Annotated in this window: 48 protein-coding genes (1 of these 48 running past the window's edge); 20 read left to right on the top strand and 28 right to left on the bottom strand. The window is 71.9% G+C overall.

Going from position 1 to position 53,237, the window contains the following annotated elements; genetic code table 11:
* Positions 1–119: 119 nt before the first annotated feature.
* The 5 genes from AB0E78_RS10560 to AB0E78_RS10540 form a co-directional block, all read right to left on the bottom strand.
* Positions 120–653: a flavin reductase family protein gene (locus tag AB0E78_RS10560; RefSeq protein WP_361830307.1), complete on the bottom strand. Its 534-nt coding sequence runs from the start codon at positions 651–653 to the stop codon at positions 120–122.
* 56 nt (positions 654–709) lie between these two features.
* Positions 710–2,185: an amino acid adenylation domain-containing protein gene (locus tag AB0E78_RS10555; protein ID WP_361830305.1), complete on the bottom strand. Its 1,476-nt coding sequence runs from the start codon at positions 2,183–2,185 to the stop codon at positions 710–712.
* The gene (locus tag AB0E78_RS10550) at positions 2,182–3,321 is read right to left on the bottom strand and encodes an acyl-CoA dehydrogenase family protein (protein WP_361830303.1); all 1,140 of its coding nucleotides are present in this window, start codon (positions 3,319–3,321) and stop codon (positions 2,182–2,184) included. The genes AB0E78_RS10555 and AB0E78_RS10550 overlap by 4 nt, the downstream gene beginning before the upstream one ends.
* A gap of 75 nt (positions 3,322–3,396) precedes the next feature.
* Positions 3,397–4,827 (bottom strand): citrate/2-methylcitrate synthase, encoded by a 1,431-nt coding sequence (locus tag AB0E78_RS10545; RefSeq protein WP_361830302.1) that lies wholly within the window; start codon positions 4,825–4,827, stop codon positions 3,397–3,399.
* Positions 4,828–4,872: 45 nt separating this feature from the next.
* The gene (locus AB0E78_RS10540) at positions 4,873–6,303 is read right to left on the bottom strand and encodes a cation:proton antiporter (RefSeq protein ID WP_361830301.1); all 1,431 of its coding nucleotides are present in this window, start codon (positions 6,301–6,303) and stop codon (positions 4,873–4,875) included.
* Positions 6,304–6,556: 253 nt separating this feature from the next.
* Here AB0E78_RS10540 and ccrA point away from each other — a divergent pair, with 253 nt between their 5' ends.
* The 5 genes from ccrA (at position 6,557) to AB0E78_RS10515 (ending at position 11,478) form a co-directional block, all read left to right on the top strand.
* Complete coding sequence (gene ccrA, locus AB0E78_RS10535; protein WP_361830470.1) at positions 6,557–7,939, top strand: crotonyl-CoA carboxylase/reductase; 1,383 nt, start codon at positions 6,557–6,559, stop codon at positions 7,937–7,939.
* Entirely contained in the window at positions 7,936–9,675 is a 1,740-nt protein-coding gene (locus tag AB0E78_RS10530; RefSeq protein WP_361830300.1) for a 3-hydroxyacyl-CoA dehydrogenase NAD-binding domain-containing protein, read from the top strand. The genes ccrA and AB0E78_RS10530 overlap by 4 nt, the downstream gene beginning before the upstream one ends.
* Before the next feature lie 73 nt (positions 9,676–9,748).
* Positions 9,749–9,976, top strand: a complete 228-nt coding sequence (locus AB0E78_RS10525) for a hypothetical protein (RefSeq protein WP_361830298.1) — start codon at positions 9,749–9,751, stop codon at positions 9,974–9,976.
* Positions 9,973–11,289: a glutamate-5-semialdehyde dehydrogenase gene (locus AB0E78_RS10520; protein ID WP_361830297.1), complete on the top strand. Its 1,317-nt coding sequence runs from the start codon at positions 9,973–9,975 to the stop codon at positions 11,287–11,289. Before AB0E78_RS10525 ends, AB0E78_RS10520 begins: the two co-directional genes overlap by 4 nt.
* An 18-nt stretch (positions 11,290–11,307) precedes the next feature.
* Complete coding sequence (locus AB0E78_RS10515) at positions 11,308–11,478, top strand: hypothetical protein (RefSeq protein ID WP_361830295.1); 171 nt, start codon at positions 11,308–11,310, stop codon at positions 11,476–11,478.
* 138 nt (positions 11,479–11,616) lie between these two features.
* On the opposite strand, the gene proB is transcribed toward AB0E78_RS10515, so the two are convergent.
* From proB to AB0E78_RS10500, 3 genes are read right to left on the bottom strand one after another with little or no spacing between them, the layout of a single operon-like run.
* Positions 11,617–12,858, bottom strand: a complete 1,242-nt coding sequence (gene proB, locus AB0E78_RS10510) for a glutamate 5-kinase (protein ID WP_361830293.1) — start codon at positions 12,856–12,858, stop codon at positions 11,617–11,619.
* Positions 12,855–13,865, bottom strand: a complete 1,011-nt coding sequence (locus AB0E78_RS10505) for an alpha/beta hydrolase (protein ID WP_361830291.1) — start codon at positions 13,863–13,865, stop codon at positions 12,855–12,857. The genes proB and AB0E78_RS10505 overlap by 4 nt, the downstream gene beginning before the upstream one ends.
* Positions 13,862–14,380 carry a WhiB family transcriptional regulator gene (locus tag AB0E78_RS10500; RefSeq protein ID WP_361830290.1) on the bottom strand — a complete coding sequence of 173 codons (519 nt, stop codon included), beginning with the start codon at positions 14,378–14,380 and terminating at the stop codon, positions 13,862–13,864. Before AB0E78_RS10500 ends, AB0E78_RS10505 begins: the two co-directional genes overlap by 4 nt.
* 745 nt (positions 14,381–15,125) lie before the next feature.
* Here AB0E78_RS10500 and AB0E78_RS10495 point away from each other — a divergent pair.
* Positions 15,126–16,181: a PhlD gene (locus AB0E78_RS10495; RefSeq protein ID WP_361830289.1), complete on the top strand. Its 1,056-nt coding sequence runs from the start codon at positions 15,126–15,128 to the stop codon at positions 16,179–16,181.
* Between the two features lie 130 nt (positions 16,182–16,311).
* Here AB0E78_RS10495 and AB0E78_RS10490 read toward each other — a convergent pair whose 3' ends face one another.
* On the bottom strand, positions 16,312–17,034 hold the full coding sequence (locus AB0E78_RS10490; RefSeq protein ID WP_361830288.1) for a TetR family transcriptional regulator: 723 nt from the start codon (positions 17,032–17,034) through the stop codon (positions 16,312–16,314).
* A 161-nt stretch (positions 17,035–17,195) separates the two neighbouring features.
* Complete coding sequence (locus tag AB0E78_RS10485) at positions 17,196–17,801, bottom strand: TetR family transcriptional regulator (protein ID WP_361830286.1); 606 nt, start codon at positions 17,799–17,801, stop codon at positions 17,196–17,198.
* A 412-nt stretch (positions 17,802–18,213) separates the two neighbouring features.
* Between AB0E78_RS10485 and AB0E78_RS10480 the strand changes: the two genes are divergently transcribed.
* The 3 genes from AB0E78_RS10480 (at position 18,214) to AB0E78_RS10470 (ending at position 21,231) form a co-directional block, all read left to right on the top strand.
* Positions 18,214–19,317, top strand: a complete 1,104-nt coding sequence (locus AB0E78_RS10480; protein WP_361830284.1) for a ketoacyl-ACP synthase III — start codon at positions 18,214–18,216, stop codon at positions 19,315–19,317.
* A gap of 137 nt (positions 19,318–19,454) precedes the next feature.
* On the top strand, positions 19,455–20,969 hold the full coding sequence (locus AB0E78_RS10475) for an acyl-CoA carboxylase subunit beta (RefSeq protein ID WP_361830469.1): 1,515 nt from the start codon (positions 19,455–19,457) through the stop codon (positions 20,967–20,969).
* 37 nt (positions 20,970–21,006) lie between these two features.
* On the top strand, positions 21,007–21,231 hold the full coding sequence (locus AB0E78_RS10470; RefSeq protein ID WP_361830283.1) for an acyl-CoA carboxylase subunit epsilon: 225 nt from the start codon (positions 21,007–21,009) through the stop codon (positions 21,229–21,231).
* A gap of 13 nt (positions 21,232–21,244) precedes the next feature.
* Here AB0E78_RS10470 and AB0E78_RS10465 read toward each other — a convergent pair whose 3' ends face one another.
* The 9 genes from AB0E78_RS10465 to AB0E78_RS10425 form a co-directional block, all read right to left on the bottom strand.
* On the bottom strand, positions 21,245–21,931 hold the full coding sequence (locus tag AB0E78_RS10465; RefSeq protein WP_361830281.1) for a TetR family transcriptional regulator: 687 nt from the start codon (positions 21,929–21,931) through the stop codon (positions 21,245–21,247).
* A gap of 24 nt (positions 21,932–21,955) precedes the next feature.
* Positions 21,956–23,629, bottom strand: a complete 1,674-nt coding sequence (locus AB0E78_RS10460; protein ID WP_361830279.1) for an FAD-dependent oxidoreductase — start codon at positions 23,627–23,629, stop codon at positions 21,956–21,958.
* A 76-nt stretch (positions 23,630–23,705) separates the two neighbouring features.
* A complete protein-coding gene (locus tag AB0E78_RS10455; RefSeq protein WP_361830277.1) occupies positions 23,706–24,977 on the bottom strand; it encodes an MFS transporter in 1,272 nt (423 codons plus the stop codon).
* Positions 24,978–25,022: 45 nt separating this feature from the next.
* Positions 25,023–25,472, bottom strand: coding sequence for an SAM-dependent methyltransferase (locus tag AB0E78_RS10450; RefSeq protein ID WP_361830466.1), 450 nt, complete (start codon positions 25,470–25,472; stop codon positions 25,023–25,025).
* A 421-nt stretch (positions 25,473–25,893) separates the two neighbouring features.
* The gene (locus AB0E78_RS10445; RefSeq protein WP_361830275.1) at positions 25,894–26,676 is read right to left on the bottom strand and encodes a class I SAM-dependent methyltransferase; all 783 of its coding nucleotides are present in this window, start codon (positions 26,674–26,676) and stop codon (positions 25,894–25,896) included.
* Between the two features lie 87 nt (positions 26,677–26,763).
* Positions 26,764–27,474, bottom strand: coding sequence for a hypothetical protein (locus AB0E78_RS10440; protein ID WP_361830273.1), 711 nt, complete (start codon positions 27,472–27,474; stop codon positions 26,764–26,766).
* A 4-nt stretch (positions 27,475–27,478) separates the two neighbouring features.
* On the bottom strand, positions 27,479–28,948 hold the full coding sequence (locus tag AB0E78_RS10435) for a radical SAM protein (protein ID WP_361830272.1): 1,470 nt from the start codon (positions 28,946–28,948) through the stop codon (positions 27,479–27,481).
* 135 nt (positions 28,949–29,083) lie between these two features.
* Positions 29,084–29,245, bottom strand: a complete 162-nt coding sequence (locus tag AB0E78_RS10430; RefSeq protein ID WP_361830270.1) for a hypothetical protein — start codon at positions 29,243–29,245, stop codon at positions 29,084–29,086.
* A gap of 94 nt (positions 29,246–29,339) precedes the next feature.
* The gene (locus AB0E78_RS10425; protein WP_361830268.1) at positions 29,340–30,746 is read right to left on the bottom strand and encodes a radical SAM protein; all 1,407 of its coding nucleotides are present in this window, start codon (positions 30,744–30,746) and stop codon (positions 29,340–29,342) included.
* Positions 30,747–30,942: 196 nt separating this feature from the next.
* On the opposite strand from AB0E78_RS10425, the gene AB0E78_RS10420 reads away from it, so the two are divergent.
* Positions 30,943–31,986, top strand: a complete 1,044-nt coding sequence (locus AB0E78_RS10420) for a tellurite resistance/C4-dicarboxylate transporter family protein (protein WP_361830266.1) — start codon at positions 30,943–30,945, stop codon at positions 31,984–31,986.
* Here AB0E78_RS10420 and AB0E78_RS10415 read toward each other — a convergent pair.
* Positions 31,970–32,896, bottom strand: a complete 927-nt coding sequence (locus tag AB0E78_RS10415; protein ID WP_361830264.1) for a LysR family transcriptional regulator — start codon at positions 32,894–32,896, stop codon at positions 31,970–31,972. The genes AB0E78_RS10420 and AB0E78_RS10415 overlap by 17 nt on opposite strands.
* A 221-nt stretch (positions 32,897–33,117) precedes the next feature.
* Here AB0E78_RS10415 and AB0E78_RS10410 point away from each other — a divergent pair, with 221 nt between their 5' ends.
* The 9 genes from AB0E78_RS10410 to AB0E78_RS10370 all read left to right on the top strand — a co-directional run bounded on the left by AB0E78_RS10410 (position 33,118) and on the right by AB0E78_RS10370 (position 44,674).
* Positions 33,118–34,539: an MFS transporter gene (locus AB0E78_RS10410; protein ID WP_361830464.1), complete on the top strand. Its 1,422-nt coding sequence runs from the start codon at positions 33,118–33,120 to the stop codon at positions 34,537–34,539.
* 6 nt (positions 34,540–34,545) lie between these two features.
* The gene (locus AB0E78_RS10405; protein WP_361830262.1) at positions 34,546–35,379 is read left to right on the top strand and encodes a M55 family metallopeptidase; all 834 of its coding nucleotides are present in this window, start codon (positions 34,546–34,548) and stop codon (positions 35,377–35,379) included.
* Positions 35,372–36,724, top strand: coding sequence for a M20/M25/M40 family metallo-hydrolase (locus AB0E78_RS10400; protein ID WP_361830261.1), 1,353 nt, complete (start codon positions 35,372–35,374; stop codon positions 36,722–36,724). The genes AB0E78_RS10405 and AB0E78_RS10400 overlap by 8 nt, the downstream gene beginning before the upstream one ends.
* Before the next feature lie 15 nt (positions 36,725–36,739).
* On the top strand, positions 36,740–38,746 hold the full coding sequence (locus tag AB0E78_RS10395) for an LpqB family beta-propeller domain-containing protein (protein WP_361830259.1): 2,007 nt from the start codon (positions 36,740–36,742) through the stop codon (positions 38,744–38,746).
* A complete protein-coding gene (locus tag AB0E78_RS10390; protein ID WP_361830258.1) occupies positions 38,743–39,666 on the top strand; it encodes an LD-carboxypeptidase in 924 nt (307 codons plus the stop codon). The genes AB0E78_RS10395 and AB0E78_RS10390 overlap by 4 nt, the downstream gene beginning before the upstream one ends.
* Positions 39,667–39,919: 253 nt before the next feature.
* A complete protein-coding gene (locus AB0E78_RS10385) occupies positions 39,920–41,653 on the top strand; it encodes an alpha/beta fold hydrolase (protein ID WP_361830462.1) in 1,734 nt (577 codons plus the stop codon).
* 141 nt (positions 41,654–41,794) lie between these two features.
* A complete protein-coding gene (locus tag AB0E78_RS10380; protein ID WP_361830256.1) occupies positions 41,795–42,040 on the top strand; it encodes a hypothetical protein in 246 nt (81 codons plus the stop codon).
* A gap of 32 nt (positions 42,041–42,072) precedes the next feature.
* Complete coding sequence (locus AB0E78_RS10375) at positions 42,073–42,654, top strand: GNAT family protein (RefSeq protein ID WP_361830254.1); 582 nt, start codon at positions 42,073–42,075, stop codon at positions 42,652–42,654.
* 40 nt (positions 42,655–42,694) lie between these two features.
* A complete protein-coding gene (locus tag AB0E78_RS10370; protein ID WP_361830252.1) occupies positions 42,695–44,674 on the top strand; it encodes a DUF5107 domain-containing protein in 1,980 nt (659 codons plus the stop codon).
* Between the two features lie 45 nt (positions 44,675–44,719).
* Here the strand turns inward: AB0E78_RS10370 and AB0E78_RS10365 are convergent, their stop codons facing one another.
* The 6 genes from AB0E78_RS10365 to AB0E78_RS10340 all read right to left on the bottom strand — a co-directional run bounded on the left by AB0E78_RS10365 (position 44,720) and on the right by AB0E78_RS10340 (position 50,346).
* A complete protein-coding gene (locus AB0E78_RS10365; protein ID WP_361830251.1) occupies positions 44,720–46,015 on the bottom strand; it encodes an amidohydrolase family protein in 1,296 nt (431 codons plus the stop codon).
* Positions 46,016–46,088: 73 nt separating this feature from the next.
* Entirely contained in the window at positions 46,089–47,366 is a 1,278-nt protein-coding gene (locus tag AB0E78_RS10360; RefSeq protein WP_361830249.1) for an amidohydrolase family protein, read from the bottom strand.
* A gap of 178 nt (positions 47,367–47,544) precedes the next feature.
* Positions 47,545–48,189, bottom strand: coding sequence for a GntR family transcriptional regulator (locus AB0E78_RS10355; RefSeq protein ID WP_361830460.1), 645 nt, complete (start codon positions 48,187–48,189; stop codon positions 47,545–47,547).
* Positions 48,190–48,280: 91 nt separating this feature from the next.
* Complete coding sequence (locus tag AB0E78_RS10350; protein WP_361830247.1) at positions 48,281–48,634, bottom strand: VOC family protein; 354 nt, start codon at positions 48,632–48,634, stop codon at positions 48,281–48,283.
* A gap of 10 nt (positions 48,635–48,644) precedes the next feature.
* On the bottom strand, positions 48,645–49,217 hold the full coding sequence (locus AB0E78_RS10345; RefSeq protein WP_361830245.1) for a hypothetical protein: 573 nt from the start codon (positions 49,215–49,217) through the stop codon (positions 48,645–48,647).
* Between the two features lie 28 nt (positions 49,218–49,245).
* The gene (locus AB0E78_RS10340; RefSeq protein ID WP_361830244.1) at positions 49,246–50,346 is read right to left on the bottom strand and encodes an enolase C-terminal domain-like protein; all 1,101 of its coding nucleotides are present in this window, start codon (positions 50,344–50,346) and stop codon (positions 49,246–49,248) included.
* A gap of 273 nt (positions 50,347–50,619) precedes the next feature.
* Here AB0E78_RS10340 and AB0E78_RS10335 point away from each other — a divergent pair, with 273 nt between their 5' ends.
* Positions 50,620–52,467: a transketolase gene (locus AB0E78_RS10335; protein WP_361830243.1), complete on the top strand. Its 1,848-nt coding sequence runs from the start codon at positions 50,620–50,622 to the stop codon at positions 52,465–52,467.
* A 6-nt stretch (positions 52,468–52,473) separates the two neighbouring features.
* Here the strand turns inward: AB0E78_RS10335 and AB0E78_RS10330 are convergent, their stop codons facing one another.
* Positions 52,474–52,989 (bottom strand): hypothetical protein, encoded by a 516-nt coding sequence (locus tag AB0E78_RS10330; RefSeq protein WP_361830242.1) that lies wholly within the window; start codon positions 52,987–52,989, stop codon positions 52,474–52,476.
* 220 nt (positions 52,990–53,209) lie between these two features.
* A protein-coding gene (locus AB0E78_RS10325; RefSeq protein WP_361830241.1) for a hydrophobic protein crosses the window boundary here: on the bottom strand, positions 53,210–53,237 show its 3' portion. Its footprint extends 143 nt past the window's final position; 28 of the gene's 171 nt are visible here — the last part of the coding sequence; the start codon falls outside the window, past its right edge; the stop codon is at positions 53,210–53,212.

The raw sequence follows: 53,237 nt of genomic DNA, 5'->3' as shown, positions 1-53,237 counted from the left end.
CCTTCCTATTTTACTCCTCCTCTGACGTTTTTTTTTTTTTTTTGTTGGTCTATACACCCGGCGGCCGTCCCCGGGTCCCGGGGAAGGCCGACGGCGTTTCGGCTCGGGCCGCGGGTAGCTCAGCCCGCGAGCCCCTGCGGCTGCACATCGGAGAACTGCGTGCGCCAGTACGCGAGCGGCGTCCTGGTCGCGCTGGCCTCGCCGTGCACCAGGCGGCCGATCAGGACCTGATGGTCGCCGGCCAGGTGGCTGCTGGTCAGGATGCACTCGGCGAGCGCCACGGTGGAGCCGAGCAGCGGGGCGCCGGTCCGCTCGCCGGGGCGCCACGCGACGTCCGAGAACCGCTCCGGGACCGAGGACGCAAACGTACGCGCGAGTGCCGTCATGTCGGCGGAGAGGAAGTTCACCGCGAACACCGAACTCTGGTGGATGGCTTCGAGCGTCGCGCTCGGCTGTTTGACGCAGACCAGGAGCAGCGGCGGCGACGCCGAGACGCTGCACACCGCGCTGCAGGTCAGTCCGCGCGGCTCCCCGTCGGCCGTCACGCTGGTGACCACGCTGACACCCGTGGGCAGGGAACCCATGACGGAACGGAAGGTGTTCAGATCGACCTGGTCCAACACGCTGTCAGTGACGTCGAGTTGCTCGGGCATGGAGGAATCCTCGTCTGTGAGTCCGAGGCGGTTCAGTCCGGCGGAGGCCACCGGGACTACCGCGGATCGCTGTCGGCGAGAGCGGCGACCAGGGCCGGACGGTCCGTCTTGCCGTTCGCGGTCAAGGGGAGTTCCGGCACGACGTGCACGGCGTCGATCACCATGTAGAGCGGCAGCCGTGTCGCGCAGTCCCGCTTGAGGTCGAGCAGCCCGGGGCGCTCGTCGCCGGACGCCACCACGAACGCGTGCAGCTTCGCGTCGAGTCCCGTGCCCACCACGGCGCACGCGGCGGATGACACCGTGGGAGCGTCGGCGATCACCGCCTCGATGTCGCCGAGCTCGATGCGGTGCCCGCGCACCTTCACCATGTGGTCGCGGCGCCCCACGTACTCGAGCATCCCGTCCGCGCCCATCCGCCCGATGTCCCCGGTGAAGTAGGCCCCCTTCTGCGGCTCCTGGCCCCAGTAGCCGAGCATGACCGTCGGCCCGGTCACCACGATCTCCCCCTCGCGCGAACGGGGTGGGTGCAGCCGGATCAGGTCGCCGGAGACCGCCGTGCCGATCGGCAGCGCCCGGGTGCTGCCCAGGTCGCGGTCGGTGACCTCGTAGCTGGTGCAGACATTGGTCTCGGTCGGCCCGTACCAGTTGTACATCCGCACGTCGGGCCAGGCCTTGCGCAGCTCGTGCACCTGCTGGATCGGGAACGGCTCACCGGCGAAGACACAGGCGCGCAGCGCCTTGGGCGGGTCCCCGGCGAGCAGGTCGCCGCGCTGCATCATCAGCGTCAGCGCGGACGGCACCGAATACCAGACACTGATCTCCTCGCGGCGGAGCAGCGCGCCCAGCTGGACCGGGTCGTAGGCGAGTCCCTCGGGCACCAGGAACACCGACGCGCCGGCCAGGAACGCGGCGTACAGGTCGAAGACCGAGAGGTCGAAGTTGAACGGCGCGTGGTTGGAGAGCCGGTCGTCGGGGGTGACCCCGATCTCGGCGGTGGCCCAGCGGATGAACGAGAGCGCGTTGCGGTGGCTGATGCAGACACCCTTGGGCTCGCCGGTGGAGCCCGACGTGTAGAGGATGTACGCCGGGTCGTCGGGCTCGTTCTCGTACGCGGGCGGGGCATCGTCGGTGCCGGCCTCCTGAGCCAGGTCGGCGAATGCGACCAGCGGCGCCGAGGCGGGCCAGTCGGTGGCGTGGGCGCGGCGCAGGCCGTCGCCGTCGGCCACGACCAGGGCGGGGGAGCAGCTGTCGGATATCCGCAGGACGCGCGCGGCGGGGTTGGCGGCGCTGACCGGGGCGTAGATCGCGCCGACGCGCAGCGCGCCCTGCATGAGGGCGATCGCCTCCAGGGTCTTGTGGCTCCACAGCACGACCCGGTCGCCGGGCCGCACCCCGCGCCGGTGCAGCGCGGCGGCGTACCGGTCGGCGAGAGCGTCCAACTCCCGGTAGCTGTAAACCCCTTGGGGGGACCGCACGGCCGGTGCCTCCGGGCTGCGGCGGGCGGAGTCGATGACGAGCTGGTGGAGCCTCACAGTCCTATCTCCTTCGCTATCAGTTGACGCTGGATGTCCGAGGTGCCGGAGAAGATCGTGCTGGGCACGGCGTCGCGCAGGGTCGCCTCGATGCCGTCCTCGCGGAGGTAGCCGCGCCCGCCGAAGACCCGGACGGCGTCGGTGGCCGCGGCGAGCACGCCCTCGGACACCGCGAGCTTGGACAGCGCGATGGCCAGGACGGCGGGCTTGCCCTGGTCCATCTCCCAGCAGGCGCGGTACAGCAGCAGCCGGGCGCTCTCCAGGGTCAGCTTCATGTCGGCGATCCGGTTGGACACCGACTGGAACTCGCCGATGCGCCGCCCGAACTGGCGCCGCTCGGAGGCGTGGCTCACGCAGCTCTCGACGAGCCGTTCGAGGAGCCCGACGTAGAGGGCGAAGAGGCAGGCGCGCTCCCAGCCCATGGAGTGCTGGAAGATCGCCGCGCCCTGGCCGACGCCGCCGAGGACGTGGTCGTCGGGGACGAAGCACTCCTCGAAGGTGATCGCACCGGCCGGGCAGGAGTGCATGCCCATCTTCTCGTACGGCTCGCCCACGATGACGCCCGGCGTGTTCCGGTCGACGACGACACCGGTCACGCCGAGGAAGCCCGCCTTGGGATTGACGGTCGCGTACGCCACATACACATCAGCGGCGGGACCGTTGCTGACGAAGCTCTTGGTGCCGTTGAGCACGAGGCCGCCGTCCACGGGGCGGGCGATCGTGCCGAGCCGGGAGGAGTCCGATCCCGCGTCCGGTTCCGTCATCGCGTTGCCCGCGATCAGGCGCCCGGCGGCCAGTTCGGGTAGCAGCCGCTCCCGTACGGCGGCGCTGCCGAACTCCGCGATCGGCACCGCGCACGCGAAGGTGTGCGCGGCGGCGCCGAAGACCAGGCCGGTGTCTTCGCAGCCGCGGCCCACCGCCTCGACGACGCGCGCGGTGTCCAGGGCGCCGAGCCCCTGACCGCCGGCCTCCGGGGGAAGACAGGCGCCGAGCAGGCCGATCTCGCCGAGCCGCAGCCAGTCCTTGCGGGTGTAGAACCCGTGGCCCGAGCCGGGCCCGGAGGGGAAGGCGGCCCGGGTGGCGGCCAACACCTCGTCGTAGCGGGCCTGTTGGCCCTCGTTCCAGCCGAACTCCACATCTGCTCCTGTCGTACGGGGAAGGGGCTCCCTCCCACGTCGGGATCTGGGTGAGGTGAATGGGTGCGCGCGCCCTCAGGCCGGGCCGGGGAGGTGGCGCAGGTTCCGCGGGCCGACGTAGCGCAGCCGCGGGTGGATGCGGCCCTGCTGGGCGCGCTGCTCCTCGACGTGGGCGAGCCAGCCGGGGACCCGGGCGGCCGCGAACATCGGGACGAAGAGGTCGGACGGCATGCCGAGCAGGTGGTAGATGGCGGCCGCGTAGCAGTCCACCGTCAGGTACGGGCGGGGTCCCTTCGAGGGGTGTGCCGCGGCACGCACCGCTTCCAGGACCTTCAGGACGTGGTCGCGGCCGGGGCTCGCCCGGAAGCCGCGGGCCGCGTCGCGCAGCGGCCCGACCCGGGGGTCCTCGATGGCGTACGGCACCGGTCGGGCGCGCACGGCCGCGGCCTGGTCGGCGCGGCCCCGCAGGTAGGCGGCGGCCGTGTCGGGGTCGTCGGTCTCCTGGGCATGGTCGACGACCTGGTTCGCGGAGCCGCCGTGCAGCGGGCCCGTGAACGTGGCGAGCGCCACGGTGATGGCGGCGAAGGTGTCGGCGCCGGCCCCTGCCGCGACCCGGGCGGCGAACGCGGATGCGTTGCAGCCGTGTTCGGCCTGCAGGACCAGGCAGAGGTCGACGAGGCGGACGCGCTCCGGGTCGCGGGGGAGGTCCAGCATGTGCAGGATGTTCTCGGCGTGCGACAGCTCGGGATCGGGGCTGATCATCCGGCGGCCGGTGCGGGCGGCCTGCTGAATGGCGAAGATCGTGGGAATCCGTGCGATCAGGCGTTCGCCGAGGCCGATGTGGGCGGCCGGATCGGCGTCGGCCTCGGCGGCGACCGCGAGCGCGGAGACCGCTGTGCGCAGCACCGATGACGTACTGCACCCCGCGTTGAGCACGAGGTTGGTGGCCACCATCGACGGCAGTTCACGGGCCGCCGCGAGCCGGGCCCGGAAGGCGCGCAGCTCGTCGGGGTCGGGCAGCCAGCCGCGGATCAGCAGATGGACGGCGCCCTCGAAGGTCACCCGGCCCGCGAGCTCCTCGATGGGGAACCCGCGGTAGGCGAGCCTGCCGCGGTCGGGATCCACCTCGGAGATGCCCGTCTCGCCGACGACCATGTCCGCCACGTCCGGTGCGGTGGCCCACTGCTCGGGGTCGGGGCGCTGCATGCGGGGCAGCGCGGGGGTGACGGCCGACGCGTCCTGCGGAATGTCGATCTCGGCGAGGTCGTCGGTGTCGGAGAGCTCGGCGAGGCGCTCGTCGTAGAACGTGCGGAGCTGGCCCACGGACTCGATGCGCTCGATCAGACCGTTGTCGAGCGTGGTGCCGAGCTCGTGCTCCAGATGGACCTGGAGCTCGACGGCCGTGAGGTTGTCCCAGCTGGCCACCGCGCGGAGACGCAACTCGTCGCCGATGTGTTCCGACGGCATATCGAAGACACGGGAGAGCGTGCTGATGACGGGATGCACGGGGAGCATCTCCTTCTCTGTCGTCGTACCGAGCCGGTGGGGCTGCTATCCGGCCATGTCCGGTGCGTGGTCGTCGGCCGGTTCGGGAAACCGCACCACGGCGGGTGCGGTGTCGCGGGCGGTCGCCGTCTCGCGGGCGGCCGACGCGTCGCGTGCCGGTGCCGGTGCCTGCTCGCGCGAGGGCACCGACGGGCGCGGCGGGGCGGGCCGGCGTGGCGTGACGAGGTCCATCCGGGTGCGCGGCAGCAGGTAGGGCAGCGCGGGTCCGGTCATGGCGGTCGTGATGAGCGCCATCAGGACCATCTCGGTGAAGAGGGTCTGGTCGAGGACCCCGAGGTTGAGACCGATGCCGAGGATGATCAGCTCGGTCAGACCGCGGGTGTTCATCAGGGCGCCGACGCCCATCGACTCGCGCCAGGTGAGCCCGAAGGAGCGGGCGGGCAGCGAGGCGCCGAGCAGTTTGCCCACGATGGCGGCGGTCAGGATCAGGGCCAGCTCGCCCCAGGCGGTGGCGGACATGCCGGCGATGTCGACGGAGAGGCCCGTGATGATGAAGTAGACGGGCAGCATCAGTTCGCCCGCGTGCTGCAGCGGCCGGAGCATCTTCTCCTCGAGCAGCTCGGTCGGCTTGCGGGGCATGACCAGGCCGAAGGCGAAGGCGCCGAAGATGGGGTGGATGCCGATGTTCGACGTGATGTACGCGGAGAGCAGCAGTCCCGCGGTGACGAGGGCGGCGAGATAGGTGCCGCTGCCCCGCTTGGACGTCCAGGTGACGGCGCGTGCGAGGGCCGGGCGGACGACGACGATCATCGCGGCGCCGTAACCGGCGGACATCCAGAGGGTGTCGGTGAATCCGGCGGGTCCGGACGCGGTCACGATCGCGACCACTCCGGCCAGCAGGCACCAGGCGATGACGTCGCCGAACGCGGCGCTGGTGAGCGCGAGCGCGCCGACCTTGGTGCGGGTGAGGTGGTTGTCCTTGAGGATGCGGGCGAGCACCGGGAACGCGGTGATCGACATGCTGATGCCGAGGAACAGCGCGAAGGAGAAGAAGTCGATCTTCTCGCCGCTCACCACGGAGTGGTTCTGGTAGATGACCCAGGCGATCGACATGCCCAGGAGCAGCGGGACGAGGATGCTTCCCGTGGTCACCGCGGCGACCGACCGCTTGCGGCGGCGCATCGTCGCCCAGTCCAGCTCCCAGCCCACGGTGAACATGAAGAGCAGCAGGCCGATCTGCGCGACCATGGAGAGCAAGGGTCGTACGTCGTCAGGGAACAGACGGTGCGTCAGGTCCCCGGGTAGCAGGCCGAGCAGGCTCGGGCCGAGCACGATGCCCGCGGTGATCTCACCGATGACGGCGGGCTGGCGGAACCGGCGTGCCAGGCGTGCCAGCAGTGCGCCGACGGTCAGGATGACCGCGATGCCGGCGAAAGCGGTGGCCTGTAATTCTTCCAGCTCGTGTGGAGAGGGCACAGCGTCACCTAATTCATTCGTCGCTGAAGTCAACTGGTGATGAGTTTTGCATGCGGGTGTCGGCCGCTGCAAGGGGCAACTGGCGTGGCTTGACGCGTTCTTGGCCTGCCGCAGGGTGCTCGCGCCGGGTCTCCGGCGGGGTCTGTGCCGGGCCTTCCGGGGGCTTGCTGGGGTGTCTCGTCCGTGCAAAACTCATCAACAGTTGAGTTCACTGTTTGGTGAGTTTCCCTGTTCGGAAGGCGGGTGCGTGACCATGCGCGAACTGGTCGAGGCGATCGAGGCCCCGGACTCGGCGCCGGCCGATGTGGCGGCCCTCAGGATTCCCGACTCCTACCGCGCCGCCGTCCTGCGCAAGGAGGAGGCCGCCATGTTCGAGGGCGTCGAGCTGCGCGACAGGACCCCGGCCGACTCCCTGCACATCCAGGAGGTGCCCACTCCGGAACCCGGCCCCGGTGAGGTCCTGGTGGCGGTGATGGCGAGCGCGGTGAACTACAACACCGTATGGAGCGCCCTCTTCTCGCCCGTGCCGACCTTCGCCTTCCTCGAGCGGTACGGCAGGCTCGGCGGACTCGCGGCGCGCCATGACCTTCCGTACCACGTCATCGGCTCCGACCTGGCGGGCGTCGTCCTCAAGTCGGGCCCCGGAGTGCGGCGTTGGCATGCGGGCGAGCGTGTGGTCGCGCACTGCGTGTCGGTCGAACTCGAAGGCGCGGAGGGGCACGGCGACCCCATGCTCGACTCCGAGCAGCGCATCTGGGGGTTCGAGACGAACTACGGCGGCCTCGCCGAACTCTCCCTCGTCAAGGCCAGCCAGCTGCTGCCCAAGGCCGAACACCTCACCTGGGAGGAGGCGGCCTCGCCCGGCCTGGTCAACTCCACCGCCTACCGCCAGCTCGTCACCGGCAACGGGGCGGGCATGAAGCAGGGCGACAACGTCCTCATCTGGGGGGCCGCCGGCGGACTCGGCTCGTACGCGACCCAGCTCGCCCTGGCCGGTGGCGCCACGCCCATCTGCGTCGTGTCGTCGCCCGAGAAGGCCGGACTGGCCCGCAGCATGGGCGCCGAACTCATCATCGACCGCGCCGAGGAGGGCTACCGATTCTGGCGCGACGAGCACACCCAGGACCGCAAGGAGTGGCGCCGGCTCGGCGAACGAATACGGGAGCTGACCGGGGGAGAGGACGCCGACATCGTCTTCGAGCACCCGGGGCGCGAGACCTTCGGCGCGAGCGTGTACGTCGCGCGCAAGGGCGGCACCATCGTCACCTGCGCGTCCACGGCGGGCTACAACCACGAGTACGACAACCGCTACCTGTGGATGTCCCTGAAACGGATCGTCGGCTCGCACTGCGCCCACTACCGCGAGGCGTGGGAGGCCAACCGCCTCATCACCAAGGGCAGGATCCACCCCACCCTCTCGCGGACCTACGCCCTCGACGAGGTCGGCGCAGCCGTGGAGTCCCTGCACCGCAACGAACACCACGGGAAGGTCGGCGTGCGCTGCCTCGCGCCCGCCGAAGGGCTCGGCGTCACCGCACCCGAGTTCCGCGCACGCCACGAGACGGCCATCAACCGCTTCCGTACGGCGCCGCCCGTGCTGACCCAACTCCCTTCCCCGGAAGGGGCAGCGGCATGAGCGGCGACCACGACACACTCGGCGTGGTGGGCCTGGGCACCATCGGCTCCGCGCTCGCCCGCAGGGCCGCGCTCGGCGGGTTGCGGGTGATCGCCCTCGACAAGGACATGCCGACCACGCGCGTCCGGGTCACGTCACTCTTCGACGCGGCCCTCGCGGACGGGTCGGTCACCGCCGACGAGGCCCGCGCGGCCGGTGAGCGGATCCGATGCGCGGAGCGCTGGGAGGACCTCGCCGGTGCGGCCACGGTCGTCGAGGCGGTGCCCGAGCGGCGTACCGCCAAGGTGGACGTCCTGCGCGCCGTCGCCCGCGTCTGCCCGCCCGGCACGGTCATCGCCACCACGGCAGCAGCCCTCTCGCTCACCGACCTCGCGGCGGCCTCCGGTCGCCCCGGGCGTCTTGTCGGGCTCCAACTCCCGCTGCCCACAGCCGAGATCGCCGAGGTCGGCCGCACCGTGATGGCGGACGACGACGCCCTGGATCAGGTCGAGGACCTGCTGCGGCGGCTCGGACTGGGGGCGGTCCGCATCGGGGACAGGGCCGGACTGATCTCGGCGGCGCTGCTCTTCGGATACCTCAACCAGGCCGTCACCATGTACGACCAGCAGGTCGCGAGCCGGGACGACATCGACGCCGCGATGCGGTTCGGCTGCGGACTGCCGCTCGGGCCCCTGCAGTTGCTCGACGTCATCGGCGCGGACACCGCCTGCGACATCCTCGGCGTGCTCGCCGAACGGTGGAACGAGCCCGCGCTGCGGCCCGCCCGCCGACTGCGGCACATGGTCCTCGCCGGACTCCTCGGCCACAAGTCGGGGCGCGGCTTCTACGACTACCGGGGGACGACCGGCGAGGCCGCTGCCCCGCCCGGGCGGCCGTCCGGTTCGCCCGCCGTCCGGACGGTCGGGATCGTCGGGTCGGGCACCATGGCCGCCGGGATCGCCGAGGTCTTCGCGCTCGCCGGATGCGCCACCGTCCTGGTCGGCCGCACCGACGAACGCGCCAAGTCGGCCTGGCAGGCGGTGTCCCGCTCGACGGGCCGCGCCCTGAAGCGCGGCCGGCTCGACGAGGCGACGCGTGACGCCGCCCTCGGCCGGCTGACCCCCAGCAGCGATCTGGCCGAACTCGCCGACTGCGACCTGGTGATCGAGGCCGTGGCGGAGGACCTGGCCGTCAAGAAGCAGCTCTTCCGCGAACTGGGAGCGCTCTGCAGGCCGGGCGCGCTGCTCGCCACCACCACGTCGAGCCTGCCGGTGATCGAGTGCGGACTCGCCTCGGGCCGCCCCGCCGACGTACTCGGACTGCACTTCTTCAACCCGGCCCCGGTGATGCGCCTCGTCGAGGTGATCCCGTCCCTGGAGACCGCGCCCGAGCACGTGGCCGCCGCACGCGAACTGTGCCGCACGCTCGGCAAGCATCCGGTGCGGTGCACGGACCGGCCGGGCTTCATCGTCAACGCCCTTCTCTTCCCCTACCTCAACGGCGCGGTGCGGCTCGCGGAGAGCCACTACGCCACCGTCGACAACATCGACACCGTCATGAAGCTGGGCCACGGGTATCCGCTCGGCCCCTTCGAACTCCTCGACGTGATCGGCCTCGACGTCTCGCTGAGCATCCAGCAGATCCTGCACGCCGCCGACGGCAACCCCGCCACCGCGCCCGCGCCCCTCATGGAGCACCTGGTGACGGCAGGCAGGGCGGGGCGGAAGGCGGGGGCGGGGTTCCGGGTCCATGGGTGAGATGGCTGAGACGGAAGAGACGAGTGGGACCAGTGGGATGCATGTTGTGGCTGGCGTGACGGGAGGACATCAGATGGGTAAGGGCGTGCGCACCGACAGGGGCGCCGAGGGTCATCAGAGCCATCTGGGCGATCGGAGCCATCAGGACCACCGCAGGGCGGAGATCGACGACGGTGTCGACGCCATCGCGCGCGCCATGCTCGCCGAGCTGACCGGCTGGCCCGACATGGGTCCCTTCGTACGTGGGCTCTGCGCGGCCCCCGACGCGGGACAGCAGCTGCGAGAGGGCGCGAGCCAATGAGCCCCTCAACACCCCTGGCTGTGAGCCCTGTTCGGGAAGCGGCGGTGGCGGCCGGAGTGGCCGCCGCCCGGCTCGCCACCACCACCGGGGCCCAGCGCAACTCAGCGCTCCGCGCGATCGCGCAGGCCCTCACCGACCGCTCGCCGGAGATCCTGGCCGCGAACAAGCGGGACATGGACGACGCCCGCGTGGCAGGGCGCCCACAGGCGGTGCTCGACCGGCTCGGCCTCTCCGACGGACAGCTCGCCTGCCTCACGGACATGACGCGCGACGTGGCAGCCATGGCCGATCCGGTGGGCACGGTCACCAGCGGCTCCGTGCTGCCCAACGGCCTTGAGGTGCGCCAGATCAGGGTGCCCCTCGGTGTCGTCGGCATGATCTACGAGGGCCGCCCCAATGTCACCGTCGACGCCGCCGTGCTCTGCCTCAAGAGCGGCAACGCGGCGCTGCTGCGCGGTTCTTCGGCCGCCCGGCACACCAACGCCGCGCTGATCGCCGTGATGCGGGACGCGGTCGCGGACACGGCGGTGCCGGCCGACGCCATCCAGGCGGTACCGGGCACGACGCATGCCGCCGTACGCGAACTCATGTCGCTGCGCGGCCTGGTGGACGTACTGATCCCCAGGGGCGGCCGGGAGCTGATCGAGGCCACCGTGCGCGACGCGGCGGTCCCGGTGATCGAGACGGGCGTCGGGAACTGCCATGTCTACGTCGACGAGAACAGCGACGTGGAACGGGCGCTGCGCATCCTGGTCAACGCCAAGACGCAGCGCCCGTCCGTCTGCAACGCGGCGGAGACGCTCCTCGTGCACGAGGCCGTCGCGCCCCTGTTCCTGCCGCGTGCTCTCGACGAGCTCGCACGGCACGGGGTCACCGTGCACGGCGACGCACGCGTCCTCGTCCTCGCCGCCGCATCCGGTGTCCCGTCCGCCACCGGTGTCCCGTCCGCCACCGGTGCGCCGGTCGTCGCCGCCACGGAGGAGGACTGGGACCGCGAGTACCTCGCGCCGGACCTCGCGGTGGCCGTGGTCGACTCGCTGGACGCGGCGGTCGAGCACATCCGCCGGCACGGCACCGGTCACACCGAGGCGATCGTCACCGAGTCCCAGTCCGCGGCGCGCCGGTTCATCCTCGCCCTGGACACCGCGGTCGTCGCCGTCAACGCGTCGACGCGGTTCGCGGACGGCGGGCAGCTGGGCCTCGGCACCGAACTCGGCATCTCCACCCAGAAGCTGCACGCGCGGGGCCCGATGGGCGTGACCGCGCTGACGACCACGAAATACGTCCTGGTGGGCGACGGTCAGATCCGGTAGTTCAAGGAGGAACGGGCCATGCATGTACGCATCATCACCGCCACGGAGCCTTCCGGAAGGTTCCTGTACGAGGACAGGCGACCGAGGGATCTCTTCCCCCGGACCACCGCACCCGTGCCGCCCTGGCTCGGACTCGCGGGCTCCGATGACGACCCTGCGGAGACCCACATCGTGCGGGGCATCGACTGAGGGGGCAGGAGAGTCAAGCGACGAAGGCGCCCGCGCGAGATGATCGCGCGGGCGCCTTCAGCGTTTCCGTCCTGCGGGCCCGCAGGCCTGAGGTTCCTGCGGTCCTGCGGTCCTGCGGTCCTGCGGTCCTGCGGTCCTTCAGCGGGCGGCGTTCGTCACCGGCTCGGCCGCGGGCCGCACCCGTATGGTGATGCGCCGCGGTGCCGGTGGCGGCACCGGCTGCTGCCGCGCCACCCCTGCCGGGCCCGGGGCCTGCGGCAGCAGCACGAGGTCGTCGAGGCGCACCACCTCCGCCTCAGTGCCCTCCCGCTCGGCCCCCTGCATCCCGGACCGGCCCTGGAGCGGCCGGAGTTCACGGGCGTCGAGGCGCACCAGGCCTCGCGCGAACACCTGCCCGGCCGGGGAGACCAGCTCCACGGGATCGCCCGCGGCGAACTCGCCCTCGGTGTGCGTCACGCCGGTGGCGAGCAGCGGGCCCGCCCGCCCCACGAGGGCCGTGGCGGCGGACGCGTGCAGGTGCAGCGCCCCGCATGGGCTGCTCGCGTGCTCCAGCCAGAGCAGGTGGTCGGCGGCGCGCAGGCCCGTGCGGTGGAAGTAGGTGCCGGTGTCGCGTCCTGCCAGCGCGTCCATGGCGTGCCGGGCGGCGGTGAGGACCACCGGAATGCCCGCGTCGGTGGCGATGCGCGCGGCCTCGACCTTGGTGACCATGCCGCCGGTGCCGACGCCGGCGCTTCCGGTGCTGCCGATCTCCACGTCCGTCAGGTCGTCCGGGCCGTGGATCTCGCTGATGCGGCGTGACCCCGGGCGGTCCGGTGCGCCGTCGTACAGGCCGTCCACGTCGGAGAGCAGGACCAGCGCGTCGGCCCGCACCAGGTGTGCCACGAGCGCCGCGAGCCGGTCGTTGTCGCCGAACTTGATCTCGGCGGTGGCCACGGTGTCGTTCTCGTTCACCACCGGCAGCGCGCCCATAGTGAGCACCTGCTCCAGCGTGCGGTAGGCGTTGCGGTAGTGCGCGCGGCGGCTGACGTCCTCCGCTGTGAGCAGCACCTGCCCCACCCGCACCCCGTGCCGGGCGAAGGACGCCGTGTACCGGGCGACGAGGAGCCCCTGCCCCACGCAGGCGGCGGCCTGCTGCCGCGCCAGGTCGTGCGGACGGGCCGCGAGGCCGAGCGGGGCGAGACCGGCGGCGATGGCACCGGAGGACACGAGCACCACCTCGACGCCGGCGGCCTTCGCGCGCGCAAGGACGTCCACGAGCGCGTCCACCCGGTCGGAGTCGAGTCCTCCGGCGGCCGTGGTGAGCGAGGACGAGCCGACCTTGACGACGATGCGCCGGGCGGCGAGCACGTCGGCCCGCGGCCCGTGGGCAGAGCCCGTCACCGGGTCGCCGCAGTCGGTGTGCCGCTGTCCCCGGGGAGTTCGTGCGAGCCCTCGCGCAGCAGCGCGTGCACGGTCTCCACGACCAGGACCGGCTGTTCGTACGGCAGGTCGTGGCCGTGTCCCGGCACGGTCTGCAGGGTCGCGCCGGGTATCTCCGAGGCCAGGGCCCGTGCCTGGTCTGGCGGTGTGTAGCGGTCCAGTTCGCCCACCAGGACGCGGGTGGGGACACTGCCCAGGGCGCGGATGCGGCCCGCGCAGTCGTGGGCGGTCAGGGCCGAGTAGAACTCGGCGATCGCGAGGACGGGTACGTCACGGAAGGCGCGCGCGTTGGCCCGTACCGCCTCGGTGGTGGGTCCACGGCCGAACACCGCACGCCACAGGGGCGCCGTGGTCGGGTGGGAGAGCGGCCCGGTCAGGAGGCGGTGGACGGTTCGCGCCGCGCGGGGCGAGCGCAGCAGGTGGTCGGCGACCTTCTGCTGGGTCCGTGCGCGGCGGCGCGGCCCGGGGGTGCCCGGCGGCCCTGTCCTGTCGTTCAGGGCGGGCAGTGTCGCGCCCACTTCGTTCAGCGAGGTGGAGATCAGGCCCACGCCCGCCACCTCCGCACCGAACAGGGCGGGGCGGCGCGCGGCGAGTTCCTGGATGGCCATGCCTCCCATGGAGTGGCCGATCAGGATGACGGGCCTGCCGTCACGTGCCGCGTCGGCGAGCACCAGGGCCAGGTCGGCGCAGAGCAGTTCCATGTCGAGTACGGCGGTGCCGCGCGTCGACCGGCCGTGCCCGCGCTGGTCGAAGCTGATGGCGCGCAGGGCGGGGAAGCCGGGGCGCGGGCGGGTCAGGGCGTCGATGTGCGGGCGCCAGTCGAGGGCGGACATCGTCCAGCCGTGGCAGAGGAGCACGCCGAGCGGGGCGTCCGGGTCGCCGTGCGTGGAGACGGCGAGTTCGGCGCCGTCCGGTGTGCTCAGCGTGTGGACCTGGTGGCGTGGTTCGGCGAGCGCGGCGGTGCTCATGACGCCTGGCCGTGGTCGCCGGGCAGCGGCAGGGCCGAGACGTCGCAGCCGCAGGCGGAGGCGAACTCGGCCGTGCGCCAGGCGTGCTGGACCTGCCCGAAGGTCATGCCGAGCGCGGTGGCGATACGTGTCTGGCCCCACCCGCGGCGGCGCAGGAACCACACGTAGGCCGAGCGCTCCTGGGGGCGCGGCTTGCTGCGCCTGCCGCCGCTCTCCAGGAACTGGTGGAGGTTGCCGCTGATCGCGTGGAGTGTGCCGGCCACCCGCCGCAGCTCCCGGCGCTCCCGGACGGTGAGACCGCCCCAGATGCCCGCGCTCTCCTCGTGCGTGAGCGCCTCGTTGAGACAGGCGGCGGCCACCGGGCAGCGTGCGCAGAGCCGTTTGGCGGCCGCCTCCGACTCCGTGTCGTCCGCGCCCTGCCCGGACGGGAAGAAGGTGTCCGGATCACAGTCGCGGCAGGCCGCCCGCTCCACCCAGGGTGCCCCGAGCGTGTGCTGGTTCGCTGGTGCGTACATATCGGTCGGCCCTTCCTTCGCTTCATCGCGGCCCCGGACTATGCGGAACCGCCCCCTCAATGACCTGAAGACGACCATGGTGAGCGACGGCGGCCGCAGCGGCCCGCAGCCGTGGTGATGCCGTCCCACTTGCACCGACAATAAAGTCAACGCGTAATGATTTCAATGGGTGTTGAGTCTCTTCGGATGGCCTGAAGACGGCGCCGCCGACGCGTGGTCCCTGCATGGATCCGGCACGACCGCCGAGCCGGCCGAAGATGTCGCAGGTGAGGGGCCTCGGCTCGGCGGGCGTCAGGAATGTGATCGGGCGATGGTGGTGTCGCGCCCATTCTGTGGATTCCTCGCGTGTTGAAATCAAGTCTTGCTGGAGCCAACTCGCTTGGCGTACCGTCCCCATGGCTCGAACCAAACGGACCCGAAACGGGTCCCGGGGAGCGCAGACGGACGTGCCCGGGCCGTGCCCCGGTACCTGCCGACGCGTGCCCCAGCACCAGGCAGCCCAGATCCACGCTCTTGATCGCCACGCGCCATCGAGCTCGACGTTCTTCATCCGCGCTGTACGGCGCTCCCAACGGGGGGAGCACGGTCGAACACCTGGAGGGTGTTTTACGTGCGTTTACAACCATTGCGAGAGCTGACGAACGGACCGGCGGCCGCCATCCCCACAGATGTCACGGCGCCCCATGCCGCTCGAAGCTCGGGCTCGCGTTCAGTTCGCCACCGTCCGAGCGTCTTGGAGGTTCCCATGCCGGTCGTCAGCGCACCTGTCGTAGCCCTGCCCCGCCATCAGGTCGACACTGACGAACTCCTCAGCGTGCTGAGCGAGTTGTACGTCGATCACCCACGGCTCGAAGCCATCCACACGGCCATACGGGCCACGTCCGTCCGGTCGCGCTGGTACACACGCCCGCTGGCCGAGCAGTTCAGCACCGCGGTACCCGTCGTGGAACGGATGCGCGGCCACCTGCGCGACTCCCTCGACCTGGCGGACAGCGCGGCACGCCAGGCGCTGTTCGAGTCGGGTCTGGAGCCGGGGGACATCACCAACCTGGTGGTGACGAGCGCCACCGGACACACCATGCCCGGCCTCGACATCCACCTGATGGAGCGGCTCGGCCTGCCCTGCTCGGTCCGCCGGCTCCCGGTGACCCAACTCGGCTGCGGGGGAGGGGCGTTCGCCCTCACCCGGGCCAGGGACCTGGTCCTCGCGCGGCCCGACGCGACGGTCCTCGTCGTCTGCGCCGACGTCTACAGCCACTATCTGCACCCGGCCGACACCGGCATGGACGGCATGATCTTCAAGGGGCTCATCGGGGATGCCGCGGGCGCCTGCGTGGTGCGCGCGGAGTCGGACGGTCCGCACATGGAGCTCGGCGACCCCTGGGAGTACCTCCTCCCCGGCAGTCGTGACATCGTCGGCAGCTACGTCGACTCCGACGGGCTGCACGCGCACAATGCCCCGCGGCTGCTGCGGGCGGTGAAGGACATCGGGCCGCGCGTCAGGGAGTGGCTCGAGCGAACCGCGCCACCCGGAGCCGACGCGCGGCCGGGATTCGTGGTCTCGCACTCCGGCAGCCCGAAGATCCTGGACGCCGTGATGGCGGGCCTGGGCTGCGCACCGGAGATGGCGGACCTGTCCCGCGACTCCCTGCGCGAGCTCGGCAACGTCGGCTCGGCCTCGGTCCTCGACGTACTGGAGAGGACCTTCGCCAAGCCGCCCGCCGACGGTGAGCACGGGCTGCTGCTCGCGGTCGGCCCGGGCATCTCGCTCATCGCCTCGAAGATCACCTGGCGGGCCTGACGTGACAGCCGTCAACTGCCCTCGGGGGTGGGACAGTTGACAGGCCGGGGAACCCTGATCGAGGGTTCCCCGGCCTTCGTGTCCTCGTCCGTACGCGGCCGGTCAGTCCTGGCCGTCCGTACGCAGCCGGTCAGTCCTGGTCCTCCGAAGCGGCGTCCGGGAGGTCCAGCGAGGCGAGTCGCAGGTTCAGGGTGGGCGTCACCCAGCGGATGATGTCCTCGAAGTCCATCGAGGCCAGCGGCTCGACCTTGAGCACGTAGCGCACGATGGCCACGCCCGCCAGGTGCGACGAGGCGAGGGCCGAGACGATGGACGCGTCCGGGTGGTCCTTGAAGACCATCTGCCCGGCCCAGTTCTCGATGCTGGTCTCGATCCGGTCCCGCAGCAGGTCCGAGGTGGCGCTGTCGGCGAGACCGGCGCGGTAGATGGCGGTCATCGCATAGCGGGTCTCTTCGTGCTCCCAGAAGTTCAGGTACGTCCGGGCCAGCCATGCGGCGGTCCTGGCCGAACCGTCCGGCTGGGGTGCGTCGAACTCGTCGAAGGCGGCGGAGACGCTCAGCTGCGACTCGACCGCCGCGCGGAACACCCCCTCCTTGTTGCTGAAGAAGTGATGCACCAGCGCCGGATCCACCTGTGCTGCCTCGGCGATGGAGCGGATGGTCGTGCTCGTGTAGCCGCGGTCCGCGAAAAGGTGGAGCGCCGCGACGAGGATCTGCTCGCGCGTGCCGCTGTCGCCGGGCCGGCGGCCGCTGCGTGCGCGCAGCGGCCTCGACTTCTTCCCGGGGGGCGGCTTCTGGGGGGAGGGGGACTTTCGGGCGGACGTCGAGGGTCCGTCCGTGCGCCTGGGCGTCATGGAATCACTGCACTTCGGGGGAGGTCAGAGCGGGTAATTCATTGCGTAGTGAAAACATCCTAACAGGCGCTATCCGAGGACTCCAGACTCGTGCGTGGATCTTGGCGCGGAGCTGCGCCCCGCGCCGGTCGCCCGGCCGATGGTGTGTGTTGCCGGTGCGGTCACCGGGAGTTGGCGGGTCCGATCAGGGTCTGGCGCAGTGCGGGGGTGATCGTTTCGATCACCGTTTCGAGATCGGCCGCGGCGACCACCTCGACGCCGATCAGATGCCGGACGATCGCGGTGCCGCCGAGGTGGGCGCCGAAGAGCGCGGTCCGCAGATCCGCGTCCGGGCCGGGCAGCAGATGGTCGACCTGGCCGTTCAGTGACTCCGATATGCAGGTGCGCAGGACCGCGGACGCGTCCCGGTCGGAGAGTGCGATGCGGTAGACCTCCACCAGCGGTGACTCCTCGTCGCCGGGCTCCCACAGGGGCAGGTAGCTGCGGGCGAGGCGGGTCGGCAGGTCGTCGTCGATGCCCGCCGCGACCTCGGGGGCGAGCAGTCCGGCCACCTTGAAGGTCCGTTGGAGCAGGGCGGCGAAGACCGCGGCCTTGTCGGCGAACAGTGCGCGGGCGAGCTCCGGTTCGAGCCCCGCCGTCTCGGCGAGGTCGTCCAGGCTCGTCTGCCGGTAGCCGCGCTCGACGAAAAGGGTGCGGGCCGCGGAGACCAGGGCCTGGGCGGCCTCGGTTCGCTGGGTGTCCACGAGGCTCTCGCTGGTGATGGTCATGGTGCATCTCCCGTTGGTGTGTGGCATGGCGACGCTTGTGCTGATGGTGGCGTCGTCAAGGGGAGCGCCGTGTGGCGAGGCCCGTGCCTGACGGCCGCCGGGGTGCGGGGTGTGTCACCGCTGGATTATTTCATGATGCAGTGAACTCTACTGGTGTTGAATTAGTCAAGCACTTGCTCTGCGGGTCGAGTTGGGGCCGCTCTGGGTGAAGGATGCCGCGGCGGTGGGGGCTTGGCTGGCGGGCATGCGTGTGCGAAACTCCACAAGCGATGAGTTCATCGGGTGTGGAGTTATACGGGCCGGGTTGCGGCCCGAGTGGTGGCTCCCTCGACCACCCGAACAGCGCGGGCAGTCGACGCCAGTGAGAGCACCCCCAGTGGAACCGCGGTTCGCACCGCGCCGAGGAGGAATCGTGCAGTCGATCGGCATCGTCGGAGTGGGGTCCTACCTGCCCGAGGCCATCATCACCAACGAGGAGATCGGGCGCGGCGCCGGCGTGAGCGACGAGTGGATCGTCCGCAAGACCGGCATCCGTGAACGGCGCCGGGCGGCGCCCCACGAAGCCACGTCCGACCTGGCCGCCGTGGCAGCGCAACGCGCCCTGGCCAGGGCGGGACTGACGGCTGATCAGCTGGCCTACGTGGTGGTCGCCACCTCGACGCCGGATCACCCGCAGCCCGCCACGGCCGCCCTCGTGCAGAACCTGATCGGGGCGTCGCGGGCCGCGGCCTTCGACGTCAACTCCGTGTGCAGCGGCTACGTCTACGCGCTCAAGGCCGTCGAACGGATGCTGGCCGGCACGCCCGCCGACGAGCCGCACCACGGTCTGGTCATCGGCGCCGACATCTACTCCCGCATCCTCGACTACGGCGATCGGCGGACCGCCGTTCTCTTCGGGGACGGCGCGGGCGCCACGGTCCTCGGCCCGGTGGCGCCCGGCCTCGGCCTGCGGAAGATCTGCCTGACCTCGCGGGGCGACGCGCACCGGCTGATCGGCGTCGCCGCCGGGGGCAGCCGGCATCCGGCGTCGCCCGCCACCGTGACCGAGGGCGGCCACTACTTCCGGATGGACGGCCGCGGCGTACGCGACTTCATCCAGCGCACCCTGCCGGGCGAGATCAGCGGGCTGCTGCGTGGCGCGGGCGTCCCCGCCACCGCCGTACGGCACTTCGTCCCGCACCAGGCCAACGGCATCATGCTGGCCGACCTCTGGCCCGGCCTCGGCATGGACCGTGCCGCACAGCACCTCACCGTCGAGCGGTACGGCAACACCGGGGCGGCATCGGTGCCGATCACCCTGGCCGAGATGGACCGCGCGGGAGCGGCGGCACCCGGCGATCCGGTCGTACTCGCCGCGTTCGGCGGCGGCATGAGCATCGGCACGGCGCTGCTCACGTGGACGATGGCGACGGCAACCAACACCCGTCGCACTCGCCGGAGTTCAGCGGTGGCCGACGCCCTGTGCAACGTCCCCGACCTCCTCGCGGCGGGCGGCCCGTCGCCGCTGGCATCATGAGGGCGCCGAACGCGCGGGGCGACGCGTTGCAGCCGGGTGGGGCCGCGTGCGGCGGTCCGGCGCCCGGCGACCCGGCCGGCCCCCCGCCAGACGTATTCGCCCCGGACGCCCACGGCCGCGTTGCCCGGCTCCGGGCCATTCGGGAAATTGCCGAGAGTGGGCCTTCCGAGAAGGCCACTGCCGCTCAGCACGCCAAGGGGAAGTTGACCGCGCGTGAGCGCATCGACTTGTTGCTTGATGACGGCACCTTCCAGGAGGTGGAGCCGCTGCGGCGACACCGTGCGCAGGGCTTCGGGCTTGAGGACAAGCGGCCTTATACGGACGGTGTGGTCACAGGGTGGGGCGCCGTGCACGGCAGGACCGTGTTCGTGTACGCCCATGACTTCCGCATCTTCGGCGGCGCACTCGGCGAGGCGCACGCCGCGAAGATCCACCGCATCATGGACATGGCCATCGCCGCGGGCGCCCCGCTCGTCTCGCTCAACGACGGGGCGGGCGCCCGTATCCAGGAGGGCGTCACCGCGCTCGCCGGCTACGGCGGGATCTTCCAGCGCAACACCAAGGCCTCGGGCGTGATCCCGCAGATCAGCGTGATGCTCGGCCCGTGTGCGGGCGGCGCGGCCTACAGCCCGGCCCTGACCGACTTCGTGTTCATGGTGCGGGAGACGTCGCAGATGTTCATCACCGGGCCCGACGTCGTACAGACCGTCACCGGGGAAAAGGTGACGCACAACGGCCTCGGCGGCGCCGACGTGCACGCCACGGTCTCGGGCGTCGCGCACTTCGCGTACGACGACGAACAGAGCTGCCTGGAGGACGTCCGCTATCTGCTCTCGCTGCTGCCCCAGAACAACCGCGAGACCGCCCCCGCGGCACCCCCCGAAGACCCCGAGGACCGGCGGTGCGACATCCTCACCGACCTGGTCCCAGTCGACGGCAACCGCCCCTACGACATGCGCCGCGTCATCGAGGAGATCGTCGACGACGGCGAGTTCCTGGAGGTGCACGAGCGCTGGGCGACGAACGTCATCGTCGCTCTCGCGCGGCTCGGCGGACAGGTCGTGGGCATCGTCGCCAACCAGCCCCAGTCCCTCGCCGGCGTCCTCGACATCGACGCCAGCGACAAGGCGGGGCGCTTCGTGCAGCTCTGCGACGCCTTCAACATCCCGCTGGTCACCCTGCTCGACGTACCGGGCTTCCTGCCGGGCGTGGACCAGGAGCACGGCGGCATCATCCGGCACGGCGCCAAGCTCCTCTACGCGTACTGCAACGCGACCGTCCCGCGGATCTCGCTCGTCCTGCGCAAGGCGTACGGCGGCGCGTACATCGTGATGGACTCCCGCTCCGTGGGCGCGGACCTCGCGTACGCCTGGCCCACCAACGAGATCGCGGTGATGGGCGCGGAGGGCGCCGCGAACGTCGTCTTCCGGCGGCGGATCGCGGCGGCCGACGACCCCGAGGCGATGCGCGAGCAGATGGTCAAGGAGTACAAGTCCGAGCTCATGCACCCCTATTACGCCGCCGAACGCGGACTGCTCGACGACGTCATCGACCCCGCCGACACCCGCCGGGTCCTCATCGGCGCCCTGCGCATGCTGCGGACCAAGCACGCGGAGCTCGCGGCACGCAAGCACGGCAACCCGCCGCAGTAGCCGGCGGCCCACCCCACACCGCAGGAGGAGCACCGCCATGACCACCGCATCCCCCGCACAGCCCCTGGTCCGTGTCGTCAAGGGCGGCACCGTCCTCGACGAGGAACTCGCCGCCCTGACCGCGGTGTTGCTGTCCCGAGCCGCGGCGGCAGCACCGCAGGACGGCGATGAGCCCGGCACGGACTCCGTCTCCGTGGTCCCGCTGTGGGAGCGCCCCGGCCCGCAGGCCCCTTACCGCTCCCCAGTGAGCTGGCGCAACTAGACCGCCCTAGCCGCTAGTTGGCCCAAAGGGCGGTGAGCAGCGAAGGCGCGACCAGCTTCGCCAGCGCCTGTACGGGCAGATCGGCGATCGGCTCAAGCCGCAGCAGATAGCGGGCGAACGCCACACCGAGCAACTGCGCCGCGACCAGGCTGGTGTTGGACGCGGCGCGCTCCGCGCCGAGCACGCCCGTCAGGCTGCTGGTGAACTGCTGGTGCAGGATGCGCCGCAGCCGCTCCGCCGCCCGCTCGTTGGTCGCGGCGGAGCGCAGGAGCAGCCGCAGCGAGCCCTCGTCCGTGTCGTTCTCCCACGGGGCGAGGAAGTAGGTGACCAAGACGTACGGCAGCTGCTCCGGGGGCGTGCCGGTCAGGTCGGGGAGCCCCAGGTCGACGTCGAGAGCGGCGTCGAAGAGCTGGTCCTTGGTCCCGAAGTACCGCATGACCATCGAGGGGTCTATCGAAGCGGTGGCCGCTATGGCGCGGATGGTGGCCCGCTGATAGCCGTCGGCGGCGAAGTGCAGCCGGGCGGCGTACAGGATCGCCGCGCGCGTGCGGTGCGAACGTGTGGTCCCGCTGTGGTCCACGGCATCCCCTTTCTTGACCGGGCGGAAGCGGTGGCGGTGCGTGATGCGAGGTACGTGGTGGAAGCCGTGGTGGTACGTGATGCGTGAGCCGGCCGGGCGCGAGGCCTCCGTGGCGCGCACCCGGCCCTGATATGCGGGAGGCGTTCAGGCCTCGGGCCGCGAAGTCAGGCTCCCTTTGCTCTCCGTGCTCGCCGCGCTCTCCGCGCTCTCCTGGTCGTCCGCGCGCGCCTCCGGCGTGGGCATCGGCGCGGGAGCGTGCCGCTCGGGCCGTGCGGCCGGGGTCTCGTGCGTACGGCGGCTCGGCGCCGGGCCCTGGACCCCGCACCACCGGTGCAGGGCCTCGCTCACCCGGTCGTCGTCCGTGCCCGGCCCCTCCGGTCCCGCCACCCACGCGGCGTACCCGTCCGGGCGGACCAGCAGCAGCTCCACGCCCCGGAGTCCGGGCAGCGGTCCGGCCACCCGCACCGGGCTCACCCGCGAGCCCCAGTCCTCGGCGAGCGCGGCGGCCGCCCCGTCGGCGCTCAGGTCGACGAGGAGGAAACGCCCGTCCCGCATCAGCTCGTACAGCCGCACCGGCGGCGCGTCGGGACGGGGCACGCGCAGGTCGGGCACCCGCTGGCCGGCCCGGATCGCGAGGCCGCCGCCGCGGGCGCCGCGCGGTGCGTAGCCGGCGCGCAGTCCGCTGATCGCCTCGCCGGCCAGCCGCCGCGGCCCGCTGTGCGCGAGGAGCCGCGAGAGGACCGTGCGCCGCACGGTGTTGAGCGCGGGCGAGGGGTTCGTGGCCAGGCGCGTCGCCCGGTCCGTGGCGCGCAGGATCTGTTCGGCGTGCGGGCGGCGTTCCGCCTCGTAGGAGTCGAGCAGGCCCGAGGGAGCCCAGCCCTGCACCTCCGCGGCGAGCTTCCAGCCGAGGTTGACCGCGTCCTGGATGCCGAGGTTGATGCCCTGCCCGCCCAGCGGCGAATGCAGGTGGGCCGCGTCCCCGGCCAGCAGGACCCGCCCCGTGCGGTACTGGTCGGCGATCCGCTGGTGGATCTTGAACCGGGCCAGCCAGGTGGCGTCATGGGGCTCCGGGTCGAAGCCGAGCGCCTCGGTCAGCAGGCCGCGCAGCTCGTCCAGGGTCACCGGGTCACGCGTCCACGGACGGTCCCGGTGGGCCACCGCGAGCCGGTACAGGCCGTCGCCGTAGGGCACCGAGAGCACGATCCCGCCCCCGCCGTTCCGCAGGAGCACGGCCTCCGGCGGCGGCTTGCGCAGCCGCACGTCGGCGAGGATCGGCGCGATGTCGTACGTCCGCCCCCGGAACGCGATGCCCGCGAGTTCGCGTACGACGCTGTGCGCGCCGTCGCAGCCGACGACGAAGTCGGCGCTCTCCTCCCACTCCCCGGCCGGCGAACGCACCTGAAGGGTCACGCCCTTGCCGTCCTGGCCGAGGCCGAACACCTCCGCGTCCCGCTCGATGGTGACGCCGAGGTCGATCGCGCGCTGCTGGAGCACCGACTCGGTCCGGCTCTGCGGGATGACGTTGAGATAGGGGAAGCGGGTGTCGAGCTCGGCGAAGTCGACGACCGCGCCGCGCGCCGGGACCATGCGGCGCACCGGCCTGCCCAGGGCCACCAGGTCGTCGGCGTGGCCGCGCAGGTCGAGGACTTCCATGGTCCTGCTGTAGAGGCCCATCGCGCGGGACTGCTCGGACGGCGCGGTGCGACGCTCCAGGACCGTGCAGGAGATCCCGGCGGCGGCCAGTTCGCAGGCCAGGGCGAGACCGGCAGGCCCGGCCCCGACGACGATGACGGACTGCTGAGGGGCGCTGGTGGCCACGGGGTCCTCCTTGGACTTCGACGGCTGTGGCGGTAGCTGTGGCGATGACTGTTTCGGTGGCTGACGCGTACGAGGTTCATGGGGCGGCGGCGCCGGACCGCACGGGACGGCGGGGCGCGGGCGCCGCGCCCGGCGGCAGCCCGAGCCGCGCGGCCCAGGTGCCCGCGCCGAGCACGAGCGCCCCGAGCAGCAGCCAGCCCACCGGCCCCTGCTGGACCACGAGGAAGGTGATGACGAGCGGCCCGTACGTGTTGCGCGCGGCGTTGCCCAGACTGAAGAAGGCCAGATAGACCTGACGCCGGTCCTCGGGCGCGAGGTCGTAGGAGATGGCCCAGGCCCCCGCCTGCTGATGCATCTCCGCGAACGCCTGGAAGCCGACCGCCCCGAGGATCAGCGCCACGGCCGCCCACACGGGCACCGCACCGCTGACCGCGAGGACGCCGCAGCACACGGCGAGCAGCAGGCCGCCCCGCCGCAGGGCACGGCCGCCGTCCGCCGCGCTCTCGGTGCCCCGGGTGGCGCGGACCTGGAAGAGCACGACCACGACGGTGTTGAGGACGAGCGTCCAGGCGATGGTGCCGCGCGGGATGTCTTCGTGGGCGAGCACCCAGAGCGGCACGCCCGTGGTCAGCACCGTGACGTGCAGGCTGACCAGGGAGTTCAGCGTGGTCAGCGCGCTGAACCTGCGGTCCTTGAGGACGCTGAGGCGTTGCCGCCAGGGGAGCGGCCTGCCGCCGCCCGCGCCATGGCGTGGAGTCCGCAGCCGCAGGACGAGGAACGCGGCGAGCACGAAGGAGAAGCTGTTGGCGTAGACGATGGTCACGTACGCCGTGTCGCTCTCCCGCAGCAGCGCCGCCCCGGCCACCAGACCGCCCAGGGCGAGCCCCAGGTTCTGCAGCGACCGCGCGCGCCCCATGGCACGGACCCGCTCCTCCTTGCCCACGGCCGCCCCGAACAGCCCCTGCACGAGCGGCGATGCCCCGCGGTCCGCCACGGCGAGCAGGGAGACCACCACGAGGAACGCCGGGAAGCTGGAGGCCAGCGGATAGCAGAGCAGCAGCGCCGCCCGCACCAGGTGGGCGGCGACCAGCATCCGGTGCGGCCCGACCCGGTCGGCGAGGACCCCGATCGGCACGAGCGACAGGAACGACAGGGCGCCCGCGACGGACAGGCCGATGCCGACCTGGCCCGTCCCCAGGTCCAGGTACCGCGTGAAGAAGATGACGGACACGGCCATGTAGAGGCCGCTCCCGAGGGCGTCGACGAACACGGCGGCGAGCAGGCTGCCCGCCGCTCCGGGCAGCCCGAGCCGCCGTCCGCCGCGCGTGTGCCCCGTCGGCTCTGTCATGTCGCCCCCGTCTCTCTGCGCTTCCTCGCCCCGGTGCCGCATCGCTCAGTAGTAGTCGCGCATCAACTCGTCGGCCCACGTGGGCTGTCCGGTCTCACCGTGCGGCGCGAACTGCGTCATGTACGGCTTGATGTCCAGGACGGGTGTGCCGTCCACCGCGTCGAGTCCCAGGACGTGCAGGTCGAGGCCGTCCGTCTTGACCAGCCGGCAGCGTGATACGCCGATGCGGTTCGGGCGGTTCTTGCCGCGCTGGGCGAAGATGCCGGCCAGCGGCCACTGCGGGTTCCTGCGGGGGTGGCGGGCCCCGCGCTCCACCTTCAGCGGCGGCACCCGATGGAAGTGGAACACGACTTCGACATGCGAGAAGGAGTCGAGGCTGAGCAGAGCGTCCGGCCCGAACTGGCCCGCGTCCAGACGGATGACGGAGGCCACGGGGCCCCAGTGGTCGTCGACGAGTTCCGTGCGGTCGTTGTGCACGGTGGCGATCGGCACGATGCCGGCCACTTCCTCCGACGGCCCCTGCTCCTGTGCCTGTGTCTGCCCCTGCTCCTGCCCGTCGCCGTGCCAGATCTCGCCCCGCACCAGCAGCTCACCGGCCGTGGCGCGCCGCACCGTGAGGAAAACCTCCGAGCGGGGTACGCCGAGCAGGTCACCGAGGCGCTCCTGAAGCAGCCGCAGCAGACCGTCCACCTGGGCCCTGCTGTAACTCTCCTTGCAGACGACGAAGCCGACCGGGGCGGGAGCGCCGGGCCCCTGCCACTGCGGCCGGTGGAAGGAACCGGGCTCCAACTGCTGCCACCAGAGCCAGCAGTGGCCCGCCGGAATCCCGAGCAACTCGGTCACGGAGGCGGCCAGTTCGGCGAGTACGGACTCCCCGGGGCTCGGCGCGGGCGAGAACAGTCTGATGACCGGCATCTCAGCGCACCCCACGCAGCGGCTTGACGCCGATCACCATGCAGGTGCGTACGGGAATGCGGAACTCGTCGCCGTCCCTGCGGACCCCCAGGGCGTGCAGATGGCCGCTCGGTGCCTCGAAGAGCCGTTGGCGGATGGTCTGTTCGGCTTCCGGGCCCGACGAGGCGATCTCGCACCACCGTTTGATGGGCACGCCGGTGCGGCTCTCCGAGAGCGAGCCACGGGCCACCGGCACGTTCAGACCTGCGTCCTGGAAGAAGCGGACCCACTCCGTGAGCGTGTAACTGCGGTGGTGGGTCGGGTCGTGCAGCATTTCCAGCTCGTGGTTGAAGGCGTCGACCGCCGGGTCGCGATGCCCTTCGAGGTCGATGACGGCGAGCCGCCCGCCGGGCCTCAGGAGCCGGGTCATCTCACCCACCGCCGTCGGCATGTCGCGGAAGTGATGCGGGGCGAGCCGGGACACGACGAGGTCGAACGAGCCGTCGGGGAAGGGGAGTTCCTCGGCGAAGGCCTGTGCGGACTCCACCGGCGCCGACTGCTCGGCGGCGAGCTTGAGGAAGGATTCCAGCATGTTGGGCGCGGGGTCGACGCCGACCAGACGGGCCGGGCCCTCGTCGGCGAAGGAGAGCGCCAGGTGTCCCGCACCGCAGGCCACGTCGCAGATCTCTTTGCCGGTCTGCGGGCCGAGCGTCTCGTGCAGGGCCTCCATCGTGGGGCTCGACCTGTGCACCTCGCTGGTGGCGAAATTGTCGGCGATCTTGTCGAATCGCTGGCTGGAGAGCATGTTCTCGGCCTACTTCCTCTTCTTCCTCGGGCTTCGTCTTCCTCGGGCTTCGTCCGAACGCGCCGACGCGTCGAAGCGCTTCCATGGTCAGCGGCCGGCCGCGAGCGCGGTCAGCGCCGAGACCGGATCGGGCACCGGGCCGTCCGCGCAGGGGTGCAGCGTGTGCCCGAGCCCCTTGAACAGATAGACGTGTACGTCGAGTGCGTGCCGCCCGATGAGCCGGGCCGCCGACCACTTGCCGTACATGTCGGGGGTCAGGGCCACGGGCGGCAGGCCGTCGTCCGTCTCGGCGACGTAACCGATCAGGTCGAGGCTGCCGTAGACCAGGTCGAGGGTCTCGATCTGGCTGCTGAGGAAGGTGTCCTCCTCAAGGACCGTGCCGACCAGGACCACTCGGTCCGTCTGCCGCGGGTCACCGGACGTGAGCATCCGGAGCAGGGCCTGCCCGCCCAGCGAGAAGCCGATCAGGGTGATCGGTCCGACCGCCAAGTGCTCGTGCGCACGCAGGAGTTGGCCGAGCCGGTCGGCGCGGGCCAGGGAATCGGATTCGTCGGCGGGCCGTCCGCGGTCCCTCGCGGGCATGTCGCAGGTGAGGACCTGCGCCCCGCCCGCCACCAGACGGTACGTCAGGTCCCGCAGCAGGATGTCGTCGCGGCCCTCCCCGTCGAGGGCGCCGACGCTGCCGGGCCCGGCGAGCAGCACGGTCGCGTTCGGCGGTCCCGCCGGGAACGACCGCCGGGTGCGATAGGCCGCCCCCGCGGGGTCGATCCGCCACTGAGTGCGTTCCTGTACGGCCACGGGATCACCGACGGCAGACGGCTTCGGCGAAACCGCCGACGCGCTGGTGGAAGTAGACACTGATGATCTCCTCGTGCAGCGCCTCGCCGTCCAGGGTGGGTGCGACGCTCTCGGTCGTGCCCGGCACCGGTTCCACGAGTCCGCGTTCGATCAGTTCGTCGAAGACCGATGCGAACGGCTCGTCGCGGAACAGCTCCACGCCGAACCGCCTCCTGAACCGCGCCGCGTCGATCGGCTGGTTCGCCTTGAAGGCGAAGCCGAGGACCATGCCGATGGCCTCGTGGCCCACCAGGCGCCGTCCCGAGGCCAGGGGGAGCCCCGGCCCTTCGCGCAACCGGCGGGCGTACGACGAGATGTCGGCGATGTTGTGGGTCTGCACGATCTCGTCCCCGTCACCGGTCAGCCAGCCGTACGCGCCGGGGCCGATGGCGATCATCGAGTCGTGTCGCTGCCACTTGTTGCGGGAGACCCGGGGGATGTTGCCGTCGGGATAGACGCCGGGGCGGTTCCACCAGCCGCAGGGGCTCGGGTGGTATCCGCCGTCCAGGAGCGTCTCGACGATGGCCTCGCGCATCTCATACGTCTCGCCGAGGGCGGGGAAGCGGTGCTCGTCGTTCAGCCGCGCCTTGACGCTCTCGACGTTCCACAGGGCGCGGTTGCCGATGCCCATCTTCGCGCGATCGGCGTTGCGCAGGCGGTAGATGGTGATGGTCGGGACGTCGAGGCCGGCCAGGCGCCGGATGCCGTCGGCGACGGTGGCCACGCTCTGCTGCGGCAGGCCGAACATCATGTCGACGTTGAACGGCCGCCCCGTGGCCCGCAGTTTCTCCACCGCCGTGAGCGACATCGCGGCGTCATGGCCGCGCCCCGCGAAGGCGTTGACCTCGCTCTGCAGGGACTGGACGCCGACACTGAAGCGGTTGAAGCCGATGGCGCAGGCCTCGGCGAGCTCGTCGTGCTGGAAGTTGTCGGGGTTGCCCTCCAGGGAGATCTCGCAGTCCTCGGAGAGCGTGTAGCGCGTGCGTATGTGCCGTACGAGCCGGGCGAGTTGCTCCGTGCCGAGCAGGGACGCGGTGCCTCCGCCGAAGTACACGGACTCGATCCGGGCGGCGGACAGCCAGGGGGAGTGGGCCAGTTGACGGTCCGACTCGTCGAGCAACAGATCGGTCCAGACGCGCGGCGCCCGGTCGCCCTCGGGCCCGTCGGGCACCTTGCGCTTGACGTAGTTGCAGAAGTGACAGATGTACGCGCACAGCGGCACATGGAAGTAGAGATGCGCCGGACGTCCGGCCCCCGGATGGTTCCGCAGGGCGTCGGCCACGTGCTGATCCGTGAGCTCCTCGCCGAAGTTGGCGGTCACGTTGATGTTGTAGTCGTCCTGGCCGATCCGCAGCGCCGGGTTCTCCTGGAGCAGTCGCGCGAGCCCGGTGCCGGGGCGGAGGGTGGTGGTGCTGGCTGAGGCGGTCTTCTCCATGCTCGTCGCGACCTCGTCTCTGGTGACGGGATATGGACCGGAGGGGTGGCCGGCGCGGCCGTCCCGGCCCGGCCCCGCCTCAAGGGCGAGGCCGGTGCCGGGCGGCGGTGCGCCGGGTCACGGGACGTGTGAGGCTCAGACCTCGACCTCGATGACCGTCGCCTCGGTGACGGTGGTGGCCTCCACCAGCGTCTCGGCGGGCGCGGTGGCCGAAGCGGCGCCGACGGCGCTCAGCGTCACGCCCTCCTGCCCCGGCTCCAGATGTATGCGGATGACCTTCTTCTCCTCGGCTCCCATGATCTTTCCCTTCGGTGGGGCGGCTCGGTGGTGCCGCCGTTGACAGGGGCCCGCTCACGTCGTCGGGAGCGGGGGCAAGAGGGCGCTCCGGCGGCTAACGCGGGGTCAGCGTCAGCCGTACGTCGCGCTGGGCGCGCCCACGCCAGTAGCGGCCGGAGCGCAGGGTGAACTCCTGGAGGTACTCGGTGGCCCCGCAGCCCTTCGGGTCGCCGGTGATGTTGCGGGCGAGGGGCGGGCAGCGGAACTGGCACCAGATGTCCTCCTGGGCCACCGGGCACTGGCCGCAGACGGAGTGGTCGCTGAACTTGATGTCGCGGAACTCGTCGAAGCCGTGCTCCCAGATGTCCCTGAACGACCGCTCGGTGATGTTGCCCGCGCCGTAGAGCTGGCCGGACATGCAGTTGCTGCACGGGTACACGTCGCCACGGCTGTTCACATAGACGACGGAGCGGCCGCACTTCTCCTGCCCCACGGCACGTTCGAGGCGCTGGCAGAACTTGATGGTGTCGACGCCGCGGATCTCGTCCGCGGCGCGCCGCCCGGTTCCGTTCCCGCCGCTTCCCGTGAGGGTGCCGCTCTCCTCGCCCGGGCCGGTCCCGTCGCCCGCACCGGCCGCCGCGTATCCCGGATCCGACGAGTACCGCTCCATGCACCGCTGGTAGACCCCGAAGACCTCATCGACGTCCTCGGGCCTGAGCAGCATGTCCGGGTGGAGCAGGGCGCGGCCCACCGGATGGGTCTCCAGCCACTGGGGCCGGGGATAACCGTGCTCGGCGCACCAGTCGAAGATCTCCTCGGCGTCGTGGATGTTGTTGCGGTGCACGGAGATCGCGGTGCGGAACACATGCCCGTGCTTGCGCATCATCTCGAAGGCGCGCTGCAGCTTGGGGAAGTCCATCTTGCCGCGCACGGTGCGCTCGGGGTCGGCGGTGTCGAAGCTGATGAAGAACGACTGCCCCGCCGGGATCTCGGCGAGCCGCTCCTCGGTGATGAGCAGCCCGTTGGTGAAGATCTGCGTGCTGAACGGCTTGCTGCGCGCATGCCGGATGATCTCTCCCGCGTCCCGGTGCGAGAAGATCTCACCCCCCGTCAGAAACACCTGGAGCACGCCCATGTCGGCGAAGTCGTCCAGAAGCCGCTTGATCCGCGGGGTGGATATCTCGTCGGGCCGCTTGAGCGCGGAGTCCGCGTAGCAGTGCCGGCAGCGCAGGTTGCAGAGGTTCGTGGTCTCCACGAACGCGATGGCGGGCGCGGACAGATGGAACCGCTCGAGCTCCACCAGCGGATCGGTGAGCACGTGGCTCATCAACTCGGCGGAGGAGACGGGGCTTCCCGCGTTGTGACGCAGGATCAGCTCCCGGGCGGGCGCCGCCAGGAACTCGACGTGCCCGTCCGGCAGGAGAGCGACGAGGCCGCCGTCGTTCATCTGGAAGGGGATCTGTTGCACGAGCGAGCCCTGCCTCTCCTGGTCGTAGGGGGCGCCGTGGGGGCGGACGAACATCAAAGTCAACACCCGTTGAACTCGTCCGGTGTTGAACTCTACGACCGTTGAATAGAGCTTGGCAAGGCACCTGCCGCAGCTCCTGCCGACCCGCGGCTCCCGCCGCCCAGGCTCCTGCCGACATGCCGGGAGCCCCCGCCCGTGTCAGGATCACGGGCGGGAACCCGTACGCCGATGGAGCCGCTGGAGCCGCGCCATGCCGAGGGACGCAGCCGACAGCCGCGCCCGGCGCCGGACGGGCCGGATGAACCGGGCGGACCGGCTGAACCGGGCCGACGGACTGCCGCCCGCGGCCGGGGCCGCGGTCATGGCCACCGCCGTGCTCTCCGTCGGCCTGCACCTGCTCGGCGTGGAGTGGGCGTCACTGGCGCTGCTCGTGGTGGCCCTGCTGGTCTGGCTGTTCCTCGCCGCCGTCTTCGCCCGGCATCTGCTGACCGAACGGGACCGCTGGCGCCGCGAGATCGACACCCCGCCCGCCCTGACCGCCGTCGCCGCGACGGCGGTACTTGGCACCCGGCTCTCCCTGCTCGGACACCAGCCCGTCTCCATCGCCCTGCTCTGCCTCAGCGCGCTACTCTGGCCGCCGCTGATGTCCCACGTCATCCGCCACTGGCAGAGCAAGGTGCCGGGCGCCGCCTATCTGGTGTGCGTGGCCACCCAGGCGATCGTCGTCCTCGCCGCGACCGTCGCCACCGCCGACCGGCAGGCGTGGCTGATGTGGCCCGCCCTTGCCCTCTTCGTCATCGGCCTCGTCCTGTACGGCGTGGTGCTGTTCCGCTTCGACTTCCGGCAGCTCGCCACCGGCCGGGGCGACCACTGGATCATCGCCGGTGCCATGGCCATCTCCGCCCTCGCCGGATCGAAGCTGGTCGCCGCCGCCGTGCCGGACGGTGCGCTGCGGTGGGCGACCCCGGCGCACGACGCCCTGCGGATCGTCACCCTCGTCGCGCTCGGCATCGCCTTCGCCTGGTACGCGGTCCTCGTCGTCTGCGAACTGCGGTGGCCACGCCTGCACCACGACGTACGCCGCTGGGCCACCGTTTTCCCCCTCGGCATGACCGGCGTCGCCTCGCTCTCCACCGCCACGGCCGCGGACGTTCCGGCGCTCTGGACCTGCGGAAAGGTGCTGCTCTGGCCCGCGCTCGCGGTCTGGGCGGTGGTCGCGGTCGGCGCGTTCCGATCGGCGCGCGACGACGCGCGGACCCCGACCGTCCCCGCGGACCTCAGCCCGCCGCGCTGACGGCGCCCGCCACGCTCCGGGGATCCCCCTGCGTCACCTCGCGGGCGGTCCTCGCGAACGTCGCGACCGCCCCCGTGCCGTGGCCGGCCCGCCACACCAGGCCGTACCCGACCGGCTCGGCATCGGTGAAGGGCACGTACGCGACTCCTGGCCGGGCGAAGTACGTCCCCGTGTGCGCGGGAGCGAGGAACGCGCCCTTGCCGCCCGCGGCCAGCATCAGCGCCTCCTGCATGTTGGTCACGCCGGGCCCGCGGCTGATCGCCCTGCCGGACGGGGTGCGCGCGGGGACGTGGTGTTCGAGCCAGTAGTCGGGCACCTCGCCCGAGATCGTGAGGAGCGGCACGTCGGCCAGATCCTCCAGCGACACCGAGTCCCGTGCGGCCAGCGGATGCGCGGAGGCGATCACCAGGACGCGCTCCTCCGCGATCAGCGCGGGACCGCCGCCCAGGTCCTCCTCGCGCACCGGCAACTCCGTGAGCTGCACGTCGAACTCGCCCTTGCGCAACGGCCCGTACGGATCGCCGAGCGGCACCTCGCAGATCTCCACCGCGAGCCCCGGATGGCTCACGCGCAGCGCCTCCGTCGCCCGCATCACGATCTCGCCGGCCAGCGGATTGGCGAAGCCGACGTGCAGCACACTGTCGATGCCGCGCGCGGTGGCCGCGGCCCGCTCGACGGCCGCGTCGATGGCCCGGTGGTGCGGTTCCAGGTCGGCACGGAGCTGACGGCCGATCGCGGTCAGCCCGACGCGACGGCTCGTGCGCACGAACAGCGGTGCGCCGACGCGGCGTTCGGTGCGCTGGATGAGCTGGCTCACCCGGGCGCGCGACAGCCGCATGCGTTCGGCCGTCCTGCCGAAGTGCAGTTCCTCGGCGAGGAGCAGGAAGCACTCCACTTCGTCGCGTTCCATCGGCGCCCCCCAGGCAGCTCGGATCGGTAAGCCTGACTGAACGAACGTTGCGTTCTTCGCCGTTGTTCCGTCCATACGCCCTGATCGAGGGTGAGTGAGCCGGGAAAACCCCGGCACCAGCGACGATGTGGCGGAGAACCGACGTGAGTACGCGAAGAGAGTCATCAGCCGGGGCGCCCAGCGCCTCCCCGGTCACCTTTACACCTCGCGAGTGGGGCGTCCTGCTCGTCCTGTGCGGCGCGATCTTCCTCGAAGGCATCGACGTCGCCATGCTCAACATCGCCCTGCCGTCCATCCGCGCCGACCTGGGCCTGTCCACCGGGTCCCTGCAGTGGGTCATGAGCGCCTACGTCCTCGGATACGGCGGTTTCATGCTGCTCGGCGGCCGTGCGGCCGACCTCTTCGGACGCCGCCGGATGTTCGTCCTCTGGCTCTCCGTCTTCCTGGTCTTCTCCGGTCTCGGCGGCTTCGCCACCGAGGGCTGGACACTGATCGTCGCCCGCTTCGTCACGGGCGTCGCCGCGGCCTTCATGACTCCCGCGGGCCTCTCCATCATCACCACCGGCTTCGAGGAGGGCCCACGCCGCAACAAGGCGCTGCTCTTCTACTCCGGCACCGCCGCGGGCGGCTTCTCCATCGGCCTGGTCGTCGGCGGCCTGCTCACCGGCATCGGCTGGCGCTGGGTGTTCTTCGTGCCCGTGGTGCTCTCCGCCCTGATCCTGGCCGCCGCGCTCGCCTTCGTCCCCAGGTCCTCGCGGCCCGACCGCACCGGGCAGCGCGTCGACCTGCTGGGCGCCCTCACCGTCACCGCCGCGATCGTGCTGCTCGTCCTCGGCGTGGAGCGCGCCTCCCACGCGAGCGCCGCCGTCACGGCCGGCATCATCGCCGCGGGTCTGGCCCTCATCGCCGTCTTCGTCGCCGTCGAGCGCCGCTCGGCCGCCCCGCTCGTCCGTCTGGGGATCTTCCGCAGCGGCGCCCTGGTCCGCGCCAACCTCGCGGGCCTGTTCTTCGCGGGCGGCTTCTTCGGGTTCCAGTTCCTGGTCGTCCTCTACCTCCAGGAACTGCGCGACTGGTCCACGCTCCAGACCAGCCTCGCGCTGATCGTCGTCGGTGCCGACGCGGTGCTCTCGCCCACCCTCACCCCCAGACTGGTCGAACGCTTCGGCAACCCCAGGGTGATCTTCGGCGGTCTGCTGCTCGCCGCGCTGTCCTACGCCCTGTTCCTGCCGGTCGGCGCCGACTGGTCGTACCCGGCGATGTTCCCCGCCCTGATCATCCTCGGCCTCGCCTTCGCCCTCACCTACGGCCCGCTCACCATCGTCGCCACGGAGGGCGTCAAGGAGGAGGAGCAGGGCCTGGCCGGAGGGCTGCTCTACACCGCCTTCCAGTTCGGCGCCGCCCTCGGTCTCTCCGCGGTCACCTTCGTCAACGTCCGTGCTACCACCGCGAGTTCACCCGCCGCACTGCTCGACGGCTACCGCGCGGCCCTCTGGGTCCCGCTCGCCGCGGCCCTGCTCGCCGCGCTGATCAGCGCCTTCGGACTCCGCTCGGGGACCGGCGGGACACGTACTCCTCTTCCGTACGCGACGCGCGAAGCGGTCGCCGACGGACCTGGTCCAGGAGTTGGTGAACGCGTAGCGTGAGGCGGCATGAAGATCCTGATCAGCGCAGACATGGAGGGGGCCACGGGTGTCACCTGGCCCGCTGACGTGCTGCCCGGTACGCCGCAGTGGGAGCGGTGCCGTTCGATGTTCACCTCGGACGTCAACGCCGCCGTGCTCGGCTTCTTCGACGGGGGCGCCGACGAGGTGCTCATCAACGAAGCCCACTGGACCATGCGCAATCTGCTCCTCGAGGACCTCGACGAGCGGGCCCAGATGCTCACCGGCCGGCACAAGTCCCTCTCCATGGTCGAGGGCGTCCAGCACGATGACGTGGACGGCATCGCCTTCATCGGCTACCACGCGGGCGCCGGCATGGAGGGCGTGCTCGCGCACACCTACCTCGCCAACTCGATCACCGGCGTGTGGGTCAACGGCGACCGCGCGAGCGAGGGGCTGCTCAACTCCCATGTCGTCGCCGAGTACGGGGTGCCCGTGGTCCTCGTCACCGGCGACGACCTGGCCTGCGAGGACGCGCTCGGCTATGCGCCCGGCGCGCTGAAGGTCGCCGTCAAGGACCACGTGTCGCGGTACGCGGCGGTCTGCCGCACCCCGCGGCGGACCGCCTCCGACATCCGGGCCGCAGCCAAGGAGGCGGCGCGGCTCGCCGTGCGGCACGAACCGGTCCGGGGCGGCCCGTTCACCGTCGAGCTCGAATTCGACGCCGAGCATCTGTCCATGGCGTCCACCGTGGTCCCGGGCGTGCGACGCACAGGCGAGCGGAAGATCGCCTACACCAGCGACACCATGTACGAGGGCATTCGTACGTTCAAGGCGGTCACGACGATCGCATCGGCCGCCGTGGAGGAACAGTATGGCTGAGGAGCAGCCGGGGCATCGGGCCGCCGGACACGTCGACGAGCAGGCGCTCGACGAGGTCGTCCGGTTCACCTCGGAGCTCATCCGCATCGACACCACGAACAGGGGCAGCGGTGACTGCCGGGAGCGGCCCGCCGCCGAGTACGCCGCCGAGCGGCTCGCCGGAGCGGGGCTCGAACCGACGCTCCTGGAGCGGACACCGGGCCGTACGAACGTGGTCGCACGCATCGAGGGCACGGATCCCTCCGCCGACGCGCTGCTCGTCCACGGGCACCTGGACGTCGTTCCCGCCGAGGCCGCCGACTGGAGCGTGGACCCCTTCTCCGGGGAGATCCGCGACGGTGTCGTATGGGGCCGCGGCGCCATCGACATGAAGAACATGGACGCGATGATCCTCTCCGTGGTGCGCGGCTGGGCGCGCGCGGGAGTGCGGCCCCGGCGGGACATCGTCATCGCGTTCACCGCCGACGAGGAGGCGAGCGCCGAGGACGGCTCCGGGTTCCTCGCCGACCGGCACGCGTCCCTCTTCGAAGGCTGCACGGAGGGCATCAGCGAGTCCGGCGCCTTCACCTTCCACGACGGCCGCGGCAATCAGCTCTACGCCATCGCGGCGGGGGAGCGCGGCACCGGCTGGCTCAAGCTGACCGCGCGCGGCAGGGCGGGCCACGGCTCGAAGGTGAATCCCGACAACGCCGTGAGCAAGCTGGCGGCCGCGATCGCCCGCATCGGTGAGCACCGCTGGCCGGTGCGGCTCACGCCGACGGTCCGGGCCGCCCTGACCGAACTGGCCGCGCTGTACGGGGAGCACGCCGACCTGGACGCGCCCGGATTCGACGTGGACGCGCTCCTGATGAAGCTCGGCCGGGCCGGCGACCTCGTCGCGCCGACCGTACGCAACAGCGCCAACCCGACGATGCTGCAGGCCGGTTACAAGGTGAACGTGATTCCCGGGGAGGCCGTCGCCTACGTGGACGGCCGGTATCTGCCGGGTGGGGAGGAAGAGTTCGCCGCCACCCTTGACCGGCTCACCGGAGTGGACGTCGACTGGGAGTTCCACCACCGGGAGGTGGCATTGCAGGCGCCGGTCCACTCGTCGACGTACGCGAAGATGCGCGCGGCCGTCGAGGAGTTCGCGCCCGAGGGAAAGGTCGTGCCGTACTGCATGTCCGGTGGCACAGACGCCAAGCAGTTCTCGCGACTCGGCATCACCGGCTACGGCTTCTCGCCGCTGAGGACACCGGAGGGCTTCGACTACCAAGCGCTCTTCCACGGAGTCGACGAGCGCGTCCCGGTCGACGCGCTGCACTTCGGCGTCCGCGTACTCGACCGCTATCTGAGAACGGCCTAGGGAACACAACCGATCATGGGGGAAGAGAAGGACATGATGGAGACCCAGGCTTACGGATCATGGCCGTCGCCCATCGACGCGGCGCTCGCCGCCGCCCACGACGGCTCCCCGGCCACCGTGGGCTTCGTCGGGGACGAGGCGTGGTGGACCGAGCCGAGGCCGGCCGAAGGCGGCAGGCGCGCCCTGGTGCGGCGGCGCCGGGACGGCACGGAGGAGTCCGTGCTGCCCGAGCCGTGGAACGTGCGCAGCCGGGTCATGGAGTACGGGGGGCGTTCGTGGGCCGGGGCCGAGGGCCCCGACGGGCCGCTGGTCGTGTTCGCCAACTTCGCGGACCAGCGCCTGTACGCGTACGCGCCCGACACTCCCGCGGCCGTGCCGCGCCCGCTGACTCCGCTCTCCGACGTGGGCGGCGGCCTGCGCTACATCGACCCGTGCGTGCACCTGGACCGGGGCGAGGTCTGGTGCGTCCTGGAGGAGTTCACCGGGGAGGGGCCGACCGACGTGCGCAGGGTCGCCGTCGCCGTGCCGCTGGACGGCTCCGCGGCCGGCGACCGGGCGGCGGTGCGGGAACTCTCCGACGACCGGCACCGGTTCATCACCGGGCCCCGGCTCTCGCCGGACGGCGCCCGCGTGGCGTGGATCGCCTGGGACCACCCCCGGATGCCGTGGGACGGCACCGAGCTGCTGGTCGCCGATGTCCGCGCGGACGGCACGTTCTGCTCGCCGCGGGTGTTCGCGGGCGGCCCGGAGGAGTCCGTCGCGCAGGTGGAGTGGGCCCCCGACGGGCGGCTGCTGTTCGCCAGCGACCGCACGGGGTGGTGGAACCTCTACCGCGGTGACGCCGCCGTCGGCGGTGACGGCATACCGGTCTGTCCGCGCGAGGAGGAGTTCGGCGGCCCCCTGTGGCAGGTCGGCTCCGGCTGGTTCGCGCCCCTGGACAGCGGCCTCGTCGCCGTCGTGCACGGCAAGGGCGCCACGGCGCTCGGCGTGCTCGACCCGGAGACCGGCGAAGTCGTCGACGCGGCGGGCCCCTGGACGGAGTGGGCGGCGACCGTCGCGGTGAACGGCACCCGCGCCGTCGGCGTCGCGGCGAGCCCCCGCAGCGCGTACGAGGTCGTGGAGCTGGACACGAGCACCGGCCGTGCCCGTGTCATCGGCGCCGCGCACGACGACCCGGTGGACACCGCGTACTACCCCGAGCCGCGCATCCGCACCTTCAGCGGCCCGGCGGGCCGCGAGGTCCACGCGCACATCTACCCCCCGCACCACCCGGCCTGCGTGGCTCCCGACGAGGAACTCCCGCCGTACGTGGTGTGGGTGCACGGCGGGCCCACCAGCCGCTCCCCGCTCGTCCTTGACCTGGAGATCGCCTACTTCACCTCGCGCGGCATCGGCGTCGCCGAGGTCAACTACGGCGGCTCGACCGGGTACGGCCGCGCCTACCGCAACCGGCTGCGCGAGCAGTGGGGCATCGTGGACGTCGAGGACTGCGCGGCCGTCGCCCTGGCCCTGGCCGACGAGGGCACCGCCGACCGCGGCCGGCTCGCGATCCGCGGCGGCAGCGCGGGCGGCTGGACCTCTGCCGCCTCGCTGACCACGACAAACGTGTACGCCTGCGGCACGATCATCTACCCCGTCCTGGACCTCACGGAATGGGCGGCCGGCGGGACCCACGACTTCGAGTCGCGGTACCTGGACTCGATGATCGGGCCGTTCGACGAGGTGCCCACGCGGTACGTGGAGCGTTCCCCCGCGGAGCACGCCGACCGGGTCAGCGTGCCCTTCCTGCTGCTCCAGGGGCTCGACGACGTGATCTGTCCGCCCGAACAGGCCGAGCGGTTCGTCTCCGAACTGGAGGGACGCGGTGTGCCGCACGCCTACATCGCCTTCGAGGGCGAGGGGCACGGATTCCGCCGCGCGGACACCCTGATCCGGGCCCTGGAAGCGGAACTCGCCCTGTACGCCCAGGTGTTCCGCCTCAAGCTGGCCGGCGCCGCGCCCACCCTGGAGCTCTCCAAGTGAAACCCCTGACGCGTCCCGCGCGGCTCACTCCCGGCGCGCGGGTCGCCGTCGTCGCGCCCAGCGGGCCCATCCCGGAGGAACGGCTCCAGGCGGGCCTCGACATCCTGCGCGGCTGGGACCTGGACCCGGTCGTCGCCCCTCATGTCCTGGACCGCCACGAGCGGTTCGACTACCTCGCGGGTACGGACGCCGACCGCGCCCGTGACCTCCAGGATGCCTGGTGCGACCCGTCCGTCTCCGCGGTGCTCTGCGCGCGCGGCGGCTACGGCGCGATGCGCATGGTGGAGTCGCTCGACTGGGCGGCGATGCGGGCGGCGGGCTCCAAGGTGTTCGTCGGCTACAGCGACATCACCACGCTGCACGAGGCGTTCGCCGCGCGGATGGGCCTCGCGACCCTGCACGGGCCGATGAGCGCGGCCATGGACTTCCTCAAGAGCAGCCGCGCGCAGGAGCACTTGAGGGCCACGCTCTTCGCACCCGAGCAGGTCCAGGTGATCGCCTCGGGCGGCACCGCGCTCGTGCCCGGCCGCGCCCGGGGCGTCACGCTCGGTGGCTGCCTCTCCCTGCTCGCCGCGGACCTCGGCGCCCCCGGGATGCGCATGTCGGCGCGTGGCGGGCTGCTCTGCCTGGAGGACGTCGGCGAGGAGGCGTACCGCATCGACCGCTACCTCACCCAACTCCTCCGTGCGGGCTGGCTGGAGGGGGTGCGCGGGGTCCTGCTCGGCTCGTGGGCCCAGTGCGATCCGTACGACACCGTGCGGGCGCTGCTCCTGGACCGGCTCGGCGGGCTCGGGGTGCCGGTCGTCGAGGAGTTCGGGTTCGGGCACTGCGACGGGGCGCTCACGGTGCCGTTCGGCGTGGAGGGCGAACTGGACGCAGACGACGGGACGTTGACCCTGGACGTGCCCGCACTGGCGTGAGGGGGCGAGGGCGTGCGACCGGCGCCGCCATGCGCGGCGCCCTTCCGCACTGAATCTCCGTCAATTCCTGCCGAGAACTCCTGTCACGGGCGTTGACCTTCGCCTGACACGTGTCACAACATGACCCTGGCCGGTTACTTACCGGTCGGTAGTCGGCTGTCCTCAGCGTGGAGGTCTTGTGCCCCGTCGTACCGCACCCCGTCGTACCCGCTCCCGCACCCGCGCGCCGCTCGCCCTCGCCGTCGGCGCCGCACTGGCCGCGCCGCTGGCACTGGCGGCGCCCGCGCCCGCGAGCGCCACCGGCCCCTTCACGGTCACCCCGCTGAAGTTCACGGTCCAGGCAGGCGGCAGGAGCTGCACCGTCGACGCCGACCTCTACCGCCCCGCCGGAGTGGACGCCGCGCACCCGGCGCCCGCCGTCCTCACCACCAACGGCTTCGGCGGCAGCAAGTCGGAGGGCGGGACGGCGGCCACCGGCAAGGCCTTCGCCGAGCGCGGCTACGTCGGGCTCGTCTACTCCGGGCTCGGCTTCGGCAAGTCCGGCTGTCTGATCTCCCTCGACGACCCGGACATCGATGGCAGGGCGGCCTCCGGTCTCGTCGACTTCCTCGCGGGCAAGCGCGCGGCCGACGACGGCACGAAGGTCGACTACGTCACCAAGGACGGCTCGGCCGACCCGCGCGTCGGCATGATCGGCGGTTCCTACGGCGGGGCGATCCAGCTGGCGACGGCCGCCGTGGACCACCGGGTCGACGCCCTCGTGCCGATGATCACCTGGAACGACCTCAGCTACTCGCTCGACCCGAACAACGCGTCCGACCGCAGCGTCCCCGGCGCCTCCAAGTGGCAGTGGATGAACGGCTTCTACCTCATTGGCGAGGGCCAGCCGCTCCTCGAACCCAGCCTCGATCCCTCCCGCATCAACTCGCTCACCTGCCTGCACTTCGCCACCAAGGCCTGCGAGACGATCCGTACGCTCAACTCCGGCCGCTACCCCGCCGACAAGACCGAGGCCCTCCAGAAGTACGCCCGCGGCGTCTCGCCCGTCTCGTACCTCTCCCGGGTCAAGGCACCCACGCTGCTGATCCAGGGCCAGGTCGACAGCCTCTTCAACCTCAACGAGGCACAGGCGACGTACAAGACGCTCAAGGCGCAGGGCACCACGACGAAGATGATCTGGCAGTCGGCGGGCCACAGCGGCGGCCTCACCGACGCGGCGTCAGGTGAACTCAGCCTCTCCGAGGGCAACTTGGAGAAAAGCTACGTCGGCAAGCGCGTCCTGTCCTGGTTCGACCGCTACCTCCACCAGAAGAAGGGCGTCGACACCGGACCCGCCTTCGCCTACCACCAGGACTGGGTCCCGGCCGACAGCGCGCCGAACGGCTCCTACGCGACCGCGGCCACGGTGCCCGCCCTGAACCGCAAGCTGTACCTGTCCGGCGACGGCAAGCTCGTCGACCACCGCGAGCAGGTCGCGCGCGGCAGCCGCGAGTACCGCAACTGGCTCATCCCCACCAGCCACTCCGAGAGCTCCCTCGCAGGCCTGATCGGCCTGCCCGACCCCGCGCCGCACGACACCAAGGGCACCTACCTCGACTGGACGACAGAGCCGCTGACCGCCCCCGTGGACGTGGTGGGATCCGCGAAGGCCACCCTCAAGGTCGTCTCGCCCCGGACCGAGCGGGTGCAGAACTCCGGCGACGCGGCCGACAAGCTGGTCCTCTTCGCCAAGCTGTACGACATCGCCCCCGACGGCAAGAAGACGCTCGTGCACCGCCTCGTGGCGCCCGTGCGCGTGCCGGACGTGACCAAGCCGTTCACCGTGTCGCTGCCGGGGATCGTGCACCGGTACGAAGCGGGGCACAGGCTGAGGTTCGTGGTGGCGGCGAGCGACGACGCGTACGGGGGCAACAGGGGAGTGAAGCCGGTGACCGTGACCAGCGCGCCCGAGGACACCGGGGTGATCGAGCTGCCCGTCGTCCGCTGACCGCCCGTCCGCGGGACCGGGGCTCACCCGTACGGCCCTCACCCCCACCCCGGCGGGGCATCCACCGCGCGCGAACCCGGCCCAGCTGCCCATGCTGGTCACCGGGGGAGGCCGGTCGAAGCTCCGACGGAAGGTCCACGTATGAGTCCCAGCAGCTCCACGGGCGGCTCCAAGGGCGGCTCGGGCGGCGGTGGCGTCATGACGCCCGGCAGGATCGCCGTCTTCGTGGTCGCCGTGCTCACCCTGGTCTTCATCTTCGAGAACACCCGCCACACCAAGATCAGACTCCTGATCCCCGAGGTGACGATGCCGCTGTGGGTGGCGCTCCTGGGCACCGGTCTGATCGGCGCGCTGTGCGGGGCGTACTTCATGCGGCGGCGCAGGTGAAGGTCCCGGACCGGGGCGGTTAGCGTGGCCGGATGCACCACAGCACCGCTCATCTCGCCGAGGGACCCCGGGTAGGCATACGCCCCTACACCTACGCCGACGGCCCCGAATTCACCGCGCGCGCCCGCGAGAGCCGGGAGCTGCACCGCCCCTGGCTGTTCCCGCCCACGACGGACGAGGCGTACGCCGCCTACGCGGGCGGGCTCATCGAGGGCCGGGGCAGGACCGGGTTCCTGGTCTGCGAGCGGGGCCGGGAGGACGCGCCCGGCGGCGCCATCGCCGGATTCATCAACATCAACAACATCGTCGCGGGCGCCTTCCGGTGCGGGGCACTGGGGTACGGCGCCTTCGTGCACGCGGCGGGCCGCGGCCTGATGAGCGAGGGCCTCGGACTCGTCACGCGGTACGCCTTCGAGGTACTGGACCTGCACCGCCTGGAGATCAACGTCCAGCCCGGCAACACCGCGTCGATCGCGCTCGCCCGGGGCCGCGGGTTCCGCCTCGAAGGCTTCTCGCCGGACTTCCTCCACATCGACGGGGCGTGGCGCGACCACCAACGCTGGGCACTGACCGCGGAGATGACCCGGCACCCGGACCCCTTTGCACAATCCTGACCGGGATAGCCCCTGGTCGGGACGGCGCCGACCGTGTTCCATGGTGATCGTGACGACCACCGTGCGACGTGACGTACTGACGCTGCCCGCCGCCCCGTTGGGCCCCGAGAACCCGCTGCCTCCGCTGCGGCCGCTCCGCGAGGTGCACACGCTGGACGAGCGCGGCAGAGAGGGGCTGCCGCGCGACATGGCGCGGCAGCTCGGGTACGAGCCGCTGCGCGGTGTCCTGCCGACGCGGGTGCTCGACGGGTACGGGCGCGAGCGGACCGACACGGCGATCGACACGCTGGTCATCGAGAACGACCGGCTGCGCGCCACCGTCCTGCCGGGTTTCGGTGGCCGCGTCCACTCCCTCTTCCACAAGCCGACCGGCCGTGAACTCCTTTACCGCAACCCGGTGTTGCAGCCCGCCGCCTTCGCGCTGAACGGTGCCTGGTTCTCCGGCGGCATCGAGTGGAACATCGGCGCCACCGGCCATACGACCCTGTCCTGCGCGCCGCTGCACGCCGCGCGGATGACGGCGCCCGACGGCGGCGAGATGCTGCGGCTCTGGGAGTGGGAGCGGCTGCGGGACGTGCCGTTCCAGGTCGACCTGTGGCTGCCCGCGGACTCCGACTTCCTCCATGTCGGCGTGCGGATCCGCAATCCGCACGAGCGGGCGGTGCCGGTCTACTGGTGGTCCAACATCGCGGTGCCCGAGGAGCGCCGGGTCCTCGCCCCGGCCGACGAGGCCTGGCACTTCGGCTACTCCGGCGGTCTGCGCAGGGTGCCGGTGCCGGAGACCGACGGGGTGGACCGGACGTATCCGACGCGCAGCGAGTACGCCGCCGACTACTTCTACGACGTACCGGACCGGACGCGCCGCTGGATCGCCGCGCTCGACGACGGCGGGCACGGCCTCGTCCAGACGTCGACCGACCTGCTGCGCGGCCGCAAGCTCTTCGTGTGGGGCTCCGGCACGGGCGGGCGGCGCTGGCAGGAGTGGCTGACGGAGCCGGGCACCGGCGGGTACGCGGAGATCCAGGCGGGCCTCGCGCGGACCCAGCTGGAGCACGTACGCCTGGACGCCGAGAGCGAGTTCAGCTGGCTGGAGTCCTACGGACCGCTGTCCGCGGATCCTGGCCTCGTGCACGGCTCCGACTGGCGGGCCGCACGCGAGGAGGCGCAGGCGCGGCTCGCGGACGCGCTGCCGCGCGGTGCGGTGGAGGAGGCGTACGACGCGTGGCGGCGGAGCGCGGACACCGAGCCGGGCGAGGTCCTCGCCACCGGGTCCGGATGGGGCGCGCTCGAAGTCCTGCGGGCGGGGTACAAGGTGCCGGGCACGCCGTTCGCCGAGTCCACGCTGGGTCCCGAACAGGAGCCGTGGCTCGAGCTGCTGCACTCCGGTGCTGTCCCCGAGCCGCGCCGGGTGGCGCCGCCGGGGCCGACCCTGGTGGCCCCGCACTGGCGGGACATGCTGGAGACGGCGCCCGCGCGGCCGGTCGCCGAGTATCACCTGGGTGTGGCGCAGTGGCACGCCGGCGACCTGGCCCAGGCGGTGCGCAGCTGGGAACGGGGCCTCGAACTCGCCCCGTCGCGCTGGCCGTTGCTGCGCTGCCTCGCCGTCGCCGACCAGGACGCGGGCCACATCGAGCGCGCCGCCGACCGGTACGCGGAAGCCTTCGACGACCTGTGCCAGGAGCGGCGCGACGATGGTGTGCTGTGGACGTCGGCGAGTGCCGCCCTCGGCAGGGAGGCGATAGGCGTCCTGCTCGCGGCCGGACGCCGTGCGGCGGCCCGCGGTGTGTGGGACCGGCTGCCCGCGTCCACGCGGGCGGAAGGCCGCTTCCGCCTCATCGAGGTGCAACTGCTCCTGGCGGAGGGGGAGAAGACCGCGGCGAAGGCGATCTTCGACGAGGGCTTCGAGGTGGCCGACCTGCGCGAGGGCGCCGAGGTGCTCGGCGAGCTGTGGCGCGCGGCGACCGACGAAGAGCTGCCCGCCCGCTACGACTACCGGATGCGGGCCGCGTCACAGGAGTGACGGTACCCGGGAGAGGCGGGGCAGCCACCCCTCCCGGGGGATCGGTTACGCCAGCTCGCCGTTCCTGGCCACGACGCGACCGCCGTGCACCACCATGTCCCGCTGCGGCATGTCCACCAGGACCTGCTGAACGTTCTCGCCGCGTACGAGGATGAAGTCGGCCGGGGCGCCGGGCTTCAGATCCGCGTGGTCGAGGCCCAGCACGTCGGCGCCGCCGTGCGCGCCCACGCGGTAGCAGTCGGCCAGCTCGTCGTCGAGGCGGACGTCGGTGACCCAGCCGAGTAGGTGCGCGCGGTGCAGCATGTCGGCGTTGCCGAACGGGCTCCACGAGTCGCGCACCCCGTCCGAGCCGAGCCCGACCCGCACCCCGTGCTCGCGCAGCTTCGCGATCGGCAGGACGAGGGACTCGTTCGGCGCGACCGTCGTCAGGGAGATGTCCTGCTCGCCCAGGTCGGCGGCCATCTTGCCCAGGTCGGTGTCGGACAGGTTCGGCAGGCAGAAGACGTGGCTGACCGTGACCTTGCCGCGCAGCGACAGCGCGCGGGTGCGGTCGATGATGGCCCGCAGGACCTCCGTGCCCTTCTCGTCGCGGTCGTGGAGGTGGATGTCCACACCGACCCCGTGGCGGTCCGCGAGGCCGAAGACCAGGTCGAGCTGTTCGTCCATCGCGTGGTCGAAGCTGATCGGGTCGATGCCGCCGACCAGGTCGATCGCGCCGGAGCGGGCCGCTTCCTCCAGGAGCTCCGCCGTGCCGGGGGTCCGGATCACGCCGTGCTGCGGGAACGCCACGATCTGCACGTCGAGCGCGTCCCGCAGCCGCTCGCGGGCCGCGTTCACGCCCTCGACACCGGCCAGGTCGTAGGCCGGGGCCACGTCCACGTGGGCGCGCATCGCGCGGGTGCCGCGCGTCACGGCGTGCGCCATCAGGCCGTACGCGCGCTCGCCGACCGGGCGGGGCTGGCTCTTGAACACCTCCAAGTCCTGGGCGCAGTAGTCGGCGATGCCGCTCGCCGGCTTCCGCGTCAGCCAGGGGCTGCCCCACGTCGTCTTGTCCGGGTGGATGTGGGCGTCCACGAGCGAGGGCAGGGCGACCCGGCCGCCACCGTCGATCACCCTGGCGCCCTTGGGCGCCCGGTCCTGCGTGATCTTCCCGTCGACCACCGTCAGGTCCACGGGGGTCTTCGCACCGAAGGGGCGGACGTTGCGGAACACGACGGCCTTGGGGTGCTTGCCGTTGCCGCGGGGAGCGGCGGCGGCCGGTACGGCGGCCGAAAGGGCGGCTCCGGTGCCTGCGAGGGCGGCTGCGGCGCCGATCACGCCGCGGCGGGAGAGAGGCGTCATGGGGTCTCCTTGAGGGGTGAGGTGCGCGGATGACTGCCGGGAGGGGCGGGGGAGTCGGGCGACTCGGGGGAGTTCAGAGCGCGATGCCCGAACGCACCACGCGTACGGGCTTCTTGAGGACCGTCACGTCGGAGAGCGGGTCGCCGTCCACGAGGAGTACGTCACCGGCGAAACCGCGCGCGAGGCGGCCCGCCGTGCGCTCCAGGCCGAGCAGCTTCGCGGCGCCGGTGGTGGCCGTGCGGATCGCGTCGAGCGCGGAGAGCCCGGCCGTCCGCATCAGCTCCACCTCGCGGCCGATGGGCTTGATCTTCCCGCCGGAGGAGTCCGTGCCCGCGGCCAGCGGCACCCCCAGCTCGTGGGCGGCGAGCACGGCCCGCTTCAGGACCGGCAGGTACTGGCGGCCACGCTCGGCGAGCACGGGGTCGGAGGAGTCGACGAGCCCGGCGATCGCCGTGAGCGTCGGCGTGAAGTAGGTGCCCCTGCGCCGCATCTCGTGCAGCGTGCGCTCGCCGACGAACGCGCCGTGCTCCAGCGAGCGGATGCCCGCCATGACGGCGTCGTCGCAGCCCTTCTCGCTGTAGCTGTGGCAGAGCACGCCCTTGCCGCCGCGCCGGGCCGCCGCGACCACGGCGGACAGCTGCTCGCGGTCGTACACCTGGGCCAGCGGGTCCTGCTCGGGCAGCCCCGCCCGCTCGTTGACCCGGGTCTTGATGACGTCCGCGCCACGGGCGAGGTTGACCTCGACGACGCGGCGCAGCGCCTCGGGCGAGCGCACGCCGTCACGGAGCCTGGCCAGCGGGGTCAGCTCCGGGTCGGCGAGGATCGTGTCGCCCAGGTCGGGCGTGACGAAGACACCGGCGGCGCGCAGCCGGGGCGCCTGCTCCGGTGCCTGGCGGGCCAGCTCCCGTACGGCGATGTCCTGGAAGAAGTTGGTCGAGCCGCTGCGGGCGCTGGTGGCCCCGCGCAGCACCGCGTCGCGTGCCTCGGCCGCGGTGTTGAGGTGGATGTGCGCGTCGACGAGACCCGGCAGGATCCAGCTGCCGTGCGCGTCGAGCACCTCGGCTCCTTCGGGCACGTCCGCCCGCCCGCGCCTGCCCGCCGAGCGCACGACACCGTCCACGATGACGACCACCGCGTCCTCGGCGACATCGCCGGTCGCGGGGTCGAGGAGCGTGCCGCCCTCGATGACCAGATCACCGCCGGTCGCCCGCCCTTCACGGGGGCCCGTGGCGTTCGCCGGGGGCGAGGACGCGGCAAGGACGGCCGTGGTCCCGGCGAGCGCGGCGGCACCGGCGAGGACGCCACGCCGGGTGAGCCGCGAGGAGGGCGGAGGGGTGTTCTCGACGCACATGGGGCTGCTCCAGGACGGGTTACGGAGGGAACGCGTCCGCCAGTTTGTATACCAAGCTGGAGTGGCCCGCAAGGAGCGGCAGAGGTATGTACGGGTATGTTCCGCCCAGTGCTCCGAGCCGGAGTGACCGTCAAGGGCTTGGTATACAGAAATGTCTGCTCTCGGGCGCCGGGGCGCCTCAGGCTCCGCTCTCCTCGAAGAGAGACCGCAGCGCCACCGCCTGGCTGTCCCGCACATGCAGCAGCGTGCTCGCCGCCGCCGTCTCCACGTCGCCCGAAGCGATCTGGCGGTAGATCAGCTCATGCTGGGCCCGCATGTGGTCCGGCTCGGCGCGCATGCCGAACAAGAGCTGGAGCTGCCAGCTCAGCTGCTCCATCGTGCGGGCCAGGAGGGCATTGCCGGAGAGGGTCACGATGCCCTCGTGGAAGGCCGTGTGCGCGGCGACCTCGCGCGGCCCGTCGTCCACGTCCGACGCCTGCTCGGCCTGGTGGAGCGTGGCCCGCAGCGCGGCGAGTTCCGTGGGCTCGTCCGGCGCGCTCCGCGCCACCCGGCGCGCCGCGAGCCGGGACGCCTGGACCGCGAGCGGCTCCCACACCTCGTACAGGTGCCGCACATCGGAACGTTCCAGGCGGCGCACGCGCACCCCGCTGTGCGGCAGGAGTTCGAGCAGGCCCTCGGCGACCAGGGCGCGGAGCGCTTCCCGCACGGGGACGCGCGACATCCGCAGTTCTTCGGCGACCTCACGTTCCACCAGTCGCGAGCCCAGCGGATAGCGGCGGTCCACGATGCGCTGCCGGACGGCCTCGCGCGCCTGGGCGCTCATCGAGACCCGTTCCGTACCGTCCGCCGTACTGCCCGCCACGTGCACCGTCCTCCGTTCGGCCTGCCTGCCGTGGAGGATACGGGCAGACCGGTCAGGTCGCCGGGCGCCGGTCCGCGTACTCGAAGACCGTGCCGTCCGGGTGCACCGCGATGAGGTTGCGGCCCACCGGCGTCGGGAGGGGGCCCGCGATGACCCGGGCACCCGACGCGTTCAGGACGGCGTACGCCTCGTCGACGTCCGGTACCGCGATCGTCGCCGAGACCTTCCGCAGGATCTCCAGCTCACGCTCGGGCCCGCTCATCAACAGGAAGCAGCCGACCGCCGCGACCGACACGCCCTCGCGCTCGAAGCGCTGGGCGGTGCCGCCCGCGAGGCGTTCGTAGAAGGCGACCGAGGACTCCAGGTCCTCGACGCAGATACGCAGCGTGGCTCCCAGGATCTCCATACGGGCGAGCCTAGTTGGCCCGGCCGCCATGCGTGATCGTTTCGGGTGACTTCCGGGAGTTCCACCCCGTGGCGGCCACCACATCGGCCGCGATGACCTGGACCCGCCGCCCGTCCGTCGCCACGCGGAGCGTGCCGTCGGCCGCGTGCTCCTCCAGACGCCGGGCCATCAACGCGCTGCGGCGCAGCTGCTGTTGGAGCTCCGAGCCCCGTTCGCGCGCGGTCAGCCGTTCCCCGACGGTGGCGTCCGACGCGGTGAGGAGCACGCGGATGATGCGCGGGCCGCGCAGGGCGGCGGTGAAGAGCCACTCCTCGCTCGCGAGGACACTCGCCGTGTTCGTGTAGACGAGGCGATGGCAGCCGAGGTCCGTGTAGTTCGCCCAGAGCGCCGCGAGATTGCGTTCGGTGATCCCGGAGCGGTGCGGGTCGCCCTCCGGTGCCGGATGGACCGCGTCCAGGACGTCGCCCTCGATGTACGCGTGCCCCACGTCGGCCGCCCTCAGCAGCGCCGCGGCCTCCAGGCCGACCGAGGACTTGCCGGCGCCGGAACGGCCCCCGATGAGCAGTGCCTCTGTCCTTCGCATGCGGTGAGCGTGGCAGGCCCGGGTGCCCTCACGCGACCCGGTATTCCTCGACCTCCTCGGTGCGCCGCAGCTCCAGGCCGTGGCCGACGCCGCCGTCGGGGCGGACGGTGCCGCCCATCGGGTCGAGGGCCCCGTCGAAGAACATCGACTCGATCCGAACATGGTCGTGCAGCCACTCGATGTGCCGCAGATTCGGCACGCACGCGGCGACCGCGGCATGCGCGTGCGGGGCGCAGCGGGCCGACACCTCGATACCGTGCGCCTGCGCGAGGGCGGCGGCCCGCAGCCACTCGGTCAGGCCGCCGCAGCGCGTCGCGTCCAGCTGGAGGCAGTCCACGGCGGGGATCATCCGCGCGAAGTACGACAGGTCGTAGCCGTACGCCCCCGCCGCCACGTCGCAGACCAGCGCGTCCCGCACCAGGGCGAGCCCCCGCAGGTCGTCCGAAGGCACCGGCTCCTCGAACCAGCCCACGCCGTGCTCGGCGAGCACCCGGCCCACCCGGACCGCCTGCTTGCGGGTGTAGGCGCCGCTCGCGTCGACGTACAGCTCCGCCTGCGAACCGATGACGTCACGCGCGGTGCGTACTCGCAGCACGTCACGGGCAGCTGCCCGTCCCCAGGCCTCGCCGACCTTGATCTTGACGCGGGGAATGCGCTGACCGTGCACCCAGCCGTTCAGCTGGGCCGCCAGATGCGTGTCGTGGTACGTGGTGAAGCCCCCGCTCCCGTAGACGGGCACCTCGTCGCGGGCGGCGCCCAGGAGGCGGACGAGCGGGACCTCCAGGAGGCGCGCCTTCAGGTCCCACAGGGCGATGTCGATCGCCGAGACGGCACACGAAGCGGCGCCGGGGCGGCCGGTGTTGCGGACCGCCTTCGTCATCGCCGCGTGCGCCGCGGGGATGTCCAGCGCGTCGAGGCCGGTGACGGCGGGGGTGAGCTGCTCGGCCAGCAGGGAGACGGTGGACGCGGGCCCGTAGGTCCAGCCGGTGCCCGTCGCGTCGCCCGCCGTGATCTCGACGATCACGATGGTCGTGGTCTCCCACGCGAAGGTGCCGTCCGCCTCGGGGGCGTCCACGGGGACCGTGTAGGCGGACATGGCAGGGCTTTCGATGGGCACTGAGTCCTTCATCGGGACCGTCCTGGGTCACGTGCGGGGGTGGGGGACCGCAGGGGCGGAGGCCGCCGGCGCGTCTGTGTACGGGTAACCCCCGGACCGGCGGTCAAACGGCGCCCGCGCAGGTCCCGGGCCCGTATCGCGGCGGCGTTTGACCGCGGTGGGCAGGGGGAACCGGGAGGTCTCGCGTCCCCGGGCCGCCGGGAGGTCACGCACACGGGGAACCGACGGCCGGCGCGACCGGCGGACCCGCCGGAACCGGACGGCCCAGCTCAAGGAGGACCCGCCATGACCACCAGCGAACTCGCCCCGCTCGCACGGCAGTTGCGGGTCGACTCGGTCCGGGCCGCAGCTGCCGCAGGCTCAGGGCATCCCACCTCGTCGATGTCCGCCGCCGACCTGATGGCGGTGCTCCTCGCACACCATCTGCAGTACGACTTCGACCGGCCCGACCATCCCGGCAACGACCGCTTCATCCTCTCCAAAGGGCATGCCTCGCCCCTCCTCTACGCGGCGTACAAAGCGGCCGGAGTCGTCACCGACGCCGAACTGCTGACCTTCCGCAAGCAGGGCAGCCGCCTCGAAGGGCACCCGACGCCGCGCCGCGTCCCGTGGGTCGAGGTCGCCACCGGGTCCCTCGGGCAGGGGCTGCCCGTCGGCGTGGGCATGGCCCTCTCCGGCAAGCGGCTCGACCGGATTCCCTACCGGGTCTGGGTGCTGTGCGGCGACAGCGAGCTCGCGGAGGGCTCGCTGTGGGAGGCCGTCGAGCACGCCGGGCACGAACACCTGGACAATCTGACCGCCGTCGTCGACGTCAACCGCCTCGGGCAGCGCGGCCCCACGCGCCACGGCTGGGACCTCGACGCCTACGCGCGGCGCTTCGCCGCCTTCGGCTGGCATGTCGTCGAGGCCGACGGCCACGACCTGGAGGCCGTCGACCGCGCCTTCCAGGAGGCCCGCTCCACCGCCCGGCAGCCCACGGTCGTCCTCGCCCGCACCGTCAAGGGCAAGGGCGTGGCCGCCGCCGAGGACCGCGAGGGCCTGCACGGCAAGCCGCTGCCGGACGCGGAAGCGGCCGTCGAGGAGCTGGGCGGCGTGGGCGACGTACGCGTCGAGGTGCGCGGGCCCGCCGCCGCGCGGGCGCTGCACGCGACGCGCACCGGCCATCTGGAACTGCCGCGCCACGAGGTGGGCGAATCCGTCGCCACCCGCAACGCCTTCGGCCAGGCGCTGGCCGCGCTCGGCACCGCACGCGGCGACGTCGTGGCCCTCGACGGGGAGGTCGGCGACTCCACGCGGACCGAGTACTTCGCCAAGGAACACCCCGACCGCTTCTTCGAGTGCTACATCGCCGAACAGCAACTCGTCGCCGCTGCGGTGGGGTTGGCGGCGCGCGGCTGGGTCCCGTACGCGTCGACGTTCGCCGCGTTCCTCACCCGCGCCCACGACTTCGTCCGGATGGCGGCGATCAGCGGCGCCGGCATCAACCTCGTCGGTTCCCACGCCGGCGTCGCCATCGGTCAGGACGGGCCGTCCCAGATGGGCCTCGAAGACCTGGCGATGTTCCGCTCCGTGCACGGCTCGACGGTCCTGTATCCGTGCGACGCCCACCAGACGGGGAAGCTCGTCGCGCAGATGGCGGACCTGGACGGCGTGCGGTACCTGCGGACGTCACGGGGGGAAACGCCCGTCATCTACGGGCCCGGTGAGGAGTTCCCCGTCGGCGGTTCCAAGGTCCTGCGCTCCTCCGACGTCGACCGGCTCACGGTGGTCGCGGCAGGCGTGACCGTGCACGAGGCGCTGACCGCGGCCGAGTACCTCGACCGCGAGGGCATCCAGGTGCGGGTCATCGACCTGTACTCGGTCAAGCCCGTCGACCGCGCCACCCTGCGCGCCGCCGCCGAGCGCACCGGCTGCCTGCTCACCGTCGAGGACCACCGGCCGGAGGGCGGCATCGGTGACGCCGTCGCCGAGGCGTTCAGCGACGGGGGTCCGGTGCCGCGCATGGTGCGGCTCGCGGTGAACACCATGCCGGGATCCGCGTCCCCCGACGAACAACTGCACGCGGCAGGCATCGACGCCGAGTCCATCGCGGCGGCCGCGCGGCTGCTCGTGGAGCAGGCGGTCGTGCGGTGACCCCGGTCAGGGCCGCCCGGCCGCCGTGGACCGCGCCCTGAACCAGGCGTTGGCGGTGGGCCGGAACATCAGGACCGTCGCCGTGAGCACCGCGCTCAGATGCAGCACGCGGCTCGCGCCGAACAGCACGTCCACCACCCTCAGATCCCGGAAGGCGTCCCCCGGGCCGTGGCCGTCGGCCAGCCACCGGAGGGGTTCGACCACCAGGGACAGCGTGCCGAGGACGCCGAGCCCCACGGCGAGCGTCAGACGCGCCCAGTTCCTGCCCCGCCGCAGCTGGACGGCGACCAGGACGGCCGCGGAGAACACGGCCATCCGCAGCAGCAGGCCGCCGGCCAGCTCCCCGGCGGACGTGTCGCCCTCCGAGACCAGTCTGCCGACCATGAGCACCGTCTCGAAGAAGCCCGCCACGACCGCGGTGATCCAGAGCGCGAACGCGGCGTGGACGGGCGGGGGAGCGGAGGTCTCACCGCCGCTGGACCGGGAGGAGGGAAGGGGTCGTCTCTGCGTGCCGTTCGCCATGGTGCGCCTCGCTCACTTCGGGTCCGCCCTGAACCCTCGCCCTGAATCCTTCCGGCGCGGGCGGCTCCGGGCACGCCCATCAGCCCCCGTCCTCAGGTGTCGTCAGCACCCCTGCGCGGCCTGAAAGAAACCCCACGTACGGCTCCGTACAGACGGAAGTCCCCGAGCCCGCGGGCTCGGGGACTTCCGGGTTCCGAGTACGGCTACCGCTGGTGGGCGGCTACCACCGGTACCAGCGGGACCGTGTC

Source organism: Streptomyces sp. NPDC032198, assembly GCF_040636975.1.
Taxonomy (GTDB): domain Bacteria; phylum Actinomycetota; class Actinomycetes; order Streptomycetales; family Streptomycetaceae; genus Streptomyces.
Note: the sequence above shows the minus strand (reverse complement) of the source record. Positions and strands in the feature narration are given on the sequence as shown.

Excerpts from the sequence above, each read along its gene's own strand:
- AB0E78_RS10395 (WP_361830259.1), top strand. The coding sequence starts at position 36,740 with ATGGGGGAAGAGAAGGACATGATGGAGACCCAGGCTTACGGATCATGG.
- AB0E78_RS10380 (WP_361830256.1), top strand. The coding sequence starts at position 41,795 with ATGAGTCCCAGCAGCTCCACGGGCGGCTCCAAGGGCGGCTCGGGCGGC.
- AB0E78_RS10560 (WP_361830307.1), bottom strand. The coding sequence starts at position 653 with ATGCCCGAGCAACTCGACGTCACTGACAGCGTGTTGGACCAGGTCGAT.
- AB0E78_RS10405 (WP_361830262.1), top strand. The coding sequence starts at position 34,546 with ATGAAGATCCTGATCAGCGCAGACATGGAGGGGGCCACGGGTGTCACC.
- AB0E78_RS10400 (WP_361830261.1), top strand. The coding sequence starts at position 35,372 with ATGGCTGAGGAGCAGCCGGGGCATCGGGCCGCCGGACACGTCGACGAG.
- AB0E78_RS10525 (WP_361830298.1), top strand. The coding sequence starts at position 9,749 with ATGGGTAAGGGCGTGCGCACCGACAGGGGCGCCGAGGGTCATCAGAGC.
- AB0E78_RS10415 (WP_361830264.1), bottom strand. The coding sequence starts at position 32,896 with ATGGAACGCGACGAAGTGGAGTGCTTCCTGCTCCTCGCCGAGGAACTG.
- AB0E78_RS10370 (WP_361830252.1), top strand. The coding sequence starts at position 42,695 with ATGGTGATCGTGACGACCACCGTGCGACGTGACGTACTGACGCTGCCC.
- AB0E78_RS10360 (WP_361830249.1), bottom strand. The coding sequence starts at position 47,366 with ATGTGCGTCGAGAACACCCCTCCGCCCTCCTCGCGGCTCACCCGGCGT.
- AB0E78_RS10335 (WP_361830243.1), top strand. The coding sequence starts at position 50,620 with ATGACCACCAGCGAACTCGCCCCGCTCGCACGGCAGTTGCGGGTCGAC.
- AB0E78_RS10495 (WP_361830289.1), top strand. The coding sequence starts at position 15,126 with ATGCCGGTCGTCAGCGCACCTGTCGTAGCCCTGCCCCGCCATCAGGTC.
- AB0E78_RS10345 (WP_361830245.1), bottom strand. The coding sequence starts at position 49,217 with ATGCGAAGGACAGAGGCACTGCTCATCGGGGGCCGTTCCGGCGCCGGC.
- AB0E78_RS10425 (WP_361830268.1), bottom strand. The coding sequence starts at position 30,746 with ATGTTCGTCCGCCCCCACGGCGCCCCCTACGACCAGGAGAGGCAGGGC.
- AB0E78_RS10470 (WP_361830283.1), top strand. The coding sequence starts at position 21,007 with ATGACCACCGCATCCCCCGCACAGCCCCTGGTCCGTGTCGTCAAGGGC.
- AB0E78_RS10505 (WP_361830291.1), bottom strand. The coding sequence starts at position 13,865 with ATGAGCACCGCCGCGCTCGCCGAACCACGCCACCAGGTCCACACGCTG.
- AB0E78_RS10490 (WP_361830288.1), bottom strand. The coding sequence starts at position 17,034 with ATGACGCCCAGGCGCACGGACGGACCCTCGACGTCCGCCCGAAAGTCC.
- AB0E78_RS10330 (WP_361830242.1), bottom strand. The coding sequence starts at position 52,989 with ATGGCGAACGGCACGCAGAGACGACCCCTTCCCTCCTCCCGGTCCAGC.
- AB0E78_RS10355 (WP_361830460.1), bottom strand. The coding sequence starts at position 48,189 with ATGAGCGCCCAGGCGCGCGAGGCCGTCCGGCAGCGCATCGTGGACCGC.
- AB0E78_RS10430 (WP_361830270.1), bottom strand. The coding sequence starts at position 29,245 with ATGGGAGCCGAGGAGAAGAAGGTCATCCGCATACATCTGGAGCCGGGG.
- AB0E78_RS10515 (WP_361830295.1), top strand. The coding sequence starts at position 11,308 with ATGCATGTACGCATCATCACCGCCACGGAGCCTTCCGGAAGGTTCCTG.
- AB0E78_RS10365 (WP_361830251.1), bottom strand. The coding sequence starts at position 46,015 with ATGACGCCTCTCTCCCGCCGCGGCGTGATCGGCGCCGCAGCCGCCCTC.
- AB0E78_RS10350 (WP_361830247.1), bottom strand. The coding sequence starts at position 48,634 with ATGGAGATCCTGGGAGCCACGCTGCGTATCTGCGTCGAGGACCTGGAG.
- AB0E78_RS10485 (WP_361830286.1), bottom strand. The coding sequence starts at position 17,801 with ATGACCATCACCAGCGAGAGCCTCGTGGACACCCAGCGAACCGAGGCC.
- AB0E78_RS10530 (WP_361830300.1), top strand. The coding sequence starts at position 7,936 with ATGAGCGGCGACCACGACACACTCGGCGTGGTGGGCCTGGGCACCATC.
- AB0E78_RS10375 (WP_361830254.1), top strand. The coding sequence starts at position 42,073 with ATGCACCACAGCACCGCTCATCTCGCCGAGGGACCCCGGGTAGGCATA.
- AB0E78_RS10445 (WP_361830275.1), bottom strand. The coding sequence starts at position 26,676 with ATGCTCTCCAGCCAGCGATTCGACAAGATCGCCGACAATTTCGCCACC.
- AB0E78_RS10520 (WP_361830297.1), top strand. The coding sequence starts at position 9,973 with ATGAGCCCCTCAACACCCCTGGCTGTGAGCCCTGTTCGGGAAGCGGCG.
- AB0E78_RS10500 (WP_361830290.1), bottom strand. The coding sequence starts at position 14,380 with ATGTACGCACCAGCGAACCAGCACACGCTCGGGGCACCCTGGGTGGAG.
- AB0E78_RS10455 (WP_361830277.1), bottom strand. The coding sequence starts at position 24,977 with ATGACAGAGCCGACGGGGCACACGCGCGGCGGACGGCGGCTCGGGCTG.
- AB0E78_RS10435 (WP_361830272.1), bottom strand. The coding sequence starts at position 28,948 with ATGGAGAAGACCGCCTCAGCCAGCACCACCACCCTCCGCCCCGGCACC.
- ccrA (WP_361830470.1), top strand. The coding sequence starts at position 6,557 with ATGCGCGAACTGGTCGAGGCGATCGAGGCCCCGGACTCGGCGCCGGCC.
- AB0E78_RS10340 (WP_361830244.1), bottom strand. The coding sequence starts at position 50,346 with ATGAAGGACTCAGTGCCCATCGAAAGCCCTGCCATGTCCGCCTACACG.
- AB0E78_RS10420 (WP_361830266.1), top strand. The coding sequence starts at position 30,943 with ATGCCGAGGGACGCAGCCGACAGCCGCGCCCGGCGCCGGACGGGCCGG.